Raw genomic sequence first — 57,671 nt, 5'->3', positions numbered from 1 at the left:
GCGTAACCGCCATACCTTTACCTAGATTGAGAACCCAGTGTGATAGAGCTAACACTCAAAGTGGAATGTGGTGCGGGACGCAGCGGTAGTTGGGTTGCTGTGATCCGCGCTCGCGATTCTGGAGCGCCGCACAACGGTGTTCGGACTGCAAAGGGGCACATCAAATGCACATCACAACCCCCATCGCTCGACTGGATGTAGAGCAGGCCGAGGCAAGGATCGCTTGGGTTGCCCAGGCGCGATGCAAGGAAGTGGACCCTGATCAGCTGTTCGTTCGCGGTGCGGCGCAGCGCAAGGCGGCAACGATCTGCCGTCACTGCCCAGTGCTGATGCAGTGTGGTGCCGACGCCCTCGACAATCGCGTCGAGTTCGGTGTGTGGGGCGGGATGACCGAGCGGCAGCGGCGTGCGCTGCTCAAACAGCATCCCGACGTGACGTCGTGGGCTGAATTCTTCAACGCCCAGCGCCAGCACCAGGTAGCTATCTAGCAGACGAGACCGGACCGTTATCACAAACGGCGCCGAGACCGCGTGGTTTGCGGAATCGGCGCCGTTGGTGAGTGTTACCGGATTGTGAGCTATAGCGGATTTGTCTGAATCGATCAGGCCGAAGCCGGGGTACCGGTCAGCTGATCGCCGACGGCGCGCAGTGCTTCGAGATCCGAGACCTCGAAGGGCAGCGCGGTCACCGAGACGATCTTCACCCGCGGGTGCGCACCGGTGAAGCGGTGCAGCAGCCGCCGCTCCCGCGCCGCCGTCGACACCCGATCGGCGTGGATGCGCAGCACCGATGCGGTCAGCGGGTTCGAATCAGCCAGCTGGTCGGCGGCAGTCAGCGCGTGGTCGCCCGACAGCTCCGACAACGCGGGATGGGTCCGGTTCAGCACCAGACCGGCCAGCGGCATCTTCTCGGTCGACAGCCGGTCGACGAAGAACGACGCCTCGCGCAACGCGTCCGGCTCGGGTGCGGCGACCACCAGGAAGTGGGTACCGGGCTTGGACAGCATCGCGAAGGTGCGCTCGGCCCGGTCCTGGAACCCACCGAACAGCGATTCCAGCGATTGCAGGAACGTCGAGGCGTCCTTGAGCATCTGCCCGCCGACAATCGTCGACACCCCGCGCATCGCCAGGCTCATCGCCCCCGTGACGATCCGGCCGACACCGCGTCCCGGCGCCATGATCAACCGGATCATCTTGCCGTTGAGGAAGGTGCCGAGCCGCTTGGGCGCGTCGAGGAAATCGAGCGCGTTGCGAGACGGGGGAGTGTCGACCACGATCAGGTCCCACTCCTTGCGCGCGGCCAACTGGCCGAGCTTCTCCATCGCCATGTACTCCTGCGTGCCGCCGAACGACGACGCCACCGTCTGATAGATCGGGTTGGCGAAGATCTGCTCGGCCTTGTCCGCGCTGGTGTGCTCGAGCACCATGTCGTCGAAGGTGCGGCGCATGTTCAGCATCATCGCGTGCAGTTCACCGGGCACCTCGGGACCCAGCTCCACGCGCTGCGGGGTGTTGTCCAGTTCGGCCACGCCCAGCGACTGCGCCAGCCTGCGCGCCGGGTCGATGGTCAGCACCACCACCTTGCGACCCGATTCGGCCGCTCGCAGCGCGATCGAGGCCGCGGTGGTGGTCTTACCGACGCCGCCGGACCCGCAGCACACGATCACGCGGGCACTCGGGTCGGCGATGATCTGCGAGACATCCAGCGCGGGCGGGGTGGAAACGTGCTCGCTCATCGGACTCCCTGCGCGGATAGCTGTTCGGCCAGTTCGTAGAGGCCACCCAGGTCGATGCCGTCGCCGAGGGCGGGCAGGGACAGCTGGGGGACGTCGATCTGCGCCAGTTCGGCGGCACTCGCGTTCTGCGCGGTCAGCACGATCGCATGGTCGACCGTTTCGGCGATCAGGCCGTCGAAGTCCGATTCGGACAGGGTGATGCCGGCCTTCGCCAGGTCGGCGGCGACCGCGGCGGTGTCGAGTTCGCCCGCCACGGCCGTGTCGCGCTGAGCCGGGGTGAGTTCGGCGGTGGCGGCCCGGTTGACGATCACCGTGCCGATCCGCAGATCGTCGGCGGTGAGCTCGGCGATCGCGTCGGCGGTCTCCTGCACCGGCAGCGCCTCGAGCAGCGTCACCAGGTGGATCATCGTCTGATCGGAATGCAGCAGGTTGGACACGCCCTCGGCCTGCGAGGCGATCGGGCCGCCCTTGGCGATCTCGGCCATGGCCGTGGTGACGTCGAGGAAGCCGGCGATCCGGCCGGTCGGCGGCGCGTCGACGACGATGTCGTCATAGGCGGGCCTGCCGTCCTTGCCGACCCTGACCACACACTCTTTGATCTTGCCGGTGAGGATCACGTCGCGCAGACCGGGCGCGATCGTGGTGACGAACTCGATGGCGCCCATCCGGCGCATCGCCCGCCCCGCGAAGCCGAGGTTGTAGAACATGTCGAGGTACTCGAGGAACGCGTACTCGATGTCCAGAGCCAGTGCCGTCACCTCGCCACCGCCGTCGGCGCTGGCGATATGGGTCTCGGTGGGCGGCAACGGTGGCCGATCGAACAACTGCGCGATGGACTGGCGACTCTCGACCTCGACCAGCAGCACTTTGCGTCCCCCTGCGGCGAGCGCGAGTGCGAGTGCGGCCGAAACGGTCGACTTGCCAGTGCCTCCCTTGCCGGTCACGTAGTGCAAGCGGGCCTTGGCCGCGCGCTGTGGCCATCCGGTCGACGGTTCGGGAACCGACGAAACCGGCTCTGCTGTTGGTGCTCCCACGCCGCCGAGCCTATAACCCGTTTCGCCCAGGCGTTCGGGGTGAGCCCTAAACTCACACCATGAGTGAAGTCACCCTGTGGGAGTACGCGACCGTGCCGCTGTTGACGCACGCGACCAAGCAGATCCTCGACCAGTGGGGGTCCGACGGCTGGGAGCTGGTCTCGGTGCTGCCCGGACCGACCGGCGAACAGCACGTCGCCTACCTGAAGCGGCAGAAGTAGCCGTGGCCACCGCGTGGAAGGACGCGCTCGACCGGCTCGGTGTCACGCTGCCGCCGGTCGCCGCTCCTGTCGCGGCCTACATTCCCGCCGTGCGCACCGGTTCGCTGGTGTACACCTCCGGCCAGCTGCCCTTCGTCGACGGTGAATTGTCGGCGGTCGGCAAGGTCGGGGCGGAGGTGGATGTGGAGCAGGCCAAGGAGGCCGCCCGGCTGTGCGCGTTGAACGCGCTCGCGGCCGTGCACGACCTGGTCGGGCTCGACCAGGTGGTGCGGATCGTGAAGGTCGTCGGATTCGTCGCCTCGGCGCCCGGATTCAGCGATCAGCCGATCGTGATCAACGGTGCGTCGGAGTTCCTCGGTGAGGTGTTCGGCGAGGCGGGCGTGCACGCGCGCTCGGCCGTCGGCGTCTCGGAACTGCCCAAGAACACGCCCGTCGAGGTGGAATTGATCGTCGAGGTCGGATAGGCAGCCGTCATGGCACTGGAACATCCCGCGTACAGCCAGGTCAGGCCGGTCACTGCGACGGCATCGGTACTACTGGCCGACAACCCCAATCAAATGACGCTCGACGGCACCAACACCTGGCTGCTGCGTGGCCTGGACAGCGATTCCTACGTGGTCGTCGATCCGGGACCGAAGGACAAGAAACACACCGCCGACATCGTCGAGGCCACCGGCGGCCGGATCGCGTTGACGCTGATCACCCATCACCACCACGATCACACCGGCGGCATCGATCACCTGGTGAAAGCCACCGGGACGCCGGTGCGATCGGTGGACCCGGCGTATCTGCGTGGCGCGGTCGTGCCGCTGGTGGACGGCGAGGTGATCGAGGCCGCCGGCCTGCGGATCACGGTGCTCGGTACGCCGGGACACACCACCGATTCGGTGAGCCTGCTGCTCGACGACGCGGTGCTCACCGGTGACACGGTCCTCGGCCGCGGCACCACGGTGCTCGAATCCGCGCCGGGCGCGCTGGCGAACTTCCTCGCGTCGCTGGAAAAGCTGCGTGAGCTGGGCGCGGGTAAGGCATTGCTGCCCGCGCACGGGCCCGACCACCCCGATGCTGCGCCGGTGGCGCAGTACTACCTCGACCACCGGCGTGAGCGGCTCGACCAGGTGCGGGCCGCGCTGGTCGAACTGGGTCCCGGCGCGGGCGCTCTCGCGGTGGTCCGCAAGGTGTACGCCGACGTGGACAAACGGCTGTGGCCCGCCGCGCGCAGTTCCGTGCAGGCACAGCTGGAATACCTGCGGGCCGAACAGAACTGAACACCGGTCGATCGCCGACGCGCTTGCCGTGTCGGCGATCGACCGGTGTCAGGCAGACAACGGCCGATGTCCCGGCACAACGAAACCGCGGTGGTGTGGACGAGGCCCTCTCCTCGTGAGCCCACACGCATCAACGGTCCCGTCATACCGGGACGGCAGGTGTTCGAACGTCAGCGAGCGCGACGTGCCAGACGCTCGGAATCCGAGATCAGCACGCTCTTGCCCTCGAGGCGCAGCCATCCGCGATGAGCGAAGTCGGCGAGCGCCTTGTTGACGGTTTCCCGGGAAGCACCGACCAGCTGGGCGATCTCTTCCTGGGTCAGGTCGTGGGTCACGCGCAGCGCGCCCGCTTCCTGGGTGCCGAAGCGCTGTGCGAGCTGCAGCAGCGCTTTGGCGACGCGACCTGGCACGTCGGTGAAGATCAGGTCGGCGAGGTTGTTGTTGGTGCGGCGAAGGCGTCGTGCCAGCACGCGCAGCAGCTGCTCAGCGATCTCAGGGCGCTGATCGATCCACGACTTGAGTGCGTCGCGGTCCATCGTCACGGCGCGGACCTCGGTGACCGTGGTTGCGGTCGAGGTACGTGGGCCCGGGTCGAAGATCGACAGTTCACCGAACATGTCGGACGGACCCATGATGGTCAGCAGGTTTTCCCTGCCGTCCGGGGACCGCCGGCCGATCTTCACCTTGCCCGTCGTGATGATGTACAGCCGATCGCCGGGTTCGCCCTCGTTGAAGATGACGTGGCCGCGCGGAAAATCTACGGGCTGCAGCTGCTTGGCGAGCGCGGCCACCGCGGTGGGCTCGACGCCTTGGAAGATGCCTGCTCTGGCGAGGGCCTCGTCCACGAATGTGCTCCTTATGGGATATGGCTTGCGAACCTGGTCGAGCGAATCGACCAACCGCGCAGTCTACGCGGCATTCCGGCACCGCAGTGACAGACACCACGTAAAGAGTGGATTGCGCGTTGAGAATCGATCGTTTAGCTCGCCCGTGCGACATCCAATTCGGAGGTACGGGAACGGCGCTTGCGCACGCGCGCCACGGCGGCGGGCAGGCCGAGCTTCGTCAGCTCTTTCACTTCGGCGTTGCTGGCGTTGTCCAGGTACTGCTGAACCTCTTCGTCGGGTTCGAGAAGCTTTCGGAGCCGATTCTCGACCCGCTCCATCCCCAGCGCGAACAGCATCAACAGCACTGGGAAGAGCACCACAGCGAGTCCTTGCATGACTGGCAGTAAACACGGTCCAGGTCTCAGATGGAACACAGCGGGCAAACTGGCCGGGCAATGTTGTCGTAGTGGTTCCGTATGGTGAAGCGGTGCCCGTTTCCCCTGCCCCCGCCGCCGCCGGCGATGCCGATCCGGCAGCGGATTCGGCCGCCGTACCCACCGGCATCTCGGCCGCTCGCAAACGCAAGAACCGTGCGATAGCTGCGGAAACGCGGATCGGACTGGTCCGGCGCGCCCGCCGGATGAACCGCACGCTCGCCGCGGCGTTCCCCGACGCGCACTGCGAGCTCGACTTCACCACTCCGCTGGAACTGGCTGTCGCGACGATCCTGTCCGCCCAGTGCACCGACGTCCGGGTGAACCTCACCACTCCCGCCCTGTTCGCGAAGTACCGCAGTGCCTACGACTACGCGCAGGCCAACCGGGTGGAGCTGGAGGAATACATCAGGCCCACCGGCTTCTACCGGAACAAGACCAGTTCGCTGATCGGCCTCGGCCAGGCGCTGGTCGAAAAATACGACGGTGAATTGCCTCACACTCTGGACGAATTGGTGAAATTGCCCGGGATCGGGCGCAAGACGGCCAACGTCATCCTCGGCAACGCGTTCGATGTGCCCGGTATCACCGTCGACACCCATTTCGGCCGGTTGGTGCGTCGCTGGAAGTGGACCGACGAGGAGGATCCGGTCAAGGTCGAGCACGCGGTCGGCGCGCTGTTCGAGCGCAAGGACTGGACGATGCTCTCGCACCGGGTGATCTTCGAGGGGCGTCGGGTGTGCCATGCGCGCAAGCCGGCCTGCGGCGCGTGCATGCTCGCCGGCGACTGCCCGTCGTTCGGGCTCGGCCCCACCGACCCGGCGGTGGCCGCGGAGTTGGTGAAGGGCCCGGAGCGCGATCACCTGCTGAACATGGTCGGCCTGTGAGCGAAGCCTCGCTGCTACGGCGGCCCGCTGTGCGCTGGGTGCTCGCCGCGGTGATCCTGGTGGTCGCCGCCACGGTGGCGCTGTGGCCGCGTGAGGGTTCGCAGACCACCGGCGTCGTTGCGCAGACATCGCAACAGACATCGGGCGTGTCGGCCGAGGAACGAGCGGCGGCGGGGTCCCAACCCTGCCCGTCGCCCGCGTCCGCGTCCGCGTCGGGGCCGCTGGCCGGTCTCCAGGTGAGCTGTCTGGCGGACGGCACGCCCGTCGATCTCGCCGCGGCGCTCGCCGGAAAGCCCGCGCTGCTCAACCTGTGGGCCTACTGGTGTGGACCCTGCGCCACCGAGTTGCCGCATCTACAGGAGTTCGCGCAGCGGGCGGGCTCGGCACTCACGGTCATGACCGTGCACAGCGATCCCGACGAGGCGAAGGCACTGTCTCGGCTGACCGGGCTCGGCATCACCCTGCCCGGCGTCGAGGATCCGCAGGCCGCCGTGCGCAGTGCGGTCGGTGCGCCCGCGGTGCTGCCCGTCTCGGTGCTCGTGCGGGCCGACGGCACCATCGCGAGCGTGGAGGTGCGTACGTTTGCCGACGTGGCCGACATCGCGGATACGGTATCCGCGAAGCTCGGGGTCACGGTATGACAGAGGACGTAACAGTGGCGTGTGGATCGAAGGCGATGGCGTGAACGATGTAGCGAGGCTCGACGATTCCGGCGTTCCCTCGTGGTTGCGCACCGCGATCAGATCCGGCGGCCCCGACGCCGACGACACGCTCGCTACTTCCCGCGCCCTGCGCCGGGCCATGTCGATCACCGGCAGGCCACGCCAGGCCGCTGTCCTCGTGCTGTTCGGCGGCTCGCCCGACGCCGATGAGTCGGTGCCAGGGGGCCTGCCCGCCGACGCCGACGTCCTGCTCACTCAGCGTGCCTCGACCATGCGCCAGCACCGCGGCCAGATCGCGTTCCCCGGCGGCGCCGAGGATCCCGGCGACGACGGCCCGGTCGGCACCGCCCTGCGCGAAGCCGCGGAGGAGACCGGACTCGACCCGGCCGGTGTCCAGCCGTTCGCGCTGCTGCCGAAACTGTTCGTTCCGCCGTCGAAATTCGACGTGACCCCGGTGCTCGGCTACTGGCGAGCACCCAGCGCGGTCCGCGTCGTCGATCAGGGCGAAACCGAGCGTGTCGTGCGTGTGCCGCTCACCGAATTGCTCGATCCGGCACACAGATTCATGGTGCGTGGCAGTCTCGGCTACCAGAGCCCCGCGTTCCAGGTCGACGGCATGCTGGTGTGGGGACTCACCGGCGGTATTCTCGCCGGCATCATCAAATCCGCTGGCTGGGAACGAAACTGGGATCGGGGCGACGTGCGTGACCTGGAGAGCTCGCTGGCTGCGGTCGGAATGACCCTGTGACCGCCTCGGTATGGCTCGACATCGCGGTGGTACTGATCGCGCTGGTCGCGGCGTCCACCGGCTGGCGGCAGGGCGCGGTGGCGTCGGCGCTGGCGTTCTTCGGCGTCGCGCTGGGCGCGGTCGCGGGCATTCTGATCGCACCGCACATCCTCAAGCACCTCAGTGAGGGTCGCAGCCGGGTACTCGGCGGCATCCTGCTGATCGTGCTGCTGGTGATCGTCGGTGAGGTGGCGGGCATGGTGCTCGGCCGGGCCGCGCGCACCAGCATCCGCCAACCGGTCGCCCGCAGCGTGGACAGTGTTGTCGGTGCGGTGTTGCAGGCGGTGACCGTGCTGGTCGCGGCCTGGCTGCTCGCGTTGCCGCTGGCCACCGCGTCCCAGCCCGCTGTCGCCGCCGCGATCAACGGGTCGAAGGTGCTCGCCGACGTCAATTCGGTCGCGCCGGACTGGTTGCGCAAGGTTCCCAACGAATTCTCCAAGCTGCTCGACACGTCGGGCTTGCCCGATGTGATCGGCCCGTTCGGCCGAGCGCCGATCGCCGCCGTCGAACCGCCGGATCCCTCGGTGCTGGCCAGCCCGGTTGCGGCGTCGCTGCAGCAGAGCGTGCTGCGCATCCGCGGCACCGCACCCAGTTGCCAGCGGGCGCTCGAAGGTTCCGGCTTCATCGTCGCGCCGGAACGCGTGATGACCAACGCGCACGTCGTCGCGGGCACCAACACGGTGTCGGTCGACACGGCCCGTGGTGCGCTAGACGCCACCGTGGTCCTGTTCGACCCGTCCAAGGACATCGCGGTCCTCGCCGTCCCCGGTCTGACCGCCCCCGTGCTGCCCCAGGCCCCTGAGCCCGCGAGTTCGGGCGAGAGCGCGATCGTGCTCGGTTACCCCGGTGGCGGCCCGTACACCGCCAGCGCGGCCCGTGTCCGCGAGACCCTCGACCTCACCGGCCCGACCATCCACCGCGACGGCACCGTCGAGCGTGAGGTCTACACGGTGCGCGGTCAGGTCCGCGCGGGTAACTCCGGCGGCCCGCTGGTCGACGCCGAGGGCCAGCTCCTCGGCGTGGTCTTCGGCGCGGCGGTCACCGACGACGACACCGGCTACGTCCTCACCTTGCACGAGGTCGCGTCCGAACTGGCCGCAGCCGCCCCGAGCAGCACCCCCGTCAACACGGGCGCCTGCGTACTGAGCTGATCACAGACCCATCTCGAGCGCGCCGGCGCTCCGAAACTACGGCGAAACCAAGTCGTCGTGCGGCGGCGACCCGTTCACACCGTTCTGCTCGCGCCAGTGCGCGGTCAGCGCCTCGTTGACCCGGCTGGGGTTCTCCTGATGGGCGTAGTGCCCCGCACGCGGAATCGAGACCAGCGTCCGATGGGGTGATAACGACTCCCCGCGCCGGAACGTGGCGTCGAGCAGATACGAGTCGTGCTCGCCGCGCAGCATCAGCACCGGGATGTCGATCGGGGTGCGCATCGTGGCCATGAACCGCTTACCGTCCGGTCGCCACTGACTGCGAAACGCCCAGCGCTGATACTCCAGCGCACTGTGCGCGGCCCCCGGTATCCGGATGGCATGCCGCATCCGCGACGCGGTCTCGACGAATTCCGCACTGCGCGACCAGGATTCACCGACCCGATCGTGCAGCAGGCGCTCCACCTCGGCGCCACCACGTCGGGTGAGCAGGTTTTCGGGATAGCGCGGCAGCTGATACCGCAGGAAATCGGGCAGCCAGGTCGCCCGTTGGGCCGGATCGCGCAGCACGGCGCTCTTGAGCGCGGCGGGATGCGGCGAGCTGACCAGCGCGATCGAGCGGACCAGTCGCGGATGCAGCACCGCGGTGGCCCAGCAGACCAGTCCGCCTTCGGCGTGGCCGACGAGCGTGGCCTCGGTGTGCCCGAGCGCCCGGACCAGGCCGGCGATGTCGCCTGCGAGGGTCCAGCCGTCGTAGCCACGCGGTGGTTTGTCGGTATCGCCGTAGCCGCGCAGGTCGACGGCGACGGTGCGATACCCGTGGCCGGCCAGCGCGGTCAGCTGATGCCGCCACGACCACCAGAAATCGGCGAAACCGTGCAGCAGCAGCACCAGGGGCGCCTCGGGGCGGTCCGCACCGTCGGTTTCGGCGACGTCTGCTTCGACGACGTGGAAGCGGATTCCGTTGGCGTGCACGTCCCGGTGGGTCCACGGTCCGTCGAAACGGACGCTGGAGGGATCCGGGAATGAATTGGACGACACGCCGATCGAGCCTAGTGGGCGGGTCCGGCTGTTGCGACCGGGCCCGCCCGGCGCGTCATCGGTTGCTCGACTTCTCCAGCGACGTGGCGCCCGCACCACTGGATCCGATGGCCGCGTGCGCGTCGGCCGCGTCGCGGTGGGTGAACGCGGCGGGCAGCACCTCGGCGGCCTGCTTGAGCGAACCGATCGTCTTCTCCGGCGCGCGCACCTTCCGTACCTTGAGCCAGCCGAGCAAGGCCAGCAGGACAGTGGTGAGCACCATCAGCAGGAACACGATCAGGAACGCGGCCCAGCGCCACAGCCACATGTCGAGCAGCTCGGCGAGGAAGAAGAAGAAAAAGAACGAGCTGAACAGCAGCACTGTCAGCGCGAGGATGAAGAAGACGCTGCCGGTGAGGCCCTTCTTGATCTCACCGGTGACCTCGGCCTTGGCCAGCGCCACCTCGGCGCGCACCAGTGTCGACATCTGCTCGGTGGCATCGCGCACGAGGCTGCCGATGCTCGCCGATCCGGGCGGATTGGCGTCGGTCAACGGGATCGAAGTGACCGTCCGACCGTCATTTCCGCCTTGGGTGTAACTCACTTCGTCGACCCTTCTCCCTGTGGTAACTGGTCTGCATCGCGGCGCGCCTGGTGCACACGTCCTCGGCGCAACAGTAGCGCCGATCCGATCAGCGATGCTGCCATCGAGGTCACCAGAACGGCGGCCTTGGCAAGATCGATGGCATCGTCGCCGACGTCGGCGAGCGCGAGTTCCGCCACGAGAAGGCTAACGGTGAACCCGATCGCGCCGAGTACCGACAGGGCGAACATGTCGCGATACTCCAGTCCGGCTGGGCGTTTCGCCCAGCCGAGTTTGATAACGACCCAGCTCACACCGAAGATTCCGATGGTTTTGCCGAGCAAGAGCCCGAGGATGATCGCCAGCGCGAGCCGGTCGGTGAACAGTGATCCGAACACTGCGCCGTCGAGCGGCACACCGGAGGCGAACAGCGCGAACACCGGTACGCAGAAGCCGGCCGAGATCGGTTGCACCACATGCTCGAGGTGCGTCGCGGGCGCGATCTTCTCGCCGGGATCCTTGCGGACCCTGGTGAGCAACCCGAGTGCGACGCCGGCCAGCGTCGGATGGATGCCCGCCTCGTGCAGCGCGTACCAGCACACGAGCGCGACCGGAATATAGAACAGCGGCGTGTGCAGGCGCAGCTTCTGGGCCAGTGCCCACACCCCGCAGCAGGCGAAGGCGGCGGCCAGCCACAGCAACGACAGCGAGGCGGTGAACAGCACCGCGATGAGAACGATGGCGAGCAGATCGTCGACCACGGCCAGGCTCAGCAGGAACACCCGCGCACTGGTGGGGATCCGCGAACCGGTCATCGCCAGGATCGCGAGCGCGAAGGCGATATCGGTGGCGACGGGAATGGCCCAGCCCTTGTCCATGCCGGGTACGCCGTGGCCCACCACCAGCGCGATCACGGCCGGGGTGATCACACCGCCCACCGCGGCGACGACCGGCAGCGCGGCCCGCTTCGGGTCGCGTAGCTCGCCGACGGCGAACTCGCGTTTGAGCTCGAGCCCGGCCACGAAGAAGAAGATCGCGAGCAGACCGTCTTTGGACCAGTCGGCCAGGGTGAGGTCGAGGTGCAGTGCGGGAATGTCGAGGTGGGTGTCGATCATCGTCTGGTAGCTCGCGCCCCACGGCGAGTTCACCCAGATCAGGGCCACCGCGGCGGCCACGAGCAGCAGCGCACCGCCGACGGTTTCGGTGCGGAGATAGCGGGTGAGCTCGGAGCGGACGCGCGTGATCAAGGGCAAGCCTTCCGGCAGAGGTCGACGGAACTGCGGGCGCTCATCGACTCGGATTCACGACCGCATGCCGACCAGACTTCCCGGCACACCTTTACTCGATCCTAACGGACCCGGCCGGTGACATCTGAGGTCACCGGCCGGTGCGCGTCAGTTGCTCCCGGTGCGAATGGCCTCGAAAACGCCCGGATCGACCAGCGTGGAGGTGTCGCCGAGCTCGCGCCCTTCGGCGACATCGCGCAGCAGCCTGCGCATGATCTTGCCGCTGCGGGTCTTGGGCAGTTCCGGCACGATATGGATTTCGCGTGGCCGCGCGATCGGGCTGATCTCCTTGGACACCTGCGCCTTCAGCTCGGCGACCAGTTCGGGCCCCGCCGACGCCGCGGCCTCGCCGGTGAGGATCGTGAACGCGACGATCCCCTGCCCGGTGGTCGCGTCGGTGGCGCCGACCACCGCCGCCTCGGCGACGGCTGGATGCCCCACCAGCGCGGACTCGACCTCGGCGGTGGAGATGCGGTGTCCGGAGACGTTCATGACGTCGTCGACCCGGCCGAGCACCCACAGGTCGCCGTCGGCGTCGAGCTTGGCGCCGTCGCCCGCGAAGTACCATCCCTGCTCGGCGTAGCGCTCCCAGTAGGTGGCGCGGTAGCGATCCATATCGCCCCAGATGCCGCGCAGCATCGACGGCCACGGCTTGTCCAGCACGAGGTACCCGTTGGCCTCGGTTTCGCCGAGCTGCACCGGTTTGCCCTCTTCGTCGACGACCGTCGCGGAGATGCCGGGCAGCGGGCCCATCGCGGCGCCCGGTTTGGCCGCGGTGACGCCGGGCAGTGGCGCGATCATGATGGCGCCGGTCTCGGTCTGCCACCAGGTGTCGACGATGGGAGTCTTGTTCGCGCCGAAGACTTCCCGGTACCAGCGCCAGGCTTCGGGGTTGATGGGTTCGCCGACGGAGCCGAGCAGTCGCAGGGTGCTCAGGTCGTGGGCGTCGGGGATCTCCCGACCCCATTTCATGAAGGTGCGGATCAGGGTGGGTGCGGTGTAGTAGGTGGTGACGCCGTACTTCTCGATGATCTGGAAGTGGCGGTGTTCGTCGGGGGAGTTGGGGGTGCCTTCGTAGACGACCTGGGTGGCGCGGTTGGCGAGGGGGCCGTAGACGATGTAGCTGTGTCCGGTGACCCAGCCGATGTCGGCGGTGCACCAGTAGACGTCGTCTCCGGCTTTGTGGTCGAAGACGTTGTGGTGGGTGTAGGCGGTTTGGGTGAGGTATCCGCCGGTGGTGTGCAGGATGCCCTTGGGTTTTCCGGTGGTGCCGGAGGTGTAGAGGATGAACAGCGGGTGCTCGGCGGGGAAGGGCTGCGCATCGTGGGAAGGTGAAGCGACGGCGACGGTTTCGTGCCACCACAGATCGCGACCGTCGGTCCACGGCACCTCCGTGCCGACCCGGCGCACCACGAGCACGTGCTCCACCGACGACGGCACGTCGCCCTTGGCGGCCAGCGCCTCGTCGACGGCCTCCTTGAGCGGTGCGGGCTTGCCGCGCCGCCACTGTCCGTCGGTGGTGATGATCAGTCGGGCCTCGGCGTCGTCGACCCGCTGGCGCAGCGCGCTCGGCGAGAAGCCCGCGAACACCACCGAGTGCGTGAGTCCCAGCCGCGCGCACGCCAGCATCGACACGATCGCCTCGGGCACCATCGGCATGTAGATCGCGACGCGATCGCCTGCCTCCAGTCCGAGCTCGGTCAGATAGTTCGCCGCTCGCGAGACCTCCTCCAGCAGTTCGCGGTAGGTGATGTCGCGCGAGTCGCCGGGTTCGCCTTCCCAGTGGATAGCGACCTGGTCGCCGTGTCCGTCGATGACGTGGCGGTCGACGCAGTTGTAGGCGACGTTGAGCTCGCCGTCGCCGAACCAGCGCGCGACCGGCGCGTCGGTCCAGTCGAGTACTTCGGTGAAAGGTTTGTGCCAGTGCAGCCGGTTGGCCTGTTCGGCCCAGAAGCCGTCGCGGTCGGTCTCGCCACGGTCGTAGAGCGTGGCGTCCGCGTTGGCGGCGGCGGCGAATTCCGCACTGGGCGGAAACGAGTCCTGGTGTCCTGCAGCAGTTTCGGTCACGTCGATTCAGCCTCACATGCCTGGTGCGGTCGGGTCGGTCGCCGGGGTGCGGCCCAGCTGTCTAGACAGTAGCCAACTGACCCGCGACGGCGTGTCCCGTTGTCGTGACGATGTTTCGCGGCGGTCAATAGGGCTAGTTCATCCGATGACTTCGCCGGACAGACCGGACGGTCGCGAGCTATCGTTTTTACTCAACGGTTCAGCTGAGCGTTCCCGATATTTGTTCATATTTTTCTGCCGAGAGCGAGGGGCTCGGCAATTTTTCCTGCGTTTCCAGCGAGTAACCGTACTGATACATGTGAACTGAAAATGGCTCGGATCGCTGAAAAATCCAGCCGGAGCCGCTAACCTCCGACCGTTAGCCACGGAATTGAACCGGGAGAGAGCGTTGAGATTCATCAGAGCGACCGCGCTGGTCGCGGCGGGACTGGCGGCCACAAGCCTCGGTCTCACCGCGTGCTCGTCCGACGACAGTGCTGATTCGAGCATCGTCACCACCAATGCGGGCGAGCCGCAGAATCCGTTGGTGCCCAGCAATACCAACGAGAACATGGGCGGCCGCGTCGTCGACCGTTTGTTCGCCGGGCTGAAGTACTACGACGCCAGCGGTGAGGCCCACGACGAGGTGGCCGAGAAGATCGAGACGGCTGATCGGAAGTCGTACAAGATCACTATCAAGCCGAATTGGAAGTTCACCGACGGCACCACGGTCACCGCGAAATCGTTCGTCGACGCGTGGAACTACGGCGCACTCGCCGACAACGCGCAGCTGCAGAGCTACGTGTACAGCCCGATTGCCGGGTTCGACGAGGTGAGTGCCGAGAATCCCACCGTCAAGACGATGTCGGGCTTGAAGGTTGTCGACGACCGCACCTTCACCGTCGAGTTGAAGTCGCCCTCGATCGACTTCGAGAGCGCGCTCGGCTACGCGCCGTTCTATCCGCTGCCCGATGCCGCTTTCAAGGATATGAAGGCGTTCGGTGAGAAGCCGATCGGCAACGGTCCCTACGCGTTCGGTTCGTGGGAACACAACGTGAAGATCGATCTCACGCCCAACCCGGACTATCCCGGTGGCCGCCCGGCCAAGAACAAGGGCCTGCGATTCGTGATGTACCAGTCCTACGACACCGCGTACGCGGATCTGCAGGCCGGAAATCTCGACACACTCGACACCATTCCCGACAGCGCGATCACCACGTACGAGAGCGATCTCGGCGACCGTGCCATCACCAAGCCGACCGCGCAGAACCAGCACATCGGCATCCAGACCACCGTGCCGCATTTCGGTGGCGAGGAAGGCATTCTGCGCCGCAAGGCCATCTCGATGGCGATCAACCGCCCGCAGATCATCGACAAGATCTTCAACGGCACGCGCACGCCGTCGCGCGACTTCACCGCCGCGACCCTGCCCGGCTACGACGCGAACCTGCCGGGTGCGGAAGTGTTCGATTACAACCCCGACCAGGCCAAGAAACTGTGGGCGCAGGCCGACGCGATGTCGCCGTGGTCGGGTCAGTACCAGATCACCTACAACAGCGACGGCGGCCACCAGGCCTGGATCGAAGCTGTCGCCAACAGCGTGAAGAACACCCTCGGCATCGACGCGGTCGCCAACCCGATGCCGACGTTCAAGAACATTCGCGACGCGGTGAACGCCAAGACGATCGGTACCGCGTTCCGCTATGGGTGGCAGGGCGACTACCCCACGATGATGCAGTTCCTCAGTTCGCAGTACTACAGCTTCTCCGAGACCAACAACGTCAACTACAACAATCCCGAGGTGGACCGGCTGTTCAACGCCGCCCTCGCCGCCCCCACACAGGCGGATTCCTACAAGCTGATCGCGCAAGCGCAGGCGATCATGATCAAGGAGATGGCGGACATCCCAGTGTTCGACTACGTCGCCAACGCGGGTCGCTCGGACAAGGTCACCAAGGCCGAGCTCACCTGGAACGGCCTGTTCGACTTCGAGAACATCGAGAAATAGAACTCGACAGCTGGGCCGGGCCACTGCGAAGTGGCTCGGCCCCGGTCGTTTTCGGAGGAAACGATGGCTTGGTACGTAGTTCGGCGTCTGCTCCAGATGATCCCGGTATTCCTGGGCGCGACGCTGCTCATCTATGCAATGGTCTTTCTGATTCCGGGTGACCCGATCAAGGCGCTGGCCGGCGAGAAACAGTTGACGCCGGCCGCCGAGGCGGTACTGCGCGCCCGGTATCACCTCGATCAGCCTTTCATCGTGCAGTACCTGCATTATTTGAAGGGAATTCTGACTTTAGATTTCGGCACCTCGTTCTCGGGTAGACCGGTCCGCGAAGAACTCGAACGCGCCTTCCCGATCACCATCAGGCTGGCGTTTCTCGCCGTGTTCATCGAAGGCCTGTTCGGCATTTTGTTCGGCATGATCGCCGGGTTGCGAAAGGGCAAGCTCTTCGATTCGACCATGCTCATCGCGAGCCTGGTGATCATCGCGCTGCCGGTGTTTGTCGTCGGTTATCTCGCGCAATTCTTTCTGGGTGTGAAATGGGGGATCGCCCCGGTTACTGTCACGGGTAAAGCGAGCCTGAGCGAGTTGATCGTTCCCGCGTTCGTGCTCGGCTCGCTGTCGTTCGCCTATGTGCTGCGGCTGACCCGAAACTCGGTGGCGGAGAACAAATCCGCCGACTTCGTTCGCACGGCGACGGCCAAAGGGCTCGGGCGCCGACGCGTGGTGAGCGTGCACATTCTGCGGAATTCGATGATCCCGGTCGTCACCTTTCTCGGTGCCGATTTCGGCGCGTTGATGGCGGGTGCGATCGTCACCGAGGGCATCTTCAACATTCCCGGCGTCGGCGGCACCATGTACCAGGCGATCATCCGCGGCGAGCCACCTACGGTGGTGTCGTTCGTGACGGTGCTGGTGGTGGTGTTCCTGATCGTCAACCTCGTGATCGACCTGCTCTACGCCGCACTGGACCCGAGGATCCGCTATGCATGACAAGCAACAGCATTTCGTGGCCCCCGCCGACGAGGTGGAGGTGCTCGCCACCGACCGTGTCCTGGACCAGGGCACCCCGACCAGCATCTGGGGCGACGCGTGGCGGCGACTGCGCCGAAACCCCGTGTTCCTGGTCTCGGTGGTGTTGATCGTGTTCGTCATGCTCGTGGTGGTGTGGCCGTCGCTGTTCACCAGCCAGGACCCGCGGTTGTGCCTGGGGGAGTTCGGCATGGACGGCCCGCGCGAGGGTCATCCGTTCGGCTTCGACAAGCAGGGTTGTGATGTCTACGCCCGCACCGTATACGGCGCGCGTGCGTCGGTGAGCGTCGGCATCGCATCGGCGATGCTGTTCCTGCTGGTAGGTGGCATCCTCGGCGCGATTTCCGGTTTCTACGGTGGGCTGCTCGACACGATCGTCTCGCGCATCGCCGAGATCTTCTACGCCATTCCGATGGTGCTGGCCGCGATCGTGCTGCTGCAGCTGCTGCGGCCCGCGGGGATCATGACGGTCGTCGCGATCCTGGTGGCCTTCACTTGGCCGCAGGCCGCGCGCATCACGCGTGGCGCGGTGATCGAGGCCAAGAACAGCGAATATGTCACCGCCGCGAAGGCGCTGGGCGTGTCGCGTCTCGGCACGCTGATGAAACACGTGCTGCCCAACTCGGCGAGTCCGCTGATCGTGGTCGCCACCATCTGGCTCGGCGTCTTCATCGTCACCGAGGCGACGCTGTCCTATCTCGGCGTCGGTCTGCCTCCGAGCATCGTGTCCTGGGGCGCCGATATCGACCGCGCCAAGACCGAGATCCGTACCTCGCCGATCCTGTTCTATCCGGCGACCGCGCTGGCCATCACCGTGCTGAGCTTCATCATGCTCGGCGACGCGGTGCGCGACGCGCTCGATCCGAAGGAGCGCACCCGATGAGCCTCGACAAATCCGCGCCCGAGCCCCTGCTCGAAATCCGGGACCTGGATGTCGGTTTCACCTCCGACGGCAAGGAGATCCCCGCCGTCCGCGGCGTGAGCCTCACCGTCTACCCCGGGCAAACCGTCGCCATCGTCGGCGAATCCGGCTCGGGCAAGTCCACGACCGCGCACGCCATCATCAACCTGCTGCCCGGCACCGGCAGGGTCACCGGCGGTTCGATCCTGTTCGACGGCAAGGACCTGACGAAAGCGTTGGAGAAGGAGATCGTCGCCATCCGCGGCAACGGCATCGGCCTGGTTCCACAGGACCCGATGTCGAACCTGAACCCGGTGTGGAAGATCGGCTTCCAGATTCGGGAAACCCTGGTGGCCAACGGTATCGCCACCGGCGCCGCGGCCCGCGAACGCGCGGTGGAACTGCTGGCCGAGGCGGGTATGTCCGATGCCGAACGCCGCGTGAACCAGTACCCGCACGAGTTCTCCGGTGGTATGCGCCAGCGCGCGCTCATCGCGATCGGCCTGTCGTGCAGGCCGAAACTGCTGATCGCCGACGAGCCGACCTCGGCGCTCGACGTCACGGTGCAACGCCAGATCCTCGGCCATCTCGAACAGCTCACCACCGAGCTGGGGACCGCGGTGCTGCTGATCACCCACGACCTCGGCCTCGCCGCGGAACGGGCCGAGCACCTGGTGGTGATGTATCGCGGCAAGGTGGTGGAATCCGGTCCCGCACTGCAGATTCTGCGCGATCCGCAGCATGCGTACACCAAGAAGCTGGTGAACTCGGCGCCGTCGCTGGCGGCATCGCGGATGTCGTCGTCGCGGCAGCGGGCCGAAGTGCGCGCGCAGGCTGTCGAAGTGGCTGTCGCCGAGAAAGCATCCGACGCAGTGCCCGACACCGTGCTCGATGTGCGAAACCTGTCCAAGGCGTTCAAGATTCGCGGCAAGCGGCCGTGGCTGTCCACGGACTTGGTGGCCGTCGACGAGGTGAGTTTCACGGTCTGTCGCGGCACCACCACCGCGATCGTCGGTGAGTCGGGATCCGGCAAGTCGACCATCGCGCAGATGGTGCTCGGCCTGCTCGAACCGACGTCGGGCACCGTGGAGTTCGACGGCAAGGACGTCGCGAAGCTCGACAGCAAGGGCGCGTTCGCCTTCCGGCGGCGGGTGCAGCCGATCTTCCAGAATCCCTACGGCTCGCTCGATCCGATGTACTCGATCTTCCGCACGATCGAGGAACCGCTGCGGGTGCACAAGATCGGTACTCCCGCCGAGCGCGAAGCGGTGGTGCGTGACCTGCTCGACAAGGTGTCGCTGCCTGCGTCGGTGCTGCGGCGCTATCCCAACGAGTTGTCGGGCGGGCAACGTCAGCGGGTGGCGATCGCCCGCGCGCTGGCCCTCTCGCCCGAGATGGTGGTCTGCGACGAGGCGGTCTCGGCGCTGGACGTCCTGGTCCAGGCTCAGATCCTCACCTTGCTCAACGACCTCCAGGCCGAACTGGGGCTGACGTATTTGTTCATCACTCACGACCTGGCGGTTGTTCGGCAGATCGCGGACAACGTGTTGGTCATGCGCGAGGGGAAGGTGGTGGAGGCGGCCACAACGGACGAGGTGTTCGCATCTGCGCGCGAGGAGTACACACGGGCATTGCTCGAGGCGATTCCTGGTCGCGAGCTGCTCACGGGGTAAGGGTGCCGGCCGGGCTCTCGAAACTCTTCGAGAGCCCGGCTCATCGGCGTAGCGTGGATTCGTCCGAGGTGGTGCGGGTTGGATCGCGGGGTTGGAGACGCCGGTGGATCGAATCGATGCTGAACGGCTGGCCGAGCGGGAAGCGCGGCGGCGCAGGGCAGTGACCCCGGCAGCCAAGCGGCTCGCCGAGGTGCCGTGGCCGGATCGCAGCTGGCCGACGGTGCGCGGGTTGTATGTGACCGTGGGGGCCGCACTGTACGAGCGGTAACCTCCATGCCGTGACTGATCCGCTCCAGCCCCTGGTCGACCTGCCCGGCGTGCGCGAGGCCGCCGACAAGGCGCGCGACGCGCTCGCGGCCGTGCATCGGCACAAGTCGAACCGGCGTGGCTGGGCGACCACCGCCGCCGAAGCCGCCGTGCGGGCCGCCCGCTCCTCGGCGGCCATCGAAGGCGCGAGCACCGACTTGCCCGCCGACGGCCAGGTCAGTGACCCGGTGCTGGCCGGCGCGTTGCGGGTGGGTCAGGCGCTCGACGGCGACGCGCTCACCAATCTCGTCGGCACCTGGCGGCGCGCGCCTCTGCAGGCGCTGGCCCGGTTGCACCTGCTCGCCGCCGCCGACCTGGTGACCGACGGGCAGGAACTCGGTCGCCCGCGCTCGACTCCCGGCGTCGCCGAGCGGCTCGACATGCTCACGCAAACCGTCCAGTCGAGCAAGGCGCCCGCCCCGGTGATCGCGGCGATCGTGCACGGCGAGCTGCTGTCGTTGCGCCCGTTCGGCACCGGTGACGGTGTCGTCGCGCGCGCTGCCTCGCGACTGGTCGCGGTATCCAGCGGACTCGACCCGCACAGCCTCGGCGTGCCCGAAGTGTTCTGGCTGCGCCGCCGACAGGCCTACCTCGACGCGGCCGCCGGATTCGGCATGGGCACCGCGGAGGGCGTGGGTGGCTGGGTGCTGTTCTGCGCGGGCGCGTTGGAAGACGGGGCCCGCGAGGCGAACTCGATCGCCGACGCGGCGGCCGGCTGAACCGGCCGTACACATCGAAACGGGCGGCGTTGTCGATTGCTCGACCTCACCGCCCGCTAGCACGGAACACCCGGTTACCAAGCGTGCAGGGTGGGTTGTGTTCGGTGGCCTCGGCGATCATCCCAGCCCCGCCGGTTCATCCCCGCAACCTGTGCGAGGCGTTCGCCGACGTTGGCTCGAATTTCGCAGGCCCACAACTCTTTCGGCCTTGTCGCGGCGCGCTCCGCGTGGGTGCCTGGTGTCCGTGCTGGGAAGGGTGGGATGGGAGGCGAAACCTTCTCTTCCGGCTCCGTCTTGGCCTTCCGTCCTTCCGTGACTCCATTCTTACACTGTGATGGCACTCACATCAAGGGTTTCGCGGGCATAACCGAATCCCGATGAATTCGGCGTGTCACTCGGAGATTCGTGCTGCAAGCGGCCGGTCAGCGTCGTTTGCGGAGCAGTCGGTAGCTGATCGCGCCGGCGATGATCGCGCTCAGTCCGACGGCCGCCGTCGCGGCGACAGTGGTGGTCGACGGCGCCTGGAATCGTGACCACAGCGACACCGGGTTGGAGAACGTGAGCACCGGCCAGCCGCGGCTGGCCGCCTCCTTGCGCAGCGCGCGGTCGGGGTTCACCGCGGTCGGGTGGCCTACGGTGCTCAGCATCGGCACGTCGGTCACCGAGTCGGAGTAGGCGTAGCACCGCGACAGGTCGTAGCCCTGCTCGGCGGCGAGCTTCTCGATGGCGGCGACCTTGCCCTCGCCGTAGCAGTAGAACTCGATATCGCCGGTGTACTTGCCGTCCTCGACGACCATCCGGGTCGCCTCGGTGTGCGAGGCGCCGAGCACCTCAGCTATCGGTCCGACGATCTCCTCGCCGGAGGCCGAGACGATCACCACATCGTGGCCGCGGATCTTGTGATCGGCGATCAGATCGGCGGCCTCGGCGTAGATCAGCGGGTCGACCAGATCGTGAAGAGTCTCGGCCACAATGGTTTTCACCTGCTCCACATCCCAGCCCGCGCACATGTTGGCGAGGTTTGCCCGCATCCGTTCCATCTGGTCGTGATCTGCACCGGAAAGCAGGAACAAAAAGTGTGCGTAGCTGCTCTCCAACACGGCTCTGCGGTTGAGCAGACCCTGCGCGTAGAACGGTTTGCTGAAGACGAAAGCGCTCGACTTCGCGATCACCGTTTTGTCGAGGTCGAAGAACGCGGCGACGCGCCCGCCCGGCACCGGGGCTCGGCCCGTTTTGCCGAGACTTGTGTCCGTAGGCGAGGTCTGGTCGCGTTCTGGCGTCACGTCAACAGGATAGGCACGACCTGCGCGCACCGCAGGATCGACTGCCCGCACCGTGGAAAAGGGTTTGCCCCGGGGACGCCGGGCGGCGCGAATCGCCGAAGAATGTCGGCGAATGCTACTTGCGCCCGCGGCAGGGGGTGGGTGTAGTATTGCTGGCACCTGGACTTAGTCCAGGCGCGTTCAGCCCGACCCCCCGGGGCTGAACCCGACGGCCCCAGCCTCCTCCCCCCCGGCTGGGGCCGTCCTCTATTTTCAGGACGATCGTCAAAGTTCTCCACACCCCCGAGTTATCCACAATCGGTGTTTTCGGGGTGTTGATGAACTCCTCGCTCGGCAACGCTGAGTCGCATGAACCCAGTCCCGATGCGCGGTGGCCCGCCACAGATCGCGCCCGCTCTCGTGCTCGTGCGTGATGAACGGCTACGCGCGGAGGTGCGTCGAGTCGCGGCGGCCGCCGAGCGCGTCACCGAGGAACGGGTGATGCCGGTCGGCAGGCATGCGTGGGCCGGGGCAGGCATGGTCATCCTCGATACCGCCGCCGCTGTTGCCGCCGCCGTCGGCGGATTCCCGCGGCGGGCGGGCGTCGTCCTGGTCACCGAGGGGGAACCTGCCGTGCCCGACTGGCAAGCGGCGACGGCGGTGGGTGCCGAACGTGTTGTCGCATTGCCCACGGCGGCTGTCGCACTGGTCGAACAGTTCGCCGAACACGCCGAATCCCGCACGGGTGAAGGGATAGTCGTCGCGGTGGTCGGCGCGGGAGGAGGTGCCGGCGCATCCACGCTAGCCGCGGCGACCGCGCTGCGCGGGGCCGCGCGGCGGGTGCGTCACGACACGGTGCTGATCGACGGTGCCCCGCTCGACGGTGGGATAGATCTGGTCTTGGGCATGGAGAACGTGCCGGGCCTGCGCTGGCCGGACCTGATCATCGAGGACGGACGGGTGTCGGCTGCGGCGCTGCACAACGCGTTGCCCGTCGGGGCTCCCGGCTTGGCGGTGTTGTCCTGCGGCCGAGCGCGACCCGCCACCGGGGTGGGTCCGGGGCGATCACGGCCCGACTCGGCTTCCGTGGGGCACGCGTTCGTCGGGCTGGCGCCGGCGGCGGTCCGTGCGGTCATCGAATCAGGCAGGGACGCAGGAGATCTCGTGGTCTGTGATGTGTCGTGCGAGCGTGGCCCGGCGGCCGACGCGATGCTCGACGCCGCCGATCTGGTCGTCCTCGTAGTACCGGCCCGACTGCGCTCCATCGCCGCGGCCGAAGTCGTCTCGGCCTATCTCGGAGAACGAAACCCCAACCGCGGCTTGGTCGTCCGTGGTCCCGCGCCCGGCGGACTGCGCGGCGCGGAAGTCGCCGAACTTCTCGGATTGCCCCTTCTCGCCGCGGTCCGCGGGCAGGCCGGCCTCGCCTCCCGTCTCGAACGCGGTGGCCTGAGCGTCCGCCGGCGCGGCCCCCTGCGCGACGCCGCTGACGCCGTCCTCGCCATGGTCGGAGCCGAGGGATGACTACCCCCGTCAGCGCCCGGCGCTCCATCCGTCGTGCGGCCCTTCGGATGGACGGAGCCGGCGCGACATGACCTCCTTTGTGACCGTCGACCTCCTCGAACGCGTCCGTGAGCGCCTCGCCGAGCATCCGGGCGTGCCAGATGCCGCGCAGCTGGCGGCCGCGATCCGTACGGAAGCGGGCGGGGTGCTTGCCGACACCGATCTGCTCCGGGCCCTGCGCCTGTTGCAGACCGAGATGACCGGTGCGGGGCTGCTGGAGCCGTTGCTGCACGATCCTCGGGTCGCCGATGTACTCGTCACCGGGCCGGATGCGGTATGGGTGGACCGTGGCCGCGGCCTGGAGTTGACCGATGTCCGCTTCGCCGACGAAGCCGCGGTTCGCCGCCTCGCCCAGCGCTTGGCCTCGGCCGCGGGCCGCCGCCTCGACGACGCTCAACCCTGGGTCGACGGCAAACTCGCCGGAACCGAAGCCACGCTGGGCGACGCGTTCGGCGTTCGACTCCACGCGGTACTGGCCCCCGTCGCCCACGACGGCACATGCCTGTCCCTTCGCATCCTCCGCCCCGCGACCCAGGGCCTCGACGCGCTGGCGGCCGCCGGTTCGATTCCTCCGGACGCCCGTCGTCTGCTCGGCGACATCGTCCGCGCCCGCCTCGCGTTCCTGGTCGTGGGAGGTACCGGAGCGGGAAAGACTACTTTGCTCTCGGCCCTGCTCGCCGCCGTCGACCCGGCCGAACGAATCGTCTGCGTGGAGGACGCCGCCGAGCTCGCTCCGGTCCATCCACATGTTGTTCGGCTGGTTGCCAGGACGGCCAATGTCGAGGGGGTAGGCGCTGTTACGGTGCGCGACTTGGTCCGTCAGGCCCTGCGGATGCGCCCGGATCGCATCGTCGTCGGAGAGGTCCGTGGTGCCGAAGTCGTCGATCTCTTGACGGCCCTCAACACCGGCCACGACGGCGGTGCGGGGACCGTCCACGCCAACTCGCCCCAGGAAGTTCCGGCGCGCCTGGAGGCACTGGCGGCGCTCGGCGGGATGGACAGGGCGGCCCTGCACAGCCAGCTGGCTGCCGCCGTCCAGGTAGTCCTGCACGTTCGGCGCCGCTCCGACGGAACCCGTGCTCTCCACGAAATCGGGGTCCTGCACCGTGATTTCGAGGGAGTCCACATCACCCCCGCCTGGCGGGCGGACGACCACCCGACTCCCGCGACCGGCGAACTCCACCGGCTGCTCGAGGTGCGTCTCGGATGAGTAACTCGGTTGCGTATGCGGTGGTGGCTCCGGGGGATTCGTGTCGCCATGAGCGAATTACAGGGGCGGGGAACTGGCTTCACAGGTCTACGCGCTATTCCGGGCGGTGGTCGGTGGTCGGCGAGGCGGAGCGGCGATCGCCGCGGGTAGAGCTCGGAGCCGCCGCCGACGAGTGTGGCGAACGAGATGCGGGTTTCGGTGTGGAGGAGGCGGCCTCATGGGTAGTGCGTTGCTCTGTTGCGCGATCGCGGTGCTGGTGCTGCCTGTGGCAGGCGGTCAACGACGGTTCACCCGGCTGTTCGCGCCGAGCGGGAGCACTGCGCGACAACGCGTGCCTGTGGAGTGGTGTGCAGGAATCTCGCTGGGGTGCACGGCGTTCATGTTCGGACCCGGCGTCGGGTCGGCCGCACTGATGCTGGGAACCACTGTGGCGGTCCGTCAACGGCGTGGTCGAGGTGACCGCGAACGGCGGCGCGAATGCGGCTACCTCCTGGCCGGCCTCGAAGCTGTGGTCGGGGAGCTCCGCGTGGGCGCCCACCCGAGCGCGGCGGCCGAATCCGCCGCAGCCGAGTCGCGCGGCGAAGCGGCGCGCGTACTGGCGATCAGTGCCGGCCGCAGCCGCCTCGGTGGTTCCGGAGCCGACGGTTGGGTCCAGCCGGATTCGATTGTCGCCGAGGAACTGTCGCGAGTCGCCGCGGCCTGGCGGGTGGCCGAAGAGCACGGCTTGGCGCTGGCGGAACTACTCGCCGCCGCCAGGTCCGACCTACTCGGACGCATCCGCTTTCGCGACCGCACCGAAGCCGCACTGGCCGGCGCCCGAGCATCGGCCACCGTCCTGGCCGGCCTTCCCCTGGTAGGCATCGGCCTGGGACAACTGATGGGAGCTGCCCCGCTCACCATCCTGTTCGCTGCTCCGGCTGGGGAACTACTTCTCCCGCTGGGCGCCGCCCTCGCCTGCTGTGGACTGCTGTGGACAGATGTCATCACCCGTAAGAGCACCGCCTGATCCGCACCGGACGGTGTCGAACGGACGGCGGTAGTGGACAACTCGTGTGGATGCCCTGTGGACAAATGTGCGCCGCCGCAAGAGCGCAGCCGCACTCGGCGTGCGTCACGGCCCGGCGGCAGGGCGGGAGTAGTCGCCGAATGCCTGTGGACAGATGTGATCACCGACCATGACCACGCGCTGATCGCGGTGCCCCGCGTGGGACAGTTCGGATCGGGGTGTGGATGGGTGTGGACCGAACTTCGAGGAAGGGATTTGCTGTGCAGGGGATGGATGGTGCTGCTGCGCCGGGGGCGTTGCTGATCGCGGCCGTGGCGATTGTGTTGCTACCAGGGCGAGTGGCCGTCAGTCGACGGGTGCGTGCGCTCGGTCCGACGACGGCCGGCGTCTCCGGGACGGCAGGTGACACCGCGAAGGTCGACCCGCTCGGGTCGGCGTCCGCGTTCGATCTACTGGCCGCGTGTCTCCGAGCGGGACTGCCGATGGCCGCGGCCGCGCGAGCCAGCGCGACGACAGCGCCGCCGGTTCTTCGGGCGGCATTGCTCAGGGCCGCAGACCTTCTCGCGCTGGGCGCCGACGCGGCGACGGCATGGGAACGGGCGGCCGCCGATGCGGTGGGGTCGGCGGGCGCCGATGACGTGGAGTCGCTGGCCAGGATGGCTCGTCGTTCGGCGCGCTCCGGCGCCTCGCTGGCCGCGGCAGTCGGCGAACTCGCCACGCAACGCCGCGAAGCCGTGGAGGACGCTGCCGTCGCGCGCGCCGAACGTGCCGGCGTGCTGATCGGTGGCCCGCTCGGCCTGTGCTTCCTGCCCGCTTTCGTCTGCCTCGGCATCGTGCCGGTCGTTATCGGCCTCGCCGATCGCGTGCTCGGCGGCGGTGGGCTGCTGTGACCGGTTGCGACGGGGCCACCGAAACTTCACCGCGCGGATCAGCCGCGCGGTGCAACCAGAGAGGGGATCACGATGACGTTCGCGCACGCGGTATACCTGGGGGCCCGCACTCGCATCACGCGTCTGCTGCTCGAGGACGACGGCATGTCCACGGCGGAGTACGCGATCGGCACTATCGCCGCGGCGGCCTTCGGAGCCGTGCTCTACGGGGTCGTCACCGGGGACAGCATTGTCAACGCGCTGACCGGCATCATCGACAAGGCACTCAACACGAGCGTGTAAACCGCTGCGACACCGGCACTCTCGGGGCCGACGCGGGTGCGGTGACGGTCGAGGCCGCCATCGCACTCGCGGCCCTGGTATGCGCCGTAGCCCTGTGCGTCGGCGCACTGCTCGCAGGATCCACCCAGGTCCGCTGCACCGATGCTGCCCGCGAGACCGCCCGCCTCGCTGCCCGGGGTGACACCTCGCGCGCGATCACCGCGGGACGATCTGTCGCCCCATCGGGCGCGACCGTCGAACTCCGCACCGAAGGCGATCGGGTGGTCGCCACCGTCGCCGCGAACACTCCACTCCTGCCCGGCCTGCGCCTTCGCGCCGAAGCGGTAGCCGTCACCGAGCCGGGAGTGGATCCGTGACAGCGATGCGCAGGTGCCGGCGGAGGGAACGGCTCGAGAAGTGAAACCGTGCGGGTCGAAGGATCGTAGGTCGTCGTGGTTCACGGCGGATGGAGGCGGGGCAACGGCGTTCGTGTGTGTGGCGTTGGCGGGGTTGATCTGCCTGACGTTGCTGGTGGGCCAGGTGGGTGTAGCGGTGGTGGCTCGGCATCGGGCGCAGGGGGCCGCGGATCTGGGCGCGCTGGCCGCGGCGGGTCTCTTGGCGGAGAGCGCGGAGACGGCATGTGGGGAGGCCGGGGAGATCGCCCGGCGGATGGGGGTTCGAGTACGGCGGTGCTCGGTCGCGCAGTGGGATGTTGTTGTAGATGTCGAGGCGAATGTGTCAGCGGGAGTGTTCGGTATGCGCACTGTGCAGGCTTCGGCACGGGCGGGTCCGGTGGAAGAGAATGAGTGACGCGCAAGTGTTATCACTGGCCGGTGGTTGTTCCGCGCCGAACCAATTCGAATTAACCGGAAGTGCTTATGCGCTATTTCATGCGCATTCTTTGATCTGGGCGAGAAAAAAATGAAAAAAACGATGTAATCGCGCCCGTGGCTCCAGTTGGCTATGTGCCAGTTAATAGAAGAGTGGTCCTTTTTATTCGGACACGGGGCGTCGGCTGACATATCGCTGCTGGTCAGCAGTAATTCGGACGAGTGACCAACATTCTTCGAGTGCGGTGTCTCGCCGGTCACGCCGCGAGCGTGCGGACATCATGAATCCGCAGGTAGCTCCCGATGAGCCCGCAGCTCGCCGAGAACGGCGGCCAGCAAGCGCGCGGCGGCGTCCTTGTCCAGGGGGTTGTTGCCGTTTCCGCACTTGGGCGATTGCACGCACGAGGGGCAGCCGTCCTGGCACGCGCAGCTGTGGATCACGCTCAGCGTGGCGGACAACCAGTCCGTGAGCTGGGCGAATCCGCGCTCGGCGAACCCGGCGCCACCGGGCTGGCCGTCGTAGACGAACACCGTCGGCGCGCCGGTATCGGGATGTTCGGCGATGGAGACACCGCCGATGTCCCACCGGTCGCAGCCCGCGACCAGCGGCAACATGCCGATGGCGGCGTGCTCGGCGGCGTGCAACGCGCCGGGAAGCTGTTCGTCGGAGATGTCCGCGGCGGCGAGCAGCGGGGGCGTGACGGTATACAGGACGGCCTTGGTGTGCAGGGTGTGCGCGGGCAGATCGAGCTCCACCTGGTCGAGCACCTCGCCGGTCACCAGGGTCCGCAGGTAGCCGACGACCTGGTTTGTCACCGCCACCTGCGCGGATGCAGCCGTGACCGCGCCGAACACGCGCTCCTCGATCACCCCCTGAACGGTGATCGAGGTGATCTGCCGGGAACTGGTGGTGAAGCCGGGATCCACCTCGTTGACGAACGCGACACCACCCTCGAGGTCCAGTTCGTCGACCAGATAGGTCTCGCCCTGATGTAGATGGACAGCCCCCGTGTGCAGCGTGGCGGGTGCCCGGCCTGCGTCGGCGGTGCCGAGCAGGCGTCCGGTCTCGGCGTCGACGATCGCGACCGGCGAGCCGAGTCCACCGCGCACATCCACGTCGTCGTGCGGATGGGTGTGCGCGGTGATGTGCCAGCGCGCACCCGCGCCGCGGGTGCCCGGCCTGCGCCGGATCAGGCCCTGATCGGCGAGGTCGGCGAGTACTTCGTCGGCTCTGAACTCGCTCGCCTCTTCGTCGGTGAGCGGCAGCTCCATCGCGGCGCACAGCAGTTGGGGGCCGAGGATGTAAGGGTTGTACGGGTCGGTGATGGTGGCCTCGATCGGCCGGTCGAGCAGCGCTTGCGGGTGGTGCACCAGGTAGGTGTCGAGCGGGTCGTCGGTAGCCACGAGCACCACCAGCGAACCCTGCGTCCGTCTGCCCGCCCGCCCGGCCTGCTGCCAGAACGAGGCGACCGTTCCGGGAAAACCGGCGATGACCACGGCGTCGAGGCCCGCGATGTCGACGCCTAGTTCGAGTGCGTTGGTACTCGCCGCGCCGAGCAATGTCCCCTGCGACAGCGACTGCTCGAGCTCCCGCCGGTCCTCGGCCAGATAGCCCGCCCGGTAGGCGGCAACCCGTTCCTGCAGCTCGGGGGCGGTTTCCGCGAGGACGCGACGGGCATCGAGCGCGATCAGTTCGGCACCGCGCCGCGAGCGAACGAAGGCCAGTGTCCTGGCGCCCTCGGCCACCAGCGCCGCCATGATCTTGGCCGCCTCGCTGGTCGCGGTGCGCCGCACCGGTGCTCCGTTCTCACCGGCGCGCATCGCGCTCAGCGGCGGTTCCCACAGGGCGACGGTCCGGGCGCCGCGCGGCGACCCGTCCTGGGTGACAGCGGCCACCGGCGCCCCGATCAGCCTGCTCGCCGACGCGGCCGGATCGGCACTGGTCGCCGAGCACAGGATGAACACCGGGTCGGCGCCGTAGAACCGGGCGAGCCGACGCAGCCTTCGCAACACCAGCGCGACGTGCGAACCGAACACTCCTCTATATGCGTGGCATTCGTCGACCACCACATACCGCAGGTTGCGCAGCACCCGTGCCCAGCGCTGATGCGAACGGAGAATCCCGACGTGCAGCATGTCGGGATTGGTGAAGATCCAGCGGGCGTTGGCCCGCACCCACTGTCTGACCTCGGCGGGAGTGTCGCCGTCATAGCTCGCCGGATGCGCCTCTCGCAGCGGATTGTCGTGGATCAGGCTGCCGACGGCGCGGAGTTGATCGGCGCCGAGTGCCTTGGTGGGGGAGAGATACAGCGCGGTGGCGCGGGGGTCGTCGTGCAGCGCGGTGAGCACCGGTAACTGGTAACCGAGCGATTTCCCGGACGCGGTTCCCGTGCTCACCACGACGTGGTTTCCGGTCGCCGCGAGATCGGCCGTGCGGGTCTGGTGTTCCCACGGCAGCGTGATCTCCTGCGCGTCCAGGGCTGTGACCAGCTCCGATGGCACCCATTCCGGCCACGCGGTGGTGTGTGCGCGCCGTGCGGGCAGCTCGGCGATGTGGGTCAACGGGTTGCCGCCGGCAGCCGCCTCGGTCAGGACACGATTGAGCAACGATCGCCCATAGCTCTCGCCCGTATCGTGCTCTCGGACCTCGGTCCGGTCTGTCGGATTCATCCAGTCCTTCTCTCACGCGACACGCGAAGTGTGAAACGTGTGTGTGCGACAACCACTACCTGGGATTTCGTAACCCAGTAGCGATCTGGGTCACAGCATGTTTGCTGGAAGCTCACTCGGTTATCAAGAAGCAAACAGACCGAAAGTACGGATACACCCAATCTGTCCCTTACCTGCACATTCGCAAGATCATGAATTTTGCAAATAGTCGGTAACTCGACTGTCGAATTGCGCAGAGACATGGTTCACTGGGTCTCGGTCGCAAGCTTCTGTGTTCGAGGGACGGATCCAAGGTCCAAACCATCAGCAGGATCGTTGTTGCGAACGCCGTGCTCAGGATTTCCTTGCAGGGGGACCAACAGTACAGCGGTCGGAACGGGCCCGGTGGACGAACCCAGTTGTCCGCCGTTTCCGGTAGAAAGAGAAGGAAACAGAATGGCACAGGGAACTGTGAAGTGGTTCAACGCGGAGAAGGGGTTCGGCTTCATCGCGCCCGAGGACGGCTCCGCTGACGTCTTCGTCCACTACTCGGAGATCCAGGGCACGGGCTTCCGTACCCTCGAGGAAAACCAGAAGGTCGAGTTCGAGGTAGGCCAGGGCACCAAGGGCCCGCAGGCCACCGGCGTTCGCGCGCTCTCCTGAGCTGCGGAACACAACAACGCCTCGTCCCCCTCCTCCGCATGCGGAGGAGGGGGACGAGTCATTTCCGGGTACCATCGCCCAGGACAGCGCCCGCGTCGTGAAACGCCGCAAATGCCTCTACCCCAAGTGCGCAGGGTATAAACGTCACTGGTGGTGATGTCCGAACGTCGCCGTCTGCCCCAGCCGCGCACCGAGCGGACCTCCCGACGCGCGGATCTAGAAGGAAGGTGTTCGCCGGTGGCAACACGAGACCGCAGTTCAGCCGACCAGGGCCGACCCCTGCGTCGTCTCGTGATCGTCGAGTCGCCGACCAAGGCCCGCAAGATCGCGCCCTACCTGGGTCGCAACTACACGGTCGAGGCCTCGGTGGGCCATATCCGCGACTTGCCGCGCGGTGCCGCCGACGTGCCCGCCAAATACAAGGGGCAAGCGTGGGCCCGCCTCGGTGTCGACGTCGATCACGACTTCGAGCCGATCTATGTGGTGAACCCGGATAAGAAGGCCAAGGTCGCCGAGCTCAAGAGCTTGCTGGCCGACGCCGACGAGCTCTACCTCGCCACCGACCCCGACCGTGAGGGCGAGGCCATCGCCTGGCACCTGCTCGAAACGCTCAAGCCGAAGGTCCCGGTTCGCCGGATGGTCTTCCACGAGATCACCGAGCCCGCCATCCTCGCGGCCGCCGCCGACACGCGCGAGCTCGACAACGATTTGGTCGACGCCCAGGAAACCCGTCGCATTCTGGACCGCCTCTACGGCTACGAGGTCTCCCCGGTGCTGTGGAAGAAGGTCATGCCGCGGCTGTCCGCCGGTCGCGTGCAGTCCGTCGCCACCCGGGTGATCGTGCAGCGTGAGCGCGAGCGCATCGCGTTCCGCTCCGCCGGGTACTGGGACATCGCCGCCAAGCTCGACGCGGGTCCCGACGAGAAGTCTGATTCGACCAACCCGCGCACGTTCGGCGCGCGCCTGGTGCAGGTCTCCGGCGACCGTGTCGCCTCCGGTCGTGACTTCGGTTCCGACGGTCAGCTCAAGTCGGCCACCGGTGTCGTCGTGCTCGACGAGGCCTATGCCCGCAGGCTGGCCGAGGCGCTCGACGGCGCCGCGCTCGAGGTCAGCTCGGCCGAGGCCAAGCCGTACACGCGCAAGCCGTACCCGCCGTTCATGACTTCCACGTTGCAGCAGGAAGCGGGCCGCAAGCTGCGGTTCACCTCCGAGCGCACGATGCGGGTCGCGCAGCGGTTGTACGAAAACGGCTACATCACCTACATGCGTACCGACTCCACGACGCTGTCGGAGTCGGCGATCGCGGCGGCTCGCTCGCAGGCGACCCAGCTCTACGGCGCGGAGTACGTCTCGCCGTCGCCACGCCAGTACACCCGCAAGGTCAAGAACGCGCAGGAGGCACACGAGGCGATCCGTCCCTCGGGTGACACCTTCATGACGCCCGGTCAGCTGGCCTCGAAGGTCGACAACGACGAGTTCAAGCTCTACGAGATGATCTGGCAGCGCACGGTCGCCTCGCAGATGGTCGACGCGCGCGGCACCACGCTGACCCTGCGCATCACCGGCACCGCGCGGACCGGCGAGGAGTGTGTGTTCTCGTCCTCGGGTCGCACCATCACCTTCGCCGGGTTCCTCAAGGCCTACGTCGAGAGCGTGGACGAGGAGGCGGGCGGCCAGTCCGACGACGCCGAATCCCGTTTGCCCGCACTGGAAGAGGGCCAGAGCGTCACGGCCGTCGAGCTCACTCCCGACGGCCACAGCACCAACCCGCCCGCCCGCTACACCGAAGCCTCGCTGATCAAGACGCTGGAAGACCTCGGCATCGGCCGCCCGTCGACCTACTCCTCGATCATCAAGACGATCCTCGATCGCGGGTACGTCTACAAGCGCGGCAGCGCGTTGGCCCCGGCGTGGGTGGCGTTCGCGGTGGTCGGCCTGCTCGAGGCCTACTTCGGTCGACTCGTCGACTTCGACTTCACCGCCGCGATGGAGGACGACCTCGACGCCATCGCCGGTGGACGCGAGCAACGCGGAAACTGGTTGTCCAGCTTCTACTTCGGTGGCGAATCCGGCGCCGAGGGTTCGGTCGCGCGGTCCGGTGGCCTCAAGAAGATGGTCTCCGTGCAGCTCGACGACATCGACGCGCGCGAAGTGAACTCGATCAAGATGTTCGTCGACGAAGAGGGCCGCGATGTCGTGGTCCGCGTCGGCCGCTTCGGTCCGTACCTGGAGCGGATGATCATCAATCCCGATGACCCCGAGGGGGATCGGATCTCGCAGCGGGCGAACCTGCCCGACGATCTGCCGCCCGACGAGCTGACGCCCGAGGTCGCCGAGAAGCTGTTCTCGACGCCGCAGGAGGGGCGCTCGCTCGGCGTCGACCCGGTGTCGGGGAACGAAATCGTCGCCAAGGAAGGACGTTTCGGCCCGTACGTCACCGAGGTGCTGCCGGAACCGCCCGCACCCGAACCGGACGCGGCGCCCGCGAAGAAGACCAAGAAGGCCGCGGAGGTCAAGCCGCGCACCGGTTCGCTGTTCAAGTCGATGGACCTGGCCGAGATCACCCTCGACGACGCGCTGATGTTGCTCTCGCTGCCCCGCGTGGTCGGCAACGATCCCACCTCGGGCGAGGAGATCACCGCGCAGAACGGCCGCTACGGCCCGTACCTGAAGAAGGGTACGGATTCCCGTTCGCTGGCGACCGAGGATCAGTTGTTCTCGGTCACCCTCGAGGAGGCGCTGAAGCTCTACGCCGAGCCCAAGCGTCGCGGGCGTCAGGCCGCGGCCGCGGCACCGCTGCGTGAGCTGGGCAAGGACTCGGCGACCGACAAGCCGATGGTGATCAAGGACGGTCGTTTCGGCCCGTACGTCACCGACGGCGAGACCAACGCGAGCCTGCGCAAGGGCGACGAGGTCGAGTCGATCACCGACGAACGCGCGTCCGAACTGCTGGCCGATCGCCGGGCGCGTGGGCCGGTGAAGAAGGCGGCGAAGAAGACGACCGCGAAGAAGGCGGCCAAGAAGGCGCCCGCGAAGAAGGCGGCGGTGAAGTCGACGGCGACGAAGACGGCGACCAAGACCGCGGCGAAGAAGTCCACCGCGAAGAAGACGGCAGCGAAGAAGGCTCCGGCCAAGAAGGCCGCCGCGAAATCCGCTGGGGCAGAAGAGGCTTGATCGCTCGCCCGTGCGCCCGCCCGGCCTCGGTGAATCCTGTCGGACCCCGCGGCTAGGGTGTAGCGCGTGGCAGGTGTCTTCGATCGACTGGTCGGCCAGGACGTGGTCGAGACCGAGCTGGCCGCTGCCGCGAAGGCGGCGCGGGCCGGTGTGGTCACCGGGGCGATGACGCATTCGTGGTTGTTCACCGGGCCTCCCGGTTCGGGGAGGTCTGTCGCGGCGCTGTGTTTCGCGGCGGCGCTGCAATGCACCGATCCCGAGACCGTCGGGTGCGGGCAGTGCCATGCCTGCACCACCACGATGGCCGGTACCCACGGTGACGTGCGGCGCATCATCCCCGAGGGGCTGAGCATCAGCACCAAGGAGATGCGGGCCATAGTGCAGATCGCGGCACGTCGCCCGAGCACCGGTCGCTGGCAGGTCGTGGTTGTCGAAGATGCCGACCGCCTCACCGAGGGGGCCGCCAACGCGCTGCTCAAGGTGGTCGAGGAACCGCCGGACCGCACTGTCTTCCTGCTGTGTGCTCCCACCGTCGACCCCGAGGACATCTCCGTCACCCTGCGCTCGCGGTGCAGGCACGTTCACCTCGTGACACCGACCGTTCCCGCGATCGCCCAGGTCCTGCGCGAGCGCGACCGACTCGACGCGAAGACCGCCGACTGGGCTGCTTCGATCAGCGGCGGCCATGTCGGTCGAGCCCGCCGCCTCGCCACCGACGAGGACTCTCGCCAGCGACGCAAGCGCGCCCTCGCTCTGGTCACCGCGACCGAGCGCCCCGGCGCCGCCTACGCCGCCGCCGACGAACTGGTGAAGTCAGCCGACGACGAAGCCAAACTGATGAGCGCCGATCGCGACGACCGCGAACGCGACGAACTCGCCACCGCTCTCGGCGCGGGTGGCACCGGCAAGGGCTCGGCGTCCGCCACCCGCGGTTCGGCGGGCGTTCTCAAAGACCTCGAACGCCGCCAGAAGTCCCGCGCCACCCGCACCGGCCGCGACGCACTCGATCGCGCCCTCATCGACATCGCCGGCATGTACCGCGACGCCCTGGCCATGCGATTCGCCGGCCGCGGCACCCCCATCACCCTCACCCACCCCGACATGGCCGACGAGATCACCGACCTCGCCACCAACGTCCGCCCCGAAGGCCTGCTCCGCAGCATCGACGCCGTCCTGGCCTGCCGCGAAGCCCTCGACCTCAACGTGAAACCTCGCTTCGCCATCGCCGCCATGACCGCCACCCTCATCACCGCCCGCACCACCTGACCACCCGTTTTCGCGTTCTACCCCTTCCCGCGATAGACTCGCGTCGCCGAAATGGCACGCCGCCTTAGCTCAGTCGGTAGAGCGCTTCACTCGTAATGAAAAGGTCGGGGGTTCGATTCCCCCAGGCGGCTCCAGTTCAGAGGCCCTTTCCGGTTCGCCGGGGAGGGCCTCTCTCGTTTCAGTGTGCCAACCGGCGGGAAATCCGTCCTGCGGCTCACCGGTTCAGAGCGGCCCCCGCCGCCTTCGATTCGTCCGCATGCGTGGCAATCGGGCGGTCGTCCGACACGCGACACCCAGCGCCAGGAACTCGGCGCGCTGCGCGTTCTCGAGCGCCGCGAGATGCGAGCCGACCCAACCGGTCCCGGGTCGTGGACGGAACAGACGCCTGGTATCTCGCGCAGCCTGCGCATCGACTGGTCAGTGTCCGTTCGGTCGAGATCGGGCACGTTGTGCGCCGTTGAAGCCGATCTCGCACGCGCATCTCGACGTCACCATTGCTGCTGTGCTCCGTTGTTGCAGGACCACACCTGGACCCGCCCGGTGAGCGTATGGCCGTTGGTGGTCAGCGCGTCCAGGCACAGGCGATCATTCAGGCCGTTGCGCAGGCTGTGGCTGGGCCCGGCGATCCACCGCTGCTGCGCGCCGCCGTTGCAGGCCCATACCTGGACGACTCCGGTGAGCGTGCGCCCGTCGCGGGTCAGCGCGTCCAGGCACAGGCGTTCATCGAGAGCGTTGCGCAGACTGCCGTTGGGGCCGGGGATCCACCGCTGCTGCGCGCCGTTGTTGCAGGCCCATACCTGGACGACTCCGGTGAGCGTGCGCCCGTCGCGGGTCAGCGCATCCAGACACACGCGTTCATTCAGGCCGTTGGGCATTGTGATGCCGGCCCCGGCCGAGCTGGCAGGCGCGAACACCATCATCGCCGCGGCAGCTACGACGGCCCCCCGGCCGAGCAGGCCGACGAGTCGTCGAGCCGAGCGCTCGGGCCGATTACGTCCCGCACGTACTACCCCGGCAGAAAGTGGATTCTTCACTGGTATTCCCTTCATGGCGCATTCGCCTATCGGTGCGAATTGCCTTGCTGCAGCGGATTTTTCCGACTTCGATGAGAGAAACGTAGCCAGCGCGGAATGTCGGATTCTTAATGAACGCTTTCGTACGAGGGTGCCTGGGCACGAGATGTCCCCGAGGTGCGAACATCCTCGGGGACGGTGAGTTACCCGCGGCACTGGTGCGGGCTGCGCCGCACAAGGGTGAGCAGACTCCGTCAGTTGAACTGGGACCGGCGGGCAAGGAACCGCATACCGTGGTGCACGGCGTGGGCCAAGCGGCCGACGACGCGTGCGACACCGCGCACCACGCGACCTCGAATTCGACCTATCGGGTCGTGGCTGAAACCAGCTCTGACCTGCTCTGCCTCGGTGGCCTTCGTCGCGCTGATCGTGTTCCGGATAGTGCACGGCGATGACCAGGAAGTCGGTCACGTCAGCTGCAGATCGTTGATCGACCCCTCGGCTGAAATGGACTCCCTACATCGCAGAAGAGGACTTCGAATATCGACAGCGGTGGTCGGCCCGGGCGACAACATGCCGAGGTTCCCGGCGCGGAACGGGTTGCGAAGGGGGTGTGGCGGCGGAGTTTGTGACCGGGCCGAGGGCTGCGGTAAAACATGTGCGACCGCACAGACGCGGTCGTCCGATCTTCACATCCGTTGTATGAGAGGACTTTTCAGCACATGGATCCAATTCTCGGTCAGATCTCGATCTTCACTTACGGCTGGACACCGCAGGGCTGGTACCCGTGCAATGGGGACATCCTGAAGGTCTCCGACCACCAGGCGCTGTTCAGCTTGATCGGCAACAAGTTCGGTGGCGACGGCAGGACGACCTTCGCCCTGCCGAACCTCAAGGCTGCCGGTGAGACGCTCGGCGACAATCTCCTCTACGCCATCGCCACCGAGGGCATCTACCCTCAGCGCCCGTAGACGCGAAGGTTTCAGCGGCGCGGGTACTGGCCGGCGACCGTTCTCTACATACCCACTGAATAGTGCAGGGCGGGTATCGGAAAGTTCCGGTGCCCGCCCTTGCTGTAGGTGAACCAGTCCTTGTACGCCGTGGGCTGGACGCGATAGCGGCATGGCCGGATGTGTGCCGATCGGGTGGTCTCTTCGGTCTACGCTGTGCTGCAGCAGTTCAGTGTTGTGAACGGTAAGGATCGAAGCGTGCCCCCGCCCCCTCGTAGTCGCCGCCAGCCCACGCAGGATCGAGCCAAGGCGACGCGGAACCAGATCCTCGACGCCGCCGCGAAGTTGTTCGGGGAGCGCGGGATCACCGAGACCTCGACCAATCGGATCGCGGTGGCGGCCGGAGTCAGTATCGGTACGGTGTACCGCTATTTCAACGACCGCTCGCGAATGGTCGACGAGCTGCTGGACCGGCTGCTCACCGACATCGAAACGGCGTTCACCACCTCGATGTTCAGTCTCAGGGGCTTGTCCACCCAGGAGATTTTCACCGCGATCTTCGGTGTCATCACCGACGTATTGGTCGCCAATGCCGGGCTGCTGCGGGCCCTGATCGCGGGCGTGCAGTTCTACAGCAGCGGCCTTCCCGAGTTCGAGCCGCGGTTGCGGCTGATGATCAAGATGCTGGTGATCCAGATCCTGGGTCCAGGCGATGACCACAAATACGACGTGATGGCCTCGGTCGTGGTCAACACTGGATTCGCGGCGGTGCTGCGCGCCTCGGCCCTCGATGTCGATGGCAGCGAGCGCCGTGAACTCATCGCAGCCACCGCTGAGATGGTCGTGACGTGGTTCGACGAGCATCAGCTCCCGAACCGTGATCTCACCTGGTAGTCCGCTGGCAGGAACCTGACCTCGAAGTAGAACCCTCCGTCTCCGGAGCCACGGCCTCGATTCCATGTTGCATAAATTTCTTTGCACAGATATTTGTGCAAAGAGTACGTTGTAACTATGGCCGACGAGGTACCGCCCCGAGAGATCACCGATCCCGCAGCGCTGCGCGCGCTCGCGCATCCCCTGCGTCAGCGCATCCTGCGCGCGCTCGCCGAGAACGGACCGGCCACCGCGACAGCATTGGGCGCTCGGCTGGGCGAGAACACCGGCGCGACCAGTTACCACCTGCGCCAACTCGCCGAACACGGCTTCATCGAAGAGGCGCCCGAACTGGCCAAGGGCAAGGAACGGTGGTGGCGTTCGCCGCCGAAGGACCTGCGCTACCGGATGGATCGCGAGCAGTCACCGGAGCTCCGCGAGTTGATGGAAGGTCTTGTCGCGCAGCACATCGCCGAAGACATCGAGATGTTCCAGCGCTTCCAGGCCGAGCGTGCCGAGCTGGGCGAGTGGGCCGACATGATGCCCTTCTCGCGTGGCGCGATCTACGCGACGCCGGCCGAACTCGAGGAATTCTTCGAGGACTACATGACGCTGCTCAAGCGTTTTCAGCAGTCGCACTCGCAGGATCGCCCGGGCGCCCGCCGTGTGCTGACGCGCTTCCTCGCCTTCCCCGCACCTCGCACGAACACCGCAAACTAGGACTTGGCGTGCTCTCTTTCTTCCGGCGAATCATCCTGCTCACCTTCATGATCACCGTCGTCACCGGATTTCCGGCGGCGCACGCGCAGAACACCACCACCGTCGACATCACCGTCACCCGCTCGGACGGCACGACCACCGGGGGCACCGTGCATGCTCCGGCGGGCGCGTCCGGCAGGCCGGGCGTCGTGCTCGTCCACGGATCGGGCGACGGCAGCGGCGAGCACTACGACCATGTCGCCGAGGCGTTCGCCCGCGCGGGCATCGTCGCGTTGCGCTACGACAAGCGCACCGAGGATTACACGCCGTCGCACCGTGACTACTCCCTCCTGGCCGACGACGCGCTGGCAGGCGTTGCCGTACTGCGGAATCGGCCCGAGGTGGACCCGGCGCGAGTGGGTCTGTGGGGCCTGTCGGAGGGCGGATGGGTCGCGCCCCTCGCCGCGTCGCGATCCGCCGACGCGGCGTTCTTGATCACGATCGGCGCGAATTCGGCCGCACCCGCCGCGCAACAGAACTGGGCGAACGAGACGCGGTTCGGTGCGGCGGGCGTGCGCGGTTCGATGGTCGATGTGCTGGCCCGCAACGGTATTCGTCAGTTGGTCGCGGCCGGTCAGTTCGCCCAGGCCGACTACGACCCGATCCCGGTGCTGGAGCGGATCACCCAGCCGGTCCTGGCGATCTGGGGTGATCTCGACCGTCTGACCCCACCCGGTGACAGTCTGCGCGGCTTCCAGACCGCCTTCGAGCATGCCGGAAAGAGGAACTACACGCTGCGCACCCTCCCGAACGCCCAGCACGCCGGACAACCGACCACCGATGGCTTCGACAAACATCCCGGTTTGGCGCCGGGATATGGCGAGCTCATGGGTGATTGGGTCAACGGGCTTCCCGGCGCCGCGACACCGCCGACAACGGATCAACCTGCGGCACAGGGGCATTCGGTGCGGGCGCTGACTCCCACCGCATGGTGGGAATCGACCGCGGTGCAGCTGACCTTGCTGTTCGGCATGATCCTGGCGCTGGGCGGCTACGCGTGCACCGGAACGGTCCGCTCCTGGCGACTGCCCGATCGGCTGCCGGCGCGAGTGCTGTTGTGTACGACGGTGATCGGCATCCTCGGCACGATCGTCCAGCTCGGCTACATCCTCACCACCCGCGCAACCTCGTTCGGCCCCTTGCTGTTCGGCCGAACCCTGCCCTGGCTGGCATTGCAGCTGATCGCCTTCGGCGCGGTGGTCGCGCTCGGTTTCGTGCTCGCCCGCGTCCGTCACACCCTCGCCGGTGCGAGCGCCGGAGCACGGACCCGATGGGTCCTCTTGATCTGCGGTGGAACAGGTTTCGTGCTCTGGGCACTGTACTGGGGTCTGCTGCTCCCTTGAACCTACGAGAAAGGCCCCCGACGAGGTCGGGGGCCTTCTTCGCGGTTACTCCTGAGCCGATCGCCGTTGATCGGTCTCAGGAGAACTGGCTCGGGTCAGCGGGCAGCGACGTTGCGGCGGGTGGCCCGAGAGTTCATGGAACTGCGCAGGATCTGGTGCAGAACGGCGTCGAAGGCGTCGGTGTCTTCGACATTGCTGAGGTGGCCGTGCGGCAGCACGTGGAAATCGGCCAGGTGGCCGGTGCGGCGCAGGGTGTCGACGATCGGGCGTGACAGGCGCTGCGGCAGCAGCCGGTCCCTGGCGCCGGCGATCACCGTGGTCGGGACGGTGAGGTTGGCGGTGCCCGCCGACAGATCCATGTCGGCCATCGCGGCAGCGTGGCGCCCGCGCGCGATCGGACGACAGGAGCGGATGATGCCCATCGCGAAGTCGACCTCGTCGGCAGTGGCCTCGGGGGTGAGAATGCGACTGCGCAGAACCTGCTGGGTGAGCCAGCCGCCGGGGATCGGCAGCGGCGCGAACAGCAGCGACTCGCTGACCGGCTGCGGCATCCGTACCGGTGCGCCGAGCAGCGTGACCGGGTATTGCGCGACGGTGAGCTGCTTGTTCAGCAGCGGCAGCATGTCGGTTTCCCAGCGGATCGCGGCATTGGCGGTGTTGGCGAGCAGCACGGCGGACGCGCGTCGGGAGACCTGTTCGGGGTGATGCTTGGCCCAGGCCTGAATGGTGAGCCCGCCCATGCTGTGCCCGGCCAGGACCGCTTTCTCGTCTTCGCGCAGCGTCGCGTCGAGGACGGCGGACAGGTCGTCGGCCAGGGTGTGTTCGCTGGGGGCGGCGGTGCCGAGGGTGGAGGCGCCGTGGCCGCGCTGGTCGTAGCTGACCACGCGGTACTCGCCGGCGAAGGCGGTGATCTGCGGGTTCCAGTATTCGATACTGCAGGCCCAGCCATGGATGAGGACCAGGGTGGGGGCGGTATCGGGACCGTAGACGTGGACCCGGAGCTGCGCGCCGTCCGCGGTGGTCACCGGGACGACCCGGTGCTCGACGGTGGGGGCGTTGAATTTCGCGGTGGCGAAACTGCGGGTACGCAGCCCGGCACGGAACTGTGCGGTCAGTGCGCCGGTCTCGAGGTGAGAGACCATGGATCGCGCTGCCGCGAGCGTCATCATCGACTTCGCAAGCATTGTCGGCACTCCTTTGTGTCGTAGGCCACCGTACAGTGCAAGCCAGGGTGCTAGCTAGTGTTAGCGGGTCACAGTGTCCCACTTGTTGTGAACTGGGTCACCGAGCGTGCTGACATTGTGAAATCGCCTGAAATCAGCGAAAAATTACACCGGATGGGCACGATCGGGCATCGGTCGCGCTGGCGGCGGCGGACGGCCGCCGCTACCGTATTGGAGTGGACAAAACGCACGTCACGGCCGAGTTTTCCGGCGCGGACCCGAACCGGGGTACCGCGCGCTCGACCTGGCAGCGGATGACGCCACCGCTGCTCGCCGCCGGTCTCGGCGTCGGCACGCTGGCCCTGCTGCATTTCCGTGACCCCCACATCGAGGGTTCCTACGGGCTGTGCCCGGTGTACGCGCTGTTCGGGGTGTACTGCCCCGGGTGCGGCGGCATGCGCGCGATGCACAACCTCACCGACGGCAACATCGTCGACTCGCTGCACAGCAATCTGCTGGCCCTGCCGCTGACCGTGGCCTTCGCGGTCTTCGTCATCGACTGGATCCTGCGTGCTCGTCGCGGACAGCGGTGGCGCGTGCCCGGGCTCAGCGCGGTGACCGTGTGGTCTTTCTTCGGCCTGCTCGCCCTCTATACCGTGCTCCGCAACACGCCATGGGGAACGTGGCTCACCCCCGTCTGACGCTGATTCGCGAGCTGATTACCGGGCACCCTGGAGATATGGGCGATTCACTGAAAGACAGAGTCCGGCGGAAGTTGCAGCGTCAGCTCGCCCAGGACGGACCCGACCCCGAGCAGGACGACGCCAGGACCATCTCGGTCGCCGACGATCTCGAGGCGCTGGAGATGGTGCAGGCCGACGATCCGCTCATCGAGGAATTGGCCCAGCGCTATCTGGTGTTCTGATGCGCCTGCCCGCCCAGCGGCGGTAGTTGCGGCAGCGGCTTGGTCCCGAGCCAGATCGCGAACAACCCACGCAACGGCGCCACGCTGTAATGACCGGCCAGGTCGACGAACTCCTCCGTAGTAATAGAGGAATGCAAGAAGCGCGCGGTCCATTCGCGAATCAGCTCGAAGAACAGATGGTCGCGTAGTTCCAGCCGCAGCGCGTGCAGGGTGAGCGCCCCGCGCTTGTAGACCCGGTCGTCGAACATGTCCTTGGGTCCGGGATCGCCGACGATGATGTCCTGCGGCTGACGCGCCAGGTTCGCGCGCGCCGCCCGCGCCAGCTGATCGGCGGTCGGTCCACCGGACGCTTCGGACCAGATCCATTCCGCGTAACAGGCGAAACCTTCGTGCAGCCAGATGTCCTGCCACCGCTTCAGCGTGAGGCTGTTACCGAACCATTGATGCGCGAGTTCGTGTGCGACAAGACGTTCCGCGCCGCGCTTGCCATCGCAATGGTTGGCACCGAAGATCGAAATGCCCTGCGCCTCGATCGGGATGTCGAGCTCATCGTCGGTGACGACCACGGAGTAGTCGTCGAACGGGTACGGCCCGAACCGCTCGGTGAACAAGGCCATCATCTCGGGCTGACGCGCGAAGTCGTGTTCGAAGCTCGCCCGCAACCGCGGCGGGATGACCGCGTGCATCGGTACCGGTTCACCCACGGCGCCGACCCGGTACTTGCGGTAGTTGCCGATCTGGATCGTCGCCAGATAGCTCGCCATCGGCTCGGCCATCTCGTACACCCAGGTGGTCTGGCTGGCCTTGGCCTGCTTACCGACCAGGGTGCCGTTGGCCAGCGCGTAGAACGGGCTGTCGGTGGTGATCGAAATCCGGTAGGAGGCTTTGGAACTCGGGTGGTCGTCACACGGGAACCAGGACGCGGCGCCGTTGGGCTGGCTCGCCACCAGCGCGCCCTCGGTTAGCTCTTCCCAGCCGACCTCGCCCCACGGGCCGCGCACCGGCTTGGGGGTGCCCGAGTAGTGGACGGTGATCTCGAGAACGCCACCGGCGGGGATCTTCTGCTGCGGCGTGAGCGCGAGCTTGCCCTGCTGATGGACGAATTTCACCGCCTTCGATCCGTTGACGAGAACCTTCGACACCATCAATGCCTGCGACATGTCGAGGGTGAACCACGGCCGCACCGCAGTGGTGACCGCGATGATCACCGCACGCCCGGCGAGCCGGTTGCTGGCGGGTCGGTAGCTCAGTTCCAGCTCGTAGCGGGACACGCGGTAGCCGCGATTGCCGTTCTGCGGCAGGTACGCGTCGATGGGGTCCTCGTAGAACTTGCTCCGCATCAGGCGGCTCCGCGCTGCCTCGACTCCCGCGTCGAGGCGGGATCGGTCCAGTGCGCGATGGGATTGCCCCACCAGCGAGTCGACGGCGGAACCACGTCGCCGCGCATGACGAGCGACGCCGGGCCGATGGTGGCGCCCGCCCCGATGTGGGCGGCGGGCAGGGCGACGCAGTGCGGGCCGAGGGTGGCGCCCGCATCGAGTGTCACGGTGTCCATGGACATGATGCGGTCGTGGAACAGGTGTGTTTGCACCACGCAGCCGCGCTCCACGGTCGCGCCGTCACCGAGTGTCACCAGGTCCGCCTCCGGTAGCCAGTAGGACTCGCACCATACCCCGCGGCCGATCTTGGCACCGAGTCCGCGAAGCCACAGATTCATGACGGGAGTACCCGTGGCGGCCCGCGCGAACCACGGCGCCGCGACGGTCTCGACGAAGGCGTCGGAGACCTCGTTGCGCCACACGAACGAGCTCCACAACGGGTACTCCACCGCGCGAATCCGCCCGACGATCAACCACTTGGCGGCCACCGCGATGGCACCGGCGACAGCGCCCGCGGCCATCAGTACCAGACCTGAGACAAGAGCCGCGACAAGGTAATCGGTGTGCTGAGCGATCAACGCGAGCACGAGCAGCACGCTGAGACCGATGGCGAAGGTCACCATCACCGGGATCAACCGGCAGGTCTCCACGAAGGCACGGGCCAGCTTGAGCCGCAGTGGCGGATCGAACGTGCGCGAGGTGTCGCTGGATTCGGTCGCGCGACGAAGCCGCACCGGCGGACTGCCCAGCCAGGACGAGCCTGCCTTGGCCTTGTTCGGCGCGGCCGAGAGCACCGCGACCAGACCGTTCTTGGGCACGCGCCGACCGGGCGCGGTCATCCCCGAATTGCCGAGGAAGGCGCGCTTGCCGACCTTGGATTCGCCGATGCGCAGCCAGCCGCCACCGAGTTCGTAGCTACCGATCATGGTGTCGTCGGCCAGGAACGCGCCGTCGGAGATCACGGTGAACTTGGGCAGCATCAGCACGGTCGACGCCTCGACGTTCTTGCCGATCTTCGCGCCGAGCAGGCGCAGCCAGATGGGGGTGAGCAGGCTGGCGTACAGCGGGAACAGGAACGTGCGGGCGGAATCGAGCAGGCGTTCGGTGGCCCACACCTGCCAGCCGGTCCGGCTGCGCACGGGGTGGTAGCCCTCGCGCAGACCGATGCTGAGCAGCCGCACCGCGAGCACGGTCGCCACGGCGTACACGCCGAGACTGAGCAGCGTGGCGAGCGGCAGGATGGCGAAGCCGTGCAGGGCGGCGGCGCTGATCGTGGTCTCCTCGCGGACCCACCAGGCGATGAAGGTGCCGCCGACGGCGAGGCCGAACACGGGCATCGCGGCCAGCACCATCGACGACAGGCCGAACACGACCAGCCAGTGCCTGGCGCGTTCCGGGGAGTGGTCGGGCCAGCGGCGCGGTGCCTTCCCGGTCTTGGTGGCGGGCGAACCCGCCCATTCCTGTTCGCCCTTGACCTTGCCCGAGACGGCGGAGCCCGGGGCGATCTCGGCCTTCTTGCCGATCTTGGTGCCGGGCAGCAGGATCGAGCGGGCGCCGATCACCGCGCCGTCACCGATGGTGATACCGCCGATGTGCACGATGTCGCCGTCGACCCAGTAGCCGGACAGGTCGACCTCGGGTTCGACGCTGGCGCCGTCGCCGAGTTCGAGCATGCCGGTGACCGGCGGCAGGCTGTGCAGGTCGACGCCCTTGCCGATCTTGGCGCCGAGCGCGCGAGCGAACGGAACCATCAGCGGTGCACCGGACAGGCTTTCGGCGCCACTGGCCTCGGACAGGCGTACGGCGGCCCATAAACGGAGGTGCACGGCCGAGCCGCGGGGGTAGGACCCGGGCCGAAGTCCGGCGAGCAGAATTCGGGCGCCCGCCACGCAGATCGTCATGCGGCCGATCGGCGAGATGAACAGCACGAACGCCAGCAGAATCCACCACCAGGACAGGCGTGGCAGCCACGGCAGCGAACCCGACCAGCCCGCGATGCCCGAGACCACGGTCAGCCACGTGACCCACTGCAACCCGGTGAGGGTGGTCAGCGGGATCGTGGCCAGCACCTGGGCGATCTGGGCGCGCAGCGGCGTCGGCTGCACGACGCGCACGTCGACGGCCGCGACCGGTGCGCTGCCGTCGAGCAGTTCGACCAGCGAACCGAGCCGCGGGTGGTCGTAGAGATCGGCGACGGTGACGTGCGGGTACCGCTCACGCAACGCGCCGACGAGCTGCGCCGCCGACAGTGAGCCGCCGCCGAGATCGAAGAATTCCGCGTCGAGATCGGTGGGCTGGGTGCCGAGGATCGCGTCCCACAGGTTCGCCACCCACGCCGCAGTGCCGGACAGTCCCGTTTCGGGTTCGTCGGTCGACGGCAGCGGCCATGGCAGTGCGTCGCGGTCGACCTTGCCGGAGGTGCGGGTCGGCAGGTCGGCGACGACAGCCAGTCGCGGCACCAGTGGAGCCGGAAGTTGTTCGGCCAGAATCTCTCTGGCCTTCTTCACATCGAAATCAGGACCGGCGCCGGTGAGGTAGCCGACGAGAATCTTGTTGCCGGCCTTGGTGGTTCGGATCGCGGCAGCCGCGCCGCTGACACCCGGCAGATGCTGGAGCGCGTTGTCGAGCTCGCCGAGTTCGATGCGGCGGCCACCGATCTTGATCTGGTCGTCGGCGCGGCCGAGGAAGATCAGGCCCTCGCGGTCGTTGCGGACCAGATCCCCACTGCGATAGGCGCGTTCCCACCCGAGGGAGGGCAGCGGCGCGTACTTCTCGGCGTCCTTGGCCGGATCGAGGTAGCGGGCCAGTCCGACGCCACCGATCACGAGTTCGCCGGTTTCGCCTTCGCCCACCGGGTTGCCTTGCGGGTCGACGACGGTGAGGTCCCAGCCGTCGAGCGGCAGGCCGATCCGGACGGGCATCTCGCCGGTGAGCAGCGCGGCACAGGCGACCACGGTCGCCTCGGTGGGCCCGTAGGTGTTCCACACTTCGCGGTCGGCGCCGGTCAGCCGTTCGGCCAGCTCCGGCGGTACCGCTTCGCCGCCGAAGATCAGCAGTCGCACCGATTCCAGCGCCTGGGCAGGCCAGGTCGCGGCCAGCGTCGGCACCGTGGAGACGATGCTGATCTCGCGGCGCATCAGCCATGGGCCGAGGTCGGCGCCGGTGCGCACCAGATCGCGCGGCGCCGGAACCAGGCAGGCGCCGTTGCGCCAGGCCAACCACATTTCCTCGCAGGAGGCGTCGAAGGCCACCGACAGGCCGGCCAGGACCCGGTCGCCGGGGCCGATCGGGGCCTTTCGCAGGAAGAGCCGGGCCTCGGCGTCGACGAAGGCGGCGGCATTGCGATGGGTTACCGCAACCCCTTTCGGGGTGCCGGTGGAGCCGGAGGTGAAAATGATCCACGCGTCGTCGGCGGGGGTGGGCAGGGTGTTCCAGTCGTGGTCGCCGGTGGCCGTGGTGGCCGACTCGATGCCGTCGCCGGTGGCGATCGCGCTCACCCTCGCCTCGCCGAAGACGAGCCTGGCTCGCTCCTGCGGGTCGTCGGCGTCGACGGGCACGTAGGCGGCGCCGCAGTAGAGCACGGCCAGAATCGTCACGTACAGCGCGGCGGAGCCCGAGGGCATCCGCACGCCGACCCGGTCGCCCGGTCGCACGCCCGCCTCGGTGAGCTCGGCCATCCTGGCCTCGATCGTGGCGATCAGTTCCATGTAGCTGAGCACAACGGTGCCGTCGTCGATGGCCGGTGCGTCCGGGTGTGCGAGGGCGGTGCTGGTCAGGATGTCGACCAGGGTGCGCGGCGGCGCGGCGAGATCCGCGCGCAACAGCGGGTCGCGCAGGACCGCCGGTACCTCAGTGTGTGGCTCGAGCATCGTGCTCAGTCCACCTCTCATCGGTTGACCCCCATCGGTGGTGTCTGTTGTTTCATGAGCGGGTTACCGGAGGGCAAACAGGATGGTCACCAGATGCCAACGGTACTCGGTGCGGGTGTTGCCGGACGGCAGCGAAAGGCGTGCCGTCGGCGCTGTTCACGACGGTGATTCCGGCAATTCGCCGAGGGCGGTGACCGCCAGCCGGTGCAGCGTCCGCTGTTCGTCTTCATCCAGGCCGCTCAGCACGCGGGCGGTGGCCTCGGCGATCAGCTTGTCGGTGCGTTTGCACTGCTTGCGCCCGGCCTCGGTGATCCGCAGCCGGTATTTGCGGCGATCCTTGCCGTCGCGGGTGCGCTCTACCAGGTCGGCGCGTTCCAGCGCGTCGATCAGACGGACGACTTCACTGCGGTCGATACCGAGCGCGTCGCCCACCTTCTTCTGCGTCAGGTCGGCGTTTTCCTCGATGAAGGTGAGCACCCAGTGATCGCGCAACGGGACGCCGATCTCGGCGTGCAGCGCCTTGGTGAGCCGTCCGAGCGCGTACACCGGGTAGCGCGGAAGGCCGCGGACGGAGTTCGTGTTCGTGGACATGAGAGGGAACTCTAGCAAATAGTGGAGGTTCCCAATCATCGTGGGTGTCCATCATGGGGTGCGTAGATGGTTGGAAACTGGGTGTGATCAGGCAACTCGGGGGCAATCGGTCAGGGGTAACCGACCACGTTGCGTGCGCGTGGCGAGCGCCCGGACTGATAGGTCTCGGCGCGGCGCCGGACCTGAGCGTGGATGCTCGATGCGGGATCGAGATCGGCGAGGTCGAACGAGATCTTGCCGCCGTGGTCGTGGTGGATGACCAGGGAATCGTCGAGGACGCGGTAGACCGCGCGAACCTCACCGTCGGCCCAGGCTGCGACGTACCGCACCGCGACAGCCCGGTGCAGCGCGAGTCGCCAGTACTTACTGGTTCGCTCGCGCAATCGGTCGGCGTCGACGCCGTCGTACCAGCTGGGCTCCGTGATGTGCGAGGAGCTGCCCGCCTGTGCCCAACGGTCGGCGGCGCTCAGGTCGACCCACAGGATCTCGCCGTCGCCGACCTGGTGGCCCGCGCGGGTCACGCGGCGTGACGGCGGCCGCCGGGGCGGTTTGGCGCGGGTGCCGACGACGGTGACGGCGGGCGTGCCGGGCAGTCGCGTTGCCGGGTCCACGGGCTCGTAGCCGGGATTGTCCTCGCGGACGAAGCCGAGGACGCGGTCGAAGGCCGACAGGCCCGGTGCGGGGGCGCAACCGTCCAGGCACAGCAGAGTGCGGCCGAGCGCGAAGACGAGGTCCGCCGCGATCGAACCCCGCTTGTCCTCGTCGAACGCGCGGGTGAGGACCTGTGCGGGGACGATCACGATCGAGGTATCCGAGGGGCTGGTGTGCTCGGCGCAGCGGGTGAGGTGGCCGACGTGCGCCGACTCGGACTCGGCGTAGAACAGGTAGTACGCGGTGGCGCCGAAATGCGCTGCGGCGTCCTGTAGGTCGGCTCGCTGCGCGGAAGGCAGAGCAGCCGATTTGATCGGTTCACCCTGTCTGGCCCGCTTGGCCTGGATGAGTAACCGCACTTCGCTGGCACCTGAAGGGTCCTGCACGCTGTAGATGAAATCCGCACCGACTCCGCGCCTGCCACGGGCCCGGTTGCCGCCCTCCTCCGGTCGGGTCAGCAGCCGGAGGCCACCCGATCCCGTCGCCTGCGTCGCCGACCCCCACGACGTACACCGCCGCGGCGGCACACAATCGGGGCACGGCGCGTCGATGCGGTAGTCGACCCCGGTGAGATGGCCGAGCAGGATCTCGGTGAACGTCTCCTCCTGCCACGGAAACAGCCGCGCGCCCAGGTGCTGCAGCCGGTATACGCTCTGACAACTCAGCCGCCGCGCCGCGATCGGGTCGACGAAGATCTCCGCCGGGAACTCAGACATCGAGTGGGATCTCGATCGCCGGGCGGAGCGCTTCGAGCTGGGTGACATAGGTGCTGAGCACCCGCTCGTACAGGTCGTCGACCTTGGCGTGGCGCACGGTGATCACCATCGAGTAGCGGATCGGCTGTGCGTTGACGGTGGGATGGCCGGATTCCCTGGCGGTGTGGTGGATGTCGAAGACCGGGTTGCGCAGGCTGTTGACGCGCTTGCTCCGCTCGGCGTGCAAGACGGTGTCCCACTTGTGGGAGTCACGGCGCAGCACGGCCTCGGGGTCGAGTTCGGTCGCGCGGAAGAACGGGGCCGAATCCGGGTGGATTCTGGTCGGTTCGGCGAACCGCTCGTCATGTGGACGGAATGTGACATCGAGGCCGCTGCGGGTGTAGCTGCCCGGGTCGGCGGGGTCGACCGGGGTAGCGAAGACCAGGGTCGCCCGAATGCGGACCATCCCGGCGGGAAGCGCTGCGGGGAGCGGAATCCGGGCGCGCAGATATTTCGCGGGGGTGAGCTCACCCTGGTAGAGAACCCTGGCTTCGCCGTCGCCGCACAGAACCATGTCGGCCAGGGTGGCGGCGATACGGCCGTGTCCTGAGTCGGAATCCGGTGAACTGGTGCGTCTTTCGGCAGTGTGCACGAGCAGGGCCTTCAGGTCGAGCGCACCGAGTTTCGGGCCGAACAGGGTGCGGGCGCCCAGTGCGGCGCGCAGGGCCATCGGGGCGGCGAAGCTGGTGCCGGAGTCGGGAACAGCGGTGCCGTCCGGTTCGACGACGTGGAACGGTTCGTGATCGCTGCCGCCGAAGGCGAGCAGGTCGGGCTTCACGGTGCCGGGGGAGCGGCCCGGCCCGATCGCGGAGTACGGCGCGCGATTCCATTGCGCTCCCACCCGATCCGACGAACCGACCGCGAGCGCGTTGACGCTGTCGGCCGGAACCTGCACGCGCGCATTGCCACTCGGCTTGTCGGCCTCGCCGTTGTTGCCGACCGCGATGGTGGCCAGCGTGGTGCCGTCGCTGAGGTAGTCGTCCCAGAACGCGGTCCAGGCGTGCACTTCGTCGTCCTCGATGGGGAGTTCGGGGCCGATGCTGACATTGACGAACTCGTATTTGCGTTGGCGCAGCACGGTATCGATGCGCTCGATGGCCGAGTACAGCTCGCACTGGTCGTCGTCGGTGTCCTCGTCGAGCACCTGATAGTGGTCGATGTAGCCGTAGGGGACCGGGACCGGCTGGACGGGGTCCACGCTGCCGAACAGCAGCGCCGAGGTGACGCGGTGGCCGTGGTCGAGATAGGTGCGCTGTGGCGCGGCGCTGTCGGCGAAGGTGTGGGCGTCGACCCAGCGGGTCAGCGGGGTGCGTGCGGGGATGCCACCGTCGAAGACCGCGATGGTGAGTTCCCGGTCGGTCGGCTCGGCCGTCGGCAAGGCCGGGCGGAACGTCGACAGCGCTGTCCTGGTGGTGGTGTCGCGCCCGAGCTGGGTGCGCATGCGCGGCATGCGGCGGATCACCCTGGTGAAGGAGTAGCCGGCGAGCGCGGCGATGGCGGCGTGGGTTCCGGTGACGGGGACGAAGGCCAGACCACCGTTGTCGAGTCGGCGGTCGATGGCCACGTCGAGATCGAGATCGCGGGAGAAGTCGAGCAGACCCTGCAGGGCGATATCGCGATCGGAGTGCAGCACCAATTCGGCGACGGTCTCCGAATTACGCGGTCGCGCTGCGAGTCTGAGCCTGTCGGCGGCATTGTTGAGCCGGAATTCCGCCAGGCTGACGATTCCGATCTCGGCGCCGCCCAGCGGTGTGTCGGCATTGATCCGCGCGGTGAGCAACTGCAGATTGACGCGGGTCGTCGCCAGGAACAGCAGGGTGCTCGCCCGTGGTCGGCCGTGCTCCGGCGCGATCGCCACCGGCCTGCTGCCCAGTGGATCCAACTGCATCGATGTGAGAAGTCGTGTGGGATAACCACTTTTGGACAGGTACTGCGGATGCAGAGTGACCGCCGTGACCGTCTCGTCCTCCGGGCAGGCCGTCTTCGGCAACGCGTCCGCACTCGAGGTGGCCGCGCTGAGCATCGGCGCGAGTCGGGCTCGCGCCTGCGCCACCGTGTACGGGGACTGCGGCGAGCCGCCCGATCTGCTGGGAGAGATGGGCGCGGTGAGTCGCTCACCGAAGCCGATCAGAAATCGCGGTCCCGCCACCGGTGAATCCCCCCAGCTGCCACGTTATTCCCGTCGATGCGTGAAACCACGAATGGTGTCGCGCGACACCCCCGTCAGCGCGCTGATCTGGCGCTGAGACAAGCCTGACACGCCCGTCAGCGTCTGTGCCAGCCGTAACCGATCCGTTTTGGGAAGTTCAGCTGCCAGTCGCGCGGAATGCTCGGCCATCAGCCCGGGCAGTAGCTGGTCCTCGAGCACGCAACGCCTGCGCAATCGCAACATCGCGCGCTCGATATCGTTGAACGACAAGCCCTTCGACGCCAGCGCGACCGCGTCCACCGCGCCGTCGGGCAGTGGCTGCCCGGCGAATCGGCGAATCGCCTCGCAGCGTTGCTCGGCCTCGGGCAGCGCGAACTCCACGCTCACATCGAAGCGCCGCCACACGGCCGGATCCAGCAGATCGGCGTGGTTGGTCGCGCCGATGACCAGGCCCCCGCCGGTCGGCCAGTCGTCGATCTGCTGGAGCAGCACCGTCACCAGTCGCTTCAACTCGCCCACATCGCGATCGTCGTCGCGACGCTTGGCGATGGCGTCGAGCTCGTCGAGCAGCAGAACGCACGGCCGCTGCTTGGCGTAGTCGATGGCATGGCGCAGGTTGGTGCCGGTCTTGCCGAGCAGGCTGCTCATGATGGTCGCCAAGTCCAGGACCACCAGCGGCAGCGACAGTTGGTGGGCCAGCCAGGCCGCGGCCATCGTCTTGCCGACACCGGGCGGACCGACGAACAGCAAGCTGCCGGCCGGAGTCAGATCGGCGGCGGCCAGCCGGTCGGCCTGCCTGCGTTCGTCGACGATCTGGGTGAGCACGTCATAGGTTTCGGCGGCCAGGATCGGCACTTCGGCGGTGGAGCCGGGCGGGATCACCCGCAGCAGCGGCAGTCGGCTGTCGCCGTCGACCGGAATCGGCGCATCCACTTCCGCGCGTAGGGGATTGGCGCGCGTGGGATTCTGACGCAGCAGCGCGATCAGCGCATCGGCCAGTTCGGGACTGGCATGCCGGTGGCGGCGCGCGGCGCGGCGCACGAACATTGCGACGTCCTGCTCGCGCCCGGCGAGCGCCAACCTGGCCAGGTGGACGAATTCGTCGGGTAGATCGGCGCTCACGTCCGCCGAAGTGGAGCTCAAGGCGTGTGACATGGTCTTCTTCCGATCAAATACGTGGACTATTTTCGCTTCACTCGATCGTACGGCGTCCATCACGGGCAAAGTTCACCCCTTGTGTACCGGTTTGACATCGGACCCCACCCGCAGCGCCACATTGATCTGCCGAGCCCTCAGCGCAGCGATTCCCTTCGTCGGATGCTAGTTCCGCCACGCCCCCTCATGGGCGATTCCCTTCGCGTCGGGCGTGCCTCGAAGCGTGCGGCTCGGTGCCTATGCGATGCCGAGCGTCCAGACCAGCGCCATGGTGAACGGGTGGCCGCGCAGGCCGGCCCACTTGGGTTTCGCCGCGAGCCAGGCGTCGTCCACCAGGGCCTCGGCCGCTTCGGTGAGGACCCAGCCCGCGTCGGTGCCCGCGGTGATGTGCTCGCTCAGCAGGTGCAGGTGGGTGCTGATCGCGATCGGATCGCTCCCTGCCGGGGTGTAGTGCGTCGGCATTCCGGTGACCATCATGAACTGTGGGTGGTAGCTGACGTGGGCGAACGTGGCTCCTGGGACAGCCAGCCGCGCGGCCTCGGCGTAGAACGGGCGCAGGTCCGGCAGATGTTCGTCGATCAGTGAGGAGATCACGAGATCGTAAGTGCTGCTGGGCAATTCGGTGGCACACACGTCGGCCTTGGTGAGTGTGCGATGTACACCGCGTACGCGGGCACGGGCCAGCATGCCCGCGCTCAGATCGACGCCGTCGATCTCGGCGCTACTGCGGCTGCGCAACCACGCGCCGGTTCGCCCCGTCCCGCAACCCAGGTCGACCGCCTGGCGCACTCCCGCCCAATCCGGGCGGCGAAGCCGATCCAGCAGCGCCGCGTCCATCTCGTCCATCACGGTGCGCTCGTAGGTGTCGGCCCAGCCGTCGTAGCCGGTGGCGACATCGACGGTGGGGTAGTGGCGTCGGTCGAAATCGGCGAAGGCAGGCATCACCGGAGTGTCGCAAAGGAAAGCGCACGTGGACAACCGATTTCCCGCTGCGGGTCGCGACGGTCCGACCGCCGCGCCGAACCGGGAGATCTCGTGCGTGGCCGGGGTCGGCTCCGAGCGCGCCGGCGATCGGTGGTTGACAGGTCCGGTGGTCGTCTGTCACTCTCGTTGCAGGTCACGAGTACCAGCGTTCAGCCCCGGCTTGCTGGTCGGCAACCCTCCTCCGCGGTGGGGTGCTCCGGGTGACGACCAGGCTGACGTCCGAATTGGGCGCGGCAAGCGCGGGCCACCTCTTCAGGAGCGGGTCCCTGAGCCGACGGGATTTCGTCATGACTGCTGTAATCGACCCCACCTGTGCCATCGCCGCCGTTTCCGGTGCCGACCTGCAGGTTCCGCTCGTTCAGGGCGGTACCAGCTCCTACGCCAACTTCGACTACGCGGCGAGTGCGCCGGCGTTGAAGCAGGTCACCGACCGGATTTCGCAGTTGCTGCCGTTCTACGCCAGCGTGCACCGGGGCGCGGGATACGCCTCGCGGATCTCCACCGAGTGCTACGAGGCCTCGCGTGGGTCCGTTGCCCGGTTCCTCGACGCCGACGACGACCAGGTCGTGGTGTTCACGCGCAACACCACCGATTCGCTGAACCTGCTGGCCGGGTGCGTGCCGGGGGAGACCGTGGTACTCGATATCGAGCACCACGCCAACTTCCTGCCGTGGGCGAAGCACGGTCGTCGCGTCGTGCGGGCCGCCGCCACAGTCGAGGAGACGATTCAGCGTGTCGTCGCCGAGCTGTGCAGCAAGCCTGCCGCGCTGCTCGCGGTGACCGGCGCGTCCAACGTCACCGGTGAGGTGCTGCCGCTGGAACGGCTCGCGACCATCGCCCACCTGTGTGGTGCGCGCATCCTCGTCGACGCCGCGCAGCTGGCTCCGCATCGCCGGATCTCCCTGCGCGAGACCGGGATCGACTACCTCGCCTTCTCCGGGCACAAGCTGTACGCGCCGTTCGGTTCGGGTGTGCTCGTCGGTCGGCGCGACTGGCTGGACGAGGGCGAGCCCTACCTGGCCGGTGGTGGTGCGGTGCGCAATGTCGGTGTGACAGAGGTCGAATGGGCGTGCGCGCCGCAGCGGCACGAAGCCGGTTCGCCGAACGTCCTCGGCGCGGCCGCTATTGCCGCTGCCTGCGATGCGCTGGCCGCCATCGATCCCACCGAACTCGTCGCGCACGAGCGCTTTCTGGCCGACCGGCTGCGTGACGGCCTGTCCGCGATCCCCGGCGTCGACCTGGTCAGTATCTGGTCCGACAGTCCCGACTGTGTGGGCATCGTCGCCTTCACGATCGCCGATGTCGCCCCTGGCAAAGTCGCCGCGTACCTCTCCGCCGAACACGCCATCGGCGTGCGCGACGGCCGCTTCTGCGCGCACCCCCTCCTCGCGAGCCTCGGCCTCGACGCCGCCCTCCGAGCCAGCATCGGCCTCGGCACCACCGCCGCCGATGTAGACCGCTTGATCAGTGCGGTAGCCACCCTGGTCAGCCAAGGCCCCGCCTGGAATTACGCCGCCACCGACGGGCACTGGAACCCGACCCCCGAAACCCGTCCCCTCAGCGCCTCTTCCCCCGAAGGCGCCGCCCCCTGCCTGATCGGCTGAACTCGTCACAGGCGAGATTCGCCGAACGTCGGCCGTCGAGACCTGCTCTCGGCGGCCGATATTCGTTTTCCGTCGAATGGTATCCGTCCGAGAACCCGACGGACCGCTTCTCGGAAATTCCAGGTTTGGACTGCCTCCCAGCTGGGTAACGCCTGTCGAACCCGTCGCGATGAAGCCCCCGAGATTGCCCGACAATCAAAGGGGACACCGTGACTCGACCGATTCAGCCGCCCGATCCGTGGGCTCGTCCGCCCCGCCGACCCGAAAAGAAGCGGCGTTGGCCGTTGCTGGCCGGGATCGGAGTCGCCGGCGTGCTCGGTCTCTCGGTCGTCGCCGGTCTCAGTGACGACAACCCCTCACCGGCCGCGCGGACATCACCCACCTCGACCACCCGCGTCGTCGCATCATCGACCACGGCCAAGCCGTCGACGACCACCGCCGCCCCGACCACCACGACGTCCGCCGCCCCGACCACCACGATCGATCTCCCGCCGGCACCCATCGCACCCACCACCACGATCGCGGCGCCCGCTCCACCGCCGGTCATCGTCCCCGTGCCGACCACCACCGTCGACCTCCCCGCCCCACGGGTGGCAGCCGTCCCGGAGCCCGAAACGCCCGCGCCCGCCAGCGCCTACTACAAGAACTGCGCCGCTGCCAGAGCCGCCGGTGCAGCCCCGCTGCGCACGGGCGATCCCGGCTACCGCTCCGGCCTGGACCGAGACGGCGACGGCGTGGCCTGCGAATAGCGCCGATCAGATGCCGAGGCTGCCAGGCATCAGTCGAGGTCCGCGTCGAGGGCGTCCCAGGTGATGGTGACGTCGAGCGGATCAGTGATGGCGATCGCGAGGGGATTGTGCGCCTGATCAGGTGTCGAGGGCGGTGGGGCGGTGGTATTTGCCGTTGTAGTAGAGCAACGGGGCTGCGGAGGGGGACTCTTCGGTTTGGTCGTGGACTCGGGTGACCAGGCCTACGGCGAGGGTGTGGTCACCGAGGTCGATGAGTTTGTGGAGGGTGGTGCGCAGCCAGATGGGGGTGCCGTGCAGGACCGGTTCGCCGGTGTCGAGGGTGGTCCAGAGGGCGCGGTCGGTGAAGCGGTCGGCGGCTGTCCGAGAGAAGCGGTGGGCCAGGTGTTGTTGGTGTTCGCCCAGGAAATGGATCACCACCGAGTCCGCGGCTCGCAACGCGTCGATGCTCGATGAGGTGTGCGCGATGTTGAACGACACCAGCGGCGGTTCCAGCGACAGGGAGGCGAACGAGGTGGCCGTGAACCCCACCGGTCCGCTCTCGGCTCCGAGCGTCACCACCGTGACGCCGGCCGGATAGTGCCGCATAGAGGCCCGATACTGCTCAGCCGTTATCCCGCTCAGATCATCGGGAACGACCAGTCCGGTCTCAGAAGGTTGCACATCGCCCACCGCCCCCAACTTACGCCCGTCCGGCGCGCGTCCTCACGGTCGCTGTGTCCGTTTGATCCAACTCACACGGTCGGGATGGGAAGCCGAATTCAGTCGATATCAATCGGCAGACCCGCGGTGATACGGATGATTTCGCGGAAGTTGGTGCGGAACACGGTGTTCGGGTGGCCGCCCGCTGCCCAGACTTCGGGGTGGGCGGCGAGGGCGGTGTCCACCCAGGTGGGGAGGTTGGTGGGGTGGCCGAGGGGGGCCGTGCCGTCGACGGGCTGGCCGGTGATGCGTTCGGCCAGGGCGGTGGGGGCGGGGGTGAGGGTGCCCTCGAGGCGTTTGCCGGTGCGGGCGAGGTCCACGTGGTGATGGTCGGCCACCAGGAGCAGGACGGGGTCGTCGTCGAGGAGGAAGACCTGGGCGGTGAGGATCGCGGTGGGCTGGGCGCCCATGGCGCGGGCGGCGTCGGCCGCGGTGGGAGCCGGCGTCTCGGGGCAGACGATGACGCCGTGGTGCCCGCGGGCGATGAGAGTTTCCGCGACCCGGCATGCGACCGGCGGCAATGACGACCTGCGCATGTCATCCAGAGTAGGTCGATTGCGGGAAATATGCTGTGTAACTTGGAGTTCTGGCGAACTCGAGTTCGCGGCTGTGTTTGTTGGAGCGCTGGCGCGCTCGAGTTCGCGGCCCCGCCGGTCCCGTCGATCAGGTGCCGTTGCTTGCTCCTTCGTCGCGTACGCAACGGCACCTGATC

The 57,671-nt window shown here is 67.5% G+C and carries 53 protein-coding genes, 1 tRNA gene and 1 riboswitch; of the genes, 33 read left to right on the top strand and 21 right to left on the bottom strand.

Going from position 1 to position 57,671, the window contains the following annotated elements; translation table 11 throughout:
* Nucleotides 1–164: 164 nt before the first annotated feature.
* On the top strand, nt 165–488 hold the full coding sequence (locus ACFVVI_RS16420) for a WhiB family transcriptional regulator (RefSeq protein WP_056821932.1): 324 nt from the start codon (nt 165–167) through the stop codon (nt 486–488).
* A 113-nt stretch (nt 489–601) separates the two neighbouring features.
* On the opposite strand, the gene ACFVVI_RS16415 is transcribed toward ACFVVI_RS16420, so the two are convergent.
* Nucleotides 602–1,735, bottom strand: a complete 1,134-nt coding sequence (locus ACFVVI_RS16415) for an ArsA family ATPase (protein WP_378994324.1) — start codon at nt 1,733–1,735, stop codon at nt 602–604.
* Nucleotides 1,732–2,769 (bottom strand): ArsA family ATPase, encoded by a 1,038-nt coding sequence (locus ACFVVI_RS16410; protein ID WP_378638725.1) that lies wholly within the window; start codon nt 2,767–2,769, stop codon nt 1,732–1,734. The genes ACFVVI_RS16415 and ACFVVI_RS16410 overlap by 4 nt, the downstream gene beginning before the upstream one ends.
* 59 nt (nt 2,770–2,828) lie before the next feature.
* Here ACFVVI_RS16410 and ACFVVI_RS16405 point away from each other — a divergent pair, with 59 nt between their 5' ends.
* Genes ACFVVI_RS16405 through ACFVVI_RS16395 form a run of 3 tightly spaced genes read left to right on the top strand, consistent with a single transcriptional unit; the run spans nt 2,829 to nt 4,258 of the window.
* On the top strand, nt 2,829–2,990 hold the full coding sequence (locus ACFVVI_RS16405) for a DUF4177 domain-containing protein (RefSeq protein ID WP_101464811.1): 162 nt from the start codon (nt 2,829–2,831) through the stop codon (nt 2,988–2,990).
* Between the two features lie 2 nt (nt 2,991–2,992).
* Entirely contained in the window at nt 2,993–3,454 is a 462-nt protein-coding gene (locus ACFVVI_RS16400) for a RidA family protein (protein WP_211300352.1), read from the top strand.
* Nucleotides 3,455–3,463: 9 nt separating this feature from the next.
* Complete coding sequence (locus ACFVVI_RS16395) at nt 3,464–4,258, top strand: MBL fold metallo-hydrolase (RefSeq protein ID WP_387445916.1); 795 nt, start codon at nt 3,464–3,466, stop codon at nt 4,256–4,258.
* A 170-nt stretch (nt 4,259–4,428) separates the two neighbouring features.
* On the opposite strand, the gene ACFVVI_RS16390 is transcribed toward ACFVVI_RS16395, so the two are convergent.
* Together ACFVVI_RS16390 and ACFVVI_RS16385 are read right to left on the bottom strand one after the other, a co-directional pair.
* On the bottom strand, nt 4,429–5,103 hold the full coding sequence (locus tag ACFVVI_RS16390) for a Crp/Fnr family transcriptional regulator (RefSeq protein ID WP_040703546.1): 675 nt from the start codon (nt 5,101–5,103) through the stop codon (nt 4,429–4,431).
* A 134-nt stretch (nt 5,104–5,237) separates the two neighbouring features.
* A complete protein-coding gene (locus tag ACFVVI_RS16385) occupies nt 5,238–5,480 on the bottom strand; it encodes a hypothetical protein (RefSeq protein ID WP_056821920.1) in 243 nt (80 codons plus the stop codon).
* Between the two features lie 167 nt (nt 5,481–5,647).
* On the opposite strand from ACFVVI_RS16385, the gene nth reads away from it, so the two are divergent.
* From nth to ACFVVI_RS16365, 4 genes are read left to right on the top strand one after another with little or no spacing between them, the layout of a single operon-like run.
* Nucleotides 5,648–6,406 (top strand): endonuclease III, encoded by a 759-nt coding sequence (gene nth, locus ACFVVI_RS16380; RefSeq protein ID WP_378994498.1) that lies wholly within the window; start codon nt 5,648–5,650, stop codon nt 6,404–6,406.
* Nucleotides 6,403–7,047, top strand: a complete 645-nt coding sequence (locus ACFVVI_RS16375; protein WP_378994318.1) for a TlpA family protein disulfide reductase — start codon at nt 6,403–6,405, stop codon at nt 7,045–7,047. Before nth ends, ACFVVI_RS16375 begins: the two co-directional genes overlap by 4 nt.
* A gap of 40 nt (nt 7,048–7,087) precedes the next feature.
* Nucleotides 7,088–7,816 carry an NUDIX hydrolase gene (locus tag ACFVVI_RS16370; RefSeq protein ID WP_378638735.1) on the top strand — a complete coding sequence of 243 codons (729 nt, stop codon included), beginning with the start codon at nt 7,088–7,090 and terminating at the stop codon, nt 7,814–7,816.
* Nucleotides 7,813–9,006 (top strand): MarP family serine protease, encoded by a 1,194-nt coding sequence (locus tag ACFVVI_RS16365; protein WP_378638738.1) that lies wholly within the window; start codon nt 7,813–7,815, stop codon nt 9,004–9,006. The genes ACFVVI_RS16370 and ACFVVI_RS16365 overlap by 4 nt, the downstream gene beginning before the upstream one ends.
* A 36-nt stretch (nt 9,007–9,042) precedes the next feature.
* Here the strand turns inward: ACFVVI_RS16365 and ACFVVI_RS16360 are convergent, their stop codons facing one another.
* From ACFVVI_RS16360 to acs, 4 genes are all read right to left on the bottom strand, one after another.
* Nucleotides 9,043–10,047, bottom strand: coding sequence for an alpha/beta fold hydrolase (locus ACFVVI_RS16360; protein ID WP_387445915.1), 1,005 nt, complete (start codon nt 10,045–10,047; stop codon nt 9,043–9,045).
* A 55-nt stretch (nt 10,048–10,102) separates the two neighbouring features.
* Nucleotides 10,103–10,630 (bottom strand): phage holin family protein, encoded by a 528-nt coding sequence (locus ACFVVI_RS16355; protein WP_378638743.1) that lies wholly within the window; start codon nt 10,628–10,630, stop codon nt 10,103–10,105.
* The gene (gene nhaA / locus ACFVVI_RS16350) at nt 10,627–11,856 is read right to left on the bottom strand and encodes a Na+/H+ antiporter NhaA (protein WP_378994314.1); all 1,230 of its coding nucleotides are present in this window, start codon (nt 11,854–11,856) and stop codon (nt 10,627–10,629) included. The genes ACFVVI_RS16355 and nhaA overlap by 4 nt, the downstream gene beginning before the upstream one ends.
* A gap of 147 nt (nt 11,857–12,003) precedes the next feature.
* Nucleotides 12,004–13,962: an acetate--CoA ligase gene (gene acs, locus ACFVVI_RS16345; RefSeq protein WP_387445914.1), complete on the bottom strand. Its 1,959-nt coding sequence runs from the start codon at nt 13,960–13,962 to the stop codon at nt 12,004–12,006.
* Nucleotides 13,963–14,350: 388 nt separating this feature from the next.
* On the opposite strand from acs, the gene ACFVVI_RS16340 reads away from it, so the two are divergent.
* The 6 genes from ACFVVI_RS16340 to ACFVVI_RS16315 all read left to right on the top strand — a co-directional run bounded on the left by ACFVVI_RS16340 (nt 14,351) and on the right by ACFVVI_RS16315 (nt 20,577).
* The gene (locus ACFVVI_RS16340; RefSeq protein WP_387445913.1) at nt 14,351–15,949 is read left to right on the top strand and encodes an ABC transporter substrate-binding protein; all 1,599 of its coding nucleotides are present in this window, start codon (nt 14,351–14,353) and stop codon (nt 15,947–15,949) included.
* A gap of 63 nt (nt 15,950–16,012) precedes the next feature.
* Nucleotides 16,013–16,939 (top strand): ABC transporter permease, encoded by a 927-nt coding sequence (locus ACFVVI_RS16335; protein WP_378994308.1) that lies wholly within the window; start codon nt 16,013–16,015, stop codon nt 16,937–16,939.
* Complete coding sequence (locus tag ACFVVI_RS16330; protein WP_378994305.1) at nt 16,932–17,861, top strand: ABC transporter permease; 930 nt, start codon at nt 16,932–16,934, stop codon at nt 17,859–17,861. The genes ACFVVI_RS16335 and ACFVVI_RS16330 overlap by 8 nt, the downstream gene beginning before the upstream one ends.
* Nucleotides 17,858–19,552, top strand: a complete 1,695-nt coding sequence (locus ACFVVI_RS16325; RefSeq protein WP_387445912.1) for a dipeptide ABC transporter ATP-binding protein — start codon at nt 17,858–17,860, stop codon at nt 19,550–19,552. Before ACFVVI_RS16330 ends, ACFVVI_RS16325 begins: the two co-directional genes overlap by 4 nt.
* 103 nt (nt 19,553–19,655) lie before the next feature.
* The gene (locus tag ACFVVI_RS16320) at nt 19,656–19,820 is read left to right on the top strand and encodes a hypothetical protein (RefSeq protein ID WP_266297608.1); all 165 of its coding nucleotides are present in this window, start codon (nt 19,656–19,658) and stop codon (nt 19,818–19,820) included.
* Nucleotides 19,821–19,830: 10 nt separating this feature from the next.
* The gene (locus ACFVVI_RS16315) at nt 19,831–20,577 is read left to right on the top strand and encodes an oxidoreductase (protein ID WP_378996368.1); all 747 of its coding nucleotides are present in this window, start codon (nt 19,831–19,833) and stop codon (nt 20,575–20,577) included.
* A gap of 422 nt (nt 20,578–20,999) precedes the next feature.
* On the opposite strand, the gene ACFVVI_RS16310 is transcribed toward ACFVVI_RS16315, so the two are convergent.
* Nucleotides 21,000–21,794, bottom strand: coding sequence for an HAD-IB family hydrolase (locus tag ACFVVI_RS16310; protein ID WP_387446167.1), 795 nt, complete (start codon nt 21,792–21,794; stop codon nt 21,000–21,002).
* Nucleotides 21,795–22,208: 414 nt separating this feature from the next.
* Here ACFVVI_RS16310 and ssd point away from each other — a divergent pair, with 414 nt between their 5' ends.
* The 7 genes from ssd to ACFVVI_RS16275 all read left to right on the top strand — a co-directional run bounded on the left by ssd (nt 22,209) and on the right by ACFVVI_RS16275 (nt 27,576).
* Nucleotides 22,209–23,360: a septum site-determining protein Ssd gene (gene ssd / locus ACFVVI_RS16305; protein ID WP_387445911.1), complete on the top strand. Its 1,152-nt coding sequence runs from the start codon at nt 22,209–22,211 to the stop codon at nt 23,358–23,360.
* A gap of 67 nt (nt 23,361–23,427) precedes the next feature.
* Nucleotides 23,428–24,609 carry a TadA family conjugal transfer-associated ATPase gene (locus ACFVVI_RS16300; protein ID WP_387445910.1) on the top strand — a complete coding sequence of 394 codons (1,182 nt, stop codon included), beginning with the start codon at nt 23,428–23,430 and terminating at the stop codon, nt 24,607–24,609.
* 217 nt (nt 24,610–24,826) lie between these two features.
* On the top strand, nt 24,827–25,615 hold the full coding sequence (locus ACFVVI_RS16295) for a type II secretion system F family protein (RefSeq protein WP_387445909.1): 789 nt from the start codon (nt 24,827–24,829) through the stop codon (nt 25,613–25,615).
* A gap of 269 nt (nt 25,616–25,884) precedes the next feature.
* Nucleotides 25,885–26,505, top strand: a complete 621-nt coding sequence (locus tag ACFVVI_RS16290) for a type II secretion system F family protein (RefSeq protein ID WP_387445908.1) — start codon at nt 25,885–25,887, stop codon at nt 26,503–26,505.
* 72 nt (nt 26,506–26,577) lie between these two features.
* Complete coding sequence (locus tag ACFVVI_RS16285; RefSeq protein WP_378661791.1) at nt 26,578–26,787, top strand: DUF4244 domain-containing protein; 210 nt, start codon at nt 26,578–26,580, stop codon at nt 26,785–26,787.
* Nucleotides 26,788–26,828: 41 nt separating this feature from the next.
* Entirely contained in the window at nt 26,829–27,143 is a 315-nt protein-coding gene (locus tag ACFVVI_RS16280) for a TadE family type IV pilus minor pilin (RefSeq protein WP_378638781.1), read from the top strand.
* Nucleotides 27,144–27,156: 13 nt separating this feature from the next.
* Nucleotides 27,157–27,576, top strand: coding sequence for an Rv3654c family TadE-like protein (locus tag ACFVVI_RS16275; RefSeq protein ID WP_387445907.1), 420 nt, complete (start codon nt 27,157–27,159; stop codon nt 27,574–27,576).
* Nucleotides 27,577–27,875: 299 nt separating this feature from the next.
* Here the strand turns inward: ACFVVI_RS16275 and ACFVVI_RS16270 are convergent, their stop codons facing one another.
* Entirely contained in the window at nt 27,876–30,266 is a 2,391-nt protein-coding gene (locus ACFVVI_RS16270) for a DEAD/DEAH box helicase (RefSeq protein ID WP_387445906.1), read from the bottom strand.
* Nucleotides 30,267–30,701: 435 nt separating this feature from the next.
* On the opposite strand from ACFVVI_RS16270, the gene ACFVVI_RS16265 reads away from it, so the two are divergent.
* From ACFVVI_RS16265 to ACFVVI_RS16250, 4 genes are all read left to right on the top strand, one after another.
* The gene (locus ACFVVI_RS16265) at nt 30,702–30,908 is read left to right on the top strand and encodes a cold-shock protein (protein WP_019044597.1); all 207 of its coding nucleotides are present in this window, start codon (nt 30,702–30,704) and stop codon (nt 30,906–30,908) included.
* 237 nt (nt 30,909–31,145) lie between these two features.
* Nucleotides 31,146–34,082 (top strand): type I DNA topoisomerase, encoded by a 2,937-nt coding sequence (topA, locus tag ACFVVI_RS16260; RefSeq protein ID WP_378996389.1) that lies wholly within the window; start codon nt 31,146–31,148, stop codon nt 34,080–34,082.
* Between the two features lie 66 nt (nt 34,083–34,148).
* Nucleotides 34,149–35,348, top strand: coding sequence for a DNA polymerase III subunit delta' (locus ACFVVI_RS16255; RefSeq protein ID WP_387445905.1), 1,200 nt, complete (start codon nt 34,149–34,151; stop codon nt 35,346–35,348).
* Nucleotides 35,349–35,406: 58 nt separating this feature from the next.
* Nucleotides 35,407–35,482 (top strand) — tRNA-Thr (locus ACFVVI_RS16250).
* 354 nt (nt 35,483–35,836) lie between these two features.
* On the opposite strand, the gene ACFVVI_RS16245 is transcribed toward ACFVVI_RS16250, so the two are convergent.
* Entirely contained in the window at nt 35,837–36,382 is a 546-nt protein-coding gene (locus ACFVVI_RS16245) for a ricin-type beta-trefoil lectin domain protein (protein ID WP_387445904.1), read from the bottom strand.
* 701 nt (nt 36,383–37,083) lie between these two features.
* Here ACFVVI_RS16245 and ACFVVI_RS16240 point away from each other — a divergent pair.
* From ACFVVI_RS16240 to ACFVVI_RS16225, 4 genes are all read left to right on the top strand, one after another.
* Entirely contained in the window at nt 37,084–37,332 is a 249-nt protein-coding gene (locus tag ACFVVI_RS16240; RefSeq protein WP_378996422.1) for a phage tail protein, read from the top strand.
* A 237-nt stretch (nt 37,333–37,569) separates the two neighbouring features.
* Complete coding sequence (locus ACFVVI_RS16235; protein WP_387445903.1) at nt 37,570–38,205, top strand: TetR/AcrR family transcriptional regulator; 636 nt, start codon at nt 37,570–37,572, stop codon at nt 38,203–38,205.
* A gap of 117 nt (nt 38,206–38,322) precedes the next feature.
* Nucleotides 38,323–38,904, top strand: a complete 582-nt coding sequence (locus ACFVVI_RS16230; RefSeq protein ID WP_387445902.1) for an ArsR/SmtB family transcription factor — start codon at nt 38,323–38,325, stop codon at nt 38,902–38,904.
* An 8-nt stretch (nt 38,905–38,912) separates the two neighbouring features.
* A complete protein-coding gene (locus tag ACFVVI_RS16225; RefSeq protein ID WP_387445901.1) occupies nt 38,913–40,286 on the top strand; it encodes an alpha/beta hydrolase family protein in 1,374 nt (457 codons plus the stop codon).
* 95 nt (nt 40,287–40,381) lie between these two features.
* Here the strand turns inward: ACFVVI_RS16225 and ACFVVI_RS16220 are convergent, their stop codons facing one another.
* Nucleotides 40,382–41,470: an alpha/beta fold hydrolase gene (locus tag ACFVVI_RS16220; protein WP_378996431.1), complete on the bottom strand. Its 1,089-nt coding sequence runs from the start codon at nt 41,468–41,470 to the stop codon at nt 40,382–40,384.
* Between the two features lie 215 nt (nt 41,471–41,685).
* Here ACFVVI_RS16220 and ACFVVI_RS16215 point away from each other — a divergent pair, with 215 nt between their 5' ends.
* Nucleotides 41,686–42,150 (top strand): DUF2752 domain-containing protein, encoded by a 465-nt coding sequence (locus ACFVVI_RS16215; RefSeq protein ID WP_378996433.1) that lies wholly within the window; start codon nt 41,686–41,688, stop codon nt 42,148–42,150.
* A gap of 38 nt (nt 42,151–42,188) precedes the next feature.
* Nucleotides 42,189–42,374, top strand: coding sequence for a hypothetical protein (locus tag ACFVVI_RS16210; protein WP_378996435.1), 186 nt, complete (start codon nt 42,189–42,191; stop codon nt 42,372–42,374).
* Here the strand turns inward: ACFVVI_RS16210 and ACFVVI_RS16205 are convergent.
* From ACFVVI_RS16205 to ACFVVI_RS16175, 7 genes are all read right to left on the bottom strand, one after another.
* Complete coding sequence (locus tag ACFVVI_RS16205) at nt 42,359–43,714, bottom strand: M1 family metallopeptidase (protein WP_378996437.1); 1,356 nt, start codon at nt 43,712–43,714, stop codon at nt 42,359–42,361. The genes ACFVVI_RS16210 and ACFVVI_RS16205 overlap by 16 nt on opposite strands.
* Nucleotides 43,714–47,622: a Pls/PosA family non-ribosomal peptide synthetase gene (locus ACFVVI_RS16200; protein ID WP_387445900.1), complete on the bottom strand. Its 3,909-nt coding sequence runs from the start codon at nt 47,620–47,622 to the stop codon at nt 43,714–43,716. Before ACFVVI_RS16200 ends, ACFVVI_RS16205 begins: the two co-directional genes overlap by 1 nt.
* Before the next feature lie 156 nt (nt 47,623–47,778).
* Nucleotides 47,779–48,213 carry a MarR family winged helix-turn-helix transcriptional regulator gene (locus ACFVVI_RS16195; RefSeq protein WP_378996442.1) on the bottom strand — a complete coding sequence of 145 codons (435 nt, stop codon included), beginning with the start codon at nt 48,211–48,213 and terminating at the stop codon, nt 47,779–47,781.
* Nucleotides 48,214–48,323: 110 nt separating this feature from the next.
* Nucleotides 48,324–49,580, bottom strand: a complete 1,257-nt coding sequence (locus ACFVVI_RS16190) for a hypothetical protein (RefSeq protein WP_378996444.1) — start codon at nt 49,578–49,580, stop codon at nt 48,324–48,326.
* Nucleotides 49,573–51,768, bottom strand: coding sequence for a S8 family peptidase (locus ACFVVI_RS16185; protein ID WP_378996446.1), 2,196 nt, complete (start codon nt 51,766–51,768; stop codon nt 49,573–49,575). The genes ACFVVI_RS16190 and ACFVVI_RS16185 overlap by 8 nt, the downstream gene beginning before the upstream one ends.
* Before the next feature lie 24 nt (nt 51,769–51,792).
* Complete coding sequence (locus ACFVVI_RS16180) at nt 51,793–52,923, bottom strand: AAA family ATPase (RefSeq protein ID WP_378996448.1); 1,131 nt, start codon at nt 52,921–52,923, stop codon at nt 51,793–51,795.
* Nucleotides 52,924–53,160: 237 nt separating this feature from the next.
* On the bottom strand, nt 53,161–53,865 hold the full coding sequence (locus ACFVVI_RS16175; protein ID WP_378996450.1) for a class I SAM-dependent DNA methyltransferase: 705 nt from the start codon (nt 53,863–53,865) through the stop codon (nt 53,161–53,163).
* 173 nt (nt 53,866–54,038) lie between these two features.
* Nucleotides 54,039–54,153: riboswitch (SAM riboswitch) on the top strand.
* Nucleotides 54,154–54,194: 41 nt separating this feature from the next.
* Here ACFVVI_RS16175 and ACFVVI_RS16170 point away from each other — a divergent pair.
* Nucleotides 54,195–55,511, top strand: a complete 1,317-nt coding sequence (locus ACFVVI_RS16170) for an aminotransferase class V-fold PLP-dependent enzyme (RefSeq protein ID WP_387445899.1) — start codon at nt 54,195–54,197, stop codon at nt 55,509–55,511.
* Between the two features lie 209 nt (nt 55,512–55,720).
* Nucleotides 55,721–56,260, top strand: a complete 540-nt coding sequence (locus ACFVVI_RS16165) for an excalibur calcium-binding domain-containing protein (RefSeq protein ID WP_378996454.1) — start codon at nt 55,721–55,723, stop codon at nt 56,258–56,260.
* A gap of 117 nt (nt 56,261–56,377) precedes the next feature.
* Here the strand turns inward: ACFVVI_RS16165 and ACFVVI_RS16160 are convergent, their stop codons facing one another.
* Nucleotides 56,378–56,845 (bottom strand): flavin reductase family protein, encoded by a 468-nt coding sequence (locus ACFVVI_RS16160; protein ID WP_378638843.1) that lies wholly within the window; start codon nt 56,843–56,845, stop codon nt 56,378–56,380.
* 173 nt (nt 56,846–57,018) lie between these two features.
* Entirely contained in the window at nt 57,019–57,495 is a 477-nt protein-coding gene (locus tag ACFVVI_RS16155; RefSeq protein WP_378996456.1) for a YbaK/EbsC family protein, read from the bottom strand.
* Nucleotides 57,496–57,671 lie beyond the last annotated feature (176 nt).

The sequence above is a fragment of the Nocardia sp. NPDC058114 genome (genome assembly GCF_042884695.1).
GTDB lineage: Bacteria > Actinomycetota > Actinomycetes > Mycobacteriales > Mycobacteriaceae > Nocardia.
The sequence above is the reverse complement of the archived record's forward strand: the minus strand, read 5'-3'. Positions and strand labels throughout refer to the sequence as shown.

Bases quoted from the DNA above. Each gene is read 5' to 3' on its own strand.
- ACFVVI_RS16200 (WP_387445900.1), bottom strand. From the start codon at position 47,622: ATGCTCGAGCCACACACTGAGGTACCGGCGGTCCTGCGCGACCCGCTG.
- ACFVVI_RS16230 (WP_387445902.1), top strand. From the start codon at position 38,323: ATGGCCGACGAGGTACCGCCCCGAGAGATCACCGATCCCGCAGCGCTG.
- ACFVVI_RS16415 (WP_378994324.1), bottom strand. From the start codon at position 1,735: ATGAGCGAGCACGTTTCCACCCCGCCCGCGCTGGATGTCTCGCAGATC.
- ACFVVI_RS16210 (WP_378996435.1), top strand. From the start codon at position 42,189: ATGGGCGATTCACTGAAAGACAGAGTCCGGCGGAAGTTGCAGCGTCAG.
- ACFVVI_RS16205 (WP_378996437.1), bottom strand. From the start codon at position 43,714: ATGCGGAGCAAGTTCTACGAGGACCCCATCGACGCGTACCTGCCGCAG.
- ACFVVI_RS16420 (WP_056821932.1), top strand. From the start codon at position 165: ATGCACATCACAACCCCCATCGCTCGACTGGATGTAGAGCAGGCCGAG.
- ACFVVI_RS16240 (WP_378996422.1), top strand. From the start codon at position 37,084: ATGGATCCAATTCTCGGTCAGATCTCGATCTTCACTTACGGCTGGACA.
- ACFVVI_RS16385 (WP_056821920.1), bottom strand. From the start codon at position 5,480: ATGCAAGGACTCGCTGTGGTGCTCTTCCCAGTGCTGTTGATGCTGTTC.
- ACFVVI_RS16335 (WP_378994308.1), top strand. From the start codon at position 16,013: ATGGCTTGGTACGTAGTTCGGCGTCTGCTCCAGATGATCCCGGTATTC.
- ACFVVI_RS16405 (WP_101464811.1), top strand. From the start codon at position 2,829: ATGAGTGAAGTCACCCTGTGGGAGTACGCGACCGTGCCGCTGTTGACG.
- ACFVVI_RS16290 (WP_387445908.1), top strand. From the start codon at position 25,885: ATGGATGGTGCTGCTGCGCCGGGGGCGTTGCTGATCGCGGCCGTGGCG.
- ACFVVI_RS16195 (WP_378996442.1), bottom strand. From the start codon at position 48,213: ATGTCCACGAACACGAACTCCGTCCGCGGCCTTCCGCGCTACCCGGTG.
- ACFVVI_RS16395 (WP_387445916.1), top strand. From the start codon at position 3,464: ATGGCACTGGAACATCCCGCGTACAGCCAGGTCAGGCCGGTCACTGCG.
- ACFVVI_RS16170 (WP_387445899.1), top strand. From the start codon at position 54,195: ATGACTGCTGTAATCGACCCCACCTGTGCCATCGCCGCCGTTTCCGGT.
- ACFVVI_RS16270 (WP_387445906.1), bottom strand. From the start codon at position 30,266: ATGAATCCGACAGACCGGACCGAGGTCCGAGAGCACGATACGGGCGAG.
- ACFVVI_RS16330 (WP_378994305.1), top strand. From the start codon at position 16,932: ATGCATGACAAGCAACAGCATTTCGTGGCCCCCGCCGACGAGGTGGAG.
- ACFVVI_RS16265 (WP_019044597.1), top strand. From the start codon at position 30,702: ATGGCACAGGGAACTGTGAAGTGGTTCAACGCGGAGAAGGGGTTCGGC.
- ACFVVI_RS16155 (WP_378996456.1), bottom strand. From the start codon at position 57,495: ATGCGCAGGTCGTCATTGCCGCCGGTCGCATGCCGGGTCGCGGAAACT.
- ACFVVI_RS16220 (WP_378996431.1), bottom strand. From the start codon at position 41,470: ATGCTTGCGAAGTCGATGATGACGCTCGCGGCAGCGCGATCCATGGTC.
- ACFVVI_RS16325 (WP_387445912.1), top strand. From the start codon at position 17,858: ATGAGCCTCGACAAATCCGCGCCCGAGCCCCTGCTCGAAATCCGGGAC.
- ssd (WP_387445911.1), top strand. From the start codon at position 22,209: ATGAACCCAGTCCCGATGCGCGGTGGCCCGCCACAGATCGCGCCCGCT.
- ACFVVI_RS16300 (WP_387445910.1), top strand. From the start codon at position 23,428: ATGACCTCCTTTGTGACCGTCGACCTCCTCGAACGCGTCCGTGAGCGC.
- ACFVVI_RS16295 (WP_387445909.1), top strand. From the start codon at position 24,827: ATGGGTAGTGCGTTGCTCTGTTGCGCGATCGCGGTGCTGGTGCTGCCT.
- ACFVVI_RS16180 (WP_378996448.1), bottom strand. From the start codon at position 52,923: ATGTCACACGCCTTGAGCTCCACTTCGGCGGACGTGAGCGCCGATCTA.
- ACFVVI_RS16190 (WP_378996444.1), bottom strand. From the start codon at position 49,580: ATGTCTGAGTTCCCGGCGGAGATCTTCGTCGACCCGATCGCGGCGCGG.
- ACFVVI_RS16175 (WP_378996450.1), bottom strand. From the start codon at position 53,865: ATGCCTGCCTTCGCCGATTTCGACCGACGCCACTACCCCACCGTCGAT.
- ACFVVI_RS16285 (WP_378661791.1), top strand. From the start codon at position 26,578: ATGACGTTCGCGCACGCGGTATACCTGGGGGCCCGCACTCGCATCACG.
- ACFVVI_RS16160 (WP_378638843.1), bottom strand. From the start codon at position 56,845: ATGCGGCACTATCCGGCCGGCGTCACGGTGGTGACGCTCGGAGCCGAG.